This window comes from Sphingomonas humi (assembly GCF_039536725.1).
In the GTDB taxonomy this organism is placed as follows: Bacteria; Pseudomonadota; Alphaproteobacteria; order Sphingomonadales; family Sphingomonadaceae; genus Sphingomicrobium; species Sphingomicrobium humi.
This window is the reverse complement of record NZ_BAAAZD010000001.1, coordinates 391765-446533: the sequence shown is the minus strand read 5'-3', so window position 1 is coordinate 446533 and position 54769 is coordinate 391765. Positions and strand designations below refer to the sequence as shown.

Genomic DNA, 54769 nt, shown 5'->3' with positions numbered 1-54769 from the left:
GGGTGGCGGTCAGCCGACCGTGACCTCAAGCGTCATCTCGACGTTGAGGGCCTTGCTGATCGGGCAGCCGGCCTTGGCCTCGTCGGCGAGGCGGCGGAGTTCGGCTTCCTCGATCCCCGGGACCTTGGCGGTCAGCTTGAGGTCGGAGCGGCTGATCTTGAAGCCAGCGCCGTCCTGGTCGAGCTTCACCCGCGCCTCGGTCTGGAGTTCGCCCTGCTCGTGCCCGGCGCCGGCCAGCGCAAAGCTCAACGCCATGGTGAAGCAGCCCGCGTGGGCGGCGGCGATCAGCTCCTCGGGGTTGGTCCCCGGCTCGCCCTCGAAGCGGGTGTTGAAACCGTAGCGGCTGTCGGTCAGCACGCCCGACTGGGTGGTGATCCACCCCTTGCCGGTCTTGCCCATGCCTTCGTAGCGCGCGGTGGCGGTGCGGGTGATCATGCGGTTGTCATCCTCTTGAGCTGAAACTCACGCACACCAAACTGCACCGCCGCGCACAGGTTGCAATCGCCCTAGCGCAAGGCGGGCTTGTCGAGCGACAGGTCGGACAGCGGGATCACCGTCACCTCGCCGAACCGCTTGCGCAGGTCGTCGGCGAACAGCTTGGCATCGCCGACGATGACGGTGGTGCTTCCGGCGGGGGCAAGAAGGCTGCGGGCCGCTTCACCGGCCTGCGCCGTGGTGACCCCGCGCACCGACGCCATGTAACGCCCGATCTCGCTCGGATCGACGCCGCTAAGGACAAAGCCCGAGACAATGTCGCCAAGGCCGTCGACCGTCTCCAGCTGGCGCCCGAAACCGCCGGTGATGAAGGCTTGCCGGGTTCCCATTTCGGCCGCCGGGATCGGCTCCGCGCCGAGCCGCTTCATCTCCTCGAGGATGAGGCCGAGCACTTCGGGCGCCGAAGCATTTTTGGTCTGCACCGCGGCGACCAGCCCGCCGGCCTGCCGTCCCGCCGACAGGCCGCTGCTGGCGCCATAGGAAAGGCCGCGCTTGATCCGGATTTCGCGGTTGAGGCGGGCACTGTAGCCGCCGCCGAGCACCGCATTGGCGATCATCGCCTGATAGTAGCGCGGGTCGGAGCGGGTGATCGCCTCCTTGGCCACCGCGACCGCCGCCTGGCTGGAGCCGGGCATGTCGACCACGATGATGCGGCCCTTGAGCGGCGCTTCGCCGGCGGCCGGCGCTGCGGTGGCGGCGGCCAGCGGGGCGCCTGCGCGCCAGTTTCCGAACGCCTGTTCGGCAAGCTGCCGGGCCTTGTCGGGCGCAATGTCGCCACTCAGCACCAGCACGCTCTTGTCGGGGCGAAAGGCCTGGCCGGCGGCCGCGGCCACATCGGCGCGGGTGATGGCCTTGAGCGATGTCTCGGTCCCGCCCGGGGGCGAGCCATAGGCGCCGGCGCCGAACACCGCGCGCGCGGTGGCGATGCGCGACAGGGCGCCCGGGTTCTGCAGCGCGAGCGTTGCATCGTCCACCGCCTGGCCCCGCGCGCGCTCAACCTCGTCGGGCGCGAAGGCCGCATTGGCGGCGACATCGGCCATGATGCCGAGCGCGGCGGGAAGGTTGGCGCTGCTGACGGTGAGGTCGAGGTTCATTCCCTCGTTGCCGGCGCCCGAGCCAAGTTGCCCGCCGAGCGCCTCGACCGCCGCGGCGATCTGGTCGGCGCTGCGGGTCGCGGTGCCCTTGGTGATGATGTCGGCCGCAAGCTTGTGGAGGCCCGCCTTGCCCTGCGGATCGGCGGTGCTGCCGTCGAGTGCGAGCAGGCTGGCATTGACCAACGGCAGGTTGGTCCGTGGCACGGTGATGACGGTAAGGCCATTGGCGAGTTTGGCGGTGACCGGCTGCGGCACGGTGACGGCAAGCGGTGCCGCGGGCTCGGGCGGGCGGATGCGCTGCGCGTCGCTCGCCTGGGTCACCAGCCGGATGTCGGCAGGGGCTTTCAGCGGAACGGTTACGACGGTGGGCGCAAGCGCGATCTTGTCGCCGCCGCTTTGCGTCGCGCCCTTGGGAGCGGGGAGATAGCGGATGGTGGCCGCGGTCTTGAGGTCGAGATATTTGGCGGCGACGCGCTGGATGTCCGCCGGGGTGACCTTGGCCAGCGCTGCGAGGCGCTTGTCCGCGGCGCGCGGATCGCGCTCGATGATGACCCCGTTGGCGAGGACTTCGGCCTTGCCCTCGACGGTCTCGCGGTCCTTGAGCGCGGCGGTCAGAAGCTCGTTGCGGGCCTCGGTCAGCTCGGCGGCGGAAACGGGTGCGGACGCCAGCCTGGAAAGCTCGGCACGCAGCGCGGCCTCGACCTCGGGAACGGTCTTACCCCCGGCAAGGATGGCGTAGGGGGCGAACAGGCCGGTGCCCTGCTTCTGTTCGGAATAGACCGACGCACTGGTCGCCAGTCGCGTGCGGATCAGCGCCTGGTTGAGGCGGCTGCTGTCGCCGCTCGCCAGCACCGCCTCGAGCAGTTCGAGCGCGGCGAAATCGGGCGAGCTGGCAGGCGGCAGGAGGAAGCTCATCACCACCGCGGGCAGCGGGGTGTTGGGCTCGGTCACCGTATAGCTGCGGGCGGCGGTGCGAGCGGGCTCCGCCATGGTGACCCGCGGGATGGTGCCCGCCGGCTTCCTGATCGGCGCGAAATAGCGGTCGACCCACTGGTCGAGGTCCGCCTGTTCAAAATTGCCGCTGACCACCAGCACCGCATTGTCGGGACGATAGTAAGTGGCGTGGAAGGCCCGCACGTCATCGATCGTCGCCGCGTCGAGCTGCTCGATGCTGCCGATGCCCGGCCGCGCGTAAGGGTGGCGCTGGTAGCTCACCATCGGGAGATAGTGGGAAAACAGCCGGCCGTAGGGACGGGCAAGACCGGTGCGCAGTTCCTCCTTCACCACGTCGCGTTCGGGCTTGAAGTTGGCATCGTCGACCACGAGGCTGCCCATCCGGTCGGCCTCGGCCCACAGCAGGCGCTGCAGGTGGTTGGCGGGCACCGTCTCATAGTAATTGGTGTAGTCGTCCGCCGTGCTGGCATTGTTGAACCCGCCGACGTCCTCGGTCAGGCGATCCATCTGTTCGGGCACCATGTTGCGGGTCGCCTTGAACATCAGATGCTCGAACAGGTGCGCGAAGCCAGAACGGCCGCGCGGATCGTCCTTGGACCCGACGTCGTACCACACCTGGACCGAGACGTTGGGGCTGGCGGTATCGCGCAGGGCATAGACCCGCAGGCCGTTGGCGAGCTTGCGTTCGGTGAAATCGAGCTGGGGAACCGACGTCGCGGTCTGCGCGGTGGCGGGCACTGCGCCAAGCGTGGTTCCGGCAAGGAAAAGGGCAGCAAGCAGGCGCGTCGATGCGGACAAAGTCAGTCTCCGAACTGGGGAATTTGTGTTGGCGCGACGGTGCGGCGGCGACCCGCCCCCGTCAAGCAACGCTTCGACGAGCGGGCGGCCGCGGGATACGGCCAAGGGGCCAGCGCGCGGAGCCGACAGGGGGCCGGCTCGTTTCCCGACCATGACGCAAGGCCCCGCCGTGACCGAGCAGCGCTTCCAGGCCTGGCTAGCCGAGCAGTCCGGGCCGCCGCTGATCCTCGGACATTTCGATGCCGACGGGCTGTCGGCGGTGGCAATCCTGGCCCGCTCGATCCCGCACGCCGAGGTGCGGCTGGTCGGCAAGGGCGAAACCCCGTGGACCGAGGCGGTGCGCGCCGAACTGGAGCAGCGTCGTCCCGCCGCCATCATCGCCACCGATCTCGGCGTGCGCGGGGGCGAGATCTTGCCGGGCACGCCGGTCTGCCTGATCGACCATCATGTGCCGACCGGGACGCCGGGCAAGGCGCTGGTGATCAGCGGCAATGGCGACACGCCCGAGCCGACCTCGGCGTTGCTGGCCTATTGGGCGTGCGGCAGTCCGGATGCCTTGTTGTGGCTCGCGGCGATGGGGCTTGTCGGCGACATGGCCGAGGAAGCGGGCTTTGCCGAAATGGCCGCGGCGCAGCAGCGCTACGGCAAGACCGCGCTTCGCAATGCCGTCAGCCTGGTCAACGCGCCGCGCCGCACCGCCTCCGCCGATGCGAAGCCGGCGCTGGCGCTGATGATGAAGTGCGACAGCCCGAAGGAGCTGTTGTCCGGCCGCCATCCCGAAACGGCGCTGCTGCTTGCCGCCAAGGAGGAGGTGAAGGCCGAGATGGAGGTCGCCCGCCGCGTCGCCCCAAAGGTGCGCGGCGAGGTGGCGCTGATCCCGGTCGACAGCCCGTGCCAGATCCATCCGCTGATCGCGCAAGCATGGCGCACGCGGCTGCGCGACAAGGTCGTGATCGCGGCGAACAAGGCCTACCGCCCGGGCTGGGTCCACTTCGCCGCGCGCACCGGTGCCGGCCACGACCTCATCCATTTCTTCGCCGAACGCCGGCCCGACGGCGCGGGCAGCGAATATGGCAGCGGCCACAAGGCAGCGAGCGGCGGCGCGCTCAAAATCCCCGACTGGAACCGCTTCATCGCGGACCTGGGCTTTCCCGAGGAGCAAATCTGAGTGAGCATCGACCCCAATCGTCCCTTGCGCCTCGGCTTTCCGGTCAAGGTCATGGGCGTCCCCGGCCTCAAGTCCGGCGACACGCGCCGCTGGCAGAAGGATCCGCACCTCAAGTGCAGCCTCGAGCATCTCGACAGCGTCCTCGACTATCTCAAGAAGGTCGAGATCGACATGTACCGGTTGAGCTCGGACATCGCGCCCTATGCGACCCACCCCGACATGCCGCAGTTCCATTCCATGGTCGCCGACAGCGATGCCGAACTGGCCGCGTTTGGCAGGAAGGCACGCGAACTCGACATCCGGCTGTCCTTCCACCCGTCGCAATATGTGCTTCTCAACAGCCCCAACGAGGATCTGACGCGCAAGAGCATCTGGGACCTGTCGAGCCAGGCCGAGATGCTCGACCGCATGGGCTGCGGGCCCGAAGCGGTGCTGGTGACGCATGTCGGCGGGGTCTACGACGACCGCGAGGCGTCACGCGCGCGCTGGCTCGAAGGCTATGCCAGATGCCCGGAGCATGTCCGGCGCCGGCTGGTGCTCGAGAATGACGACATCCGCTTCTCGGCCGCCGACGTGCTGTGGATCACCGAACGCTGCGGCGTCCCGTGCGTGTTCGATTACCAGCACTTCTGGTGCCTGAACCCCGAGCGGCTCGAGCTTCGCGACACCTTCGAGAAATTCCTCGCGACCTGGCCTGACGGCGTGCGGCCCAAGATGCATTTCTCCTCGCCCCGCACCGAGCTGCGCGAAGTGAAGCGCAAGATTTCGCCCAGGGAGCGGGAAGCGGCGATGGCGGGCAAGAAGAGCAGGTCGAAGGAACTGACCCGCGCCCCGGTCAAGGCCACCGCCAGGGTCAAGACCGTGCTCCTGCCGCCGATCTGGACCGGGCACAGCGACTTCACCAATCCATTCGAGTTCGCGACCTTCATGCGGATGGTCGACGGCCTCGAATTCGACGTGATGATGGAGGGCAAGGCCAAGGACGTGTCGATCATCAAGCTGCGCCCCGACCTCCTTCGCTTCGCCCCCGACGTGGCGGCGCGGTTCGGCATCTATCCCGACGATGCCGACGAGATGGCGGCGGCCGAACGGGCGCTCGAGCAGGGCGTCAGCGCGGAGGACGAGCCCGACGTCGACGAGGGCGGACTGGTCGGCGCGCCGGAAGCGGAAATGGCCTGAACCGCCACTGTGGCAGCGCTGCATCCCTGCCCCGCGGAATGTCTTTTTTTCGAAAAGCTGCAAACTGCGCCAAGGACTTAAGCACTCGTAAACTATTCCGACACATGTATGGTTAACAGCTCAGCAAGGGGTGCAAGAAAATGGCGCGTTTGGTCCTCACCGAGCCAGGTGAAGATGTTGATGTCGGCGGCAACGTCACGGTGATCGGGACGACTGCCCCGGACGAGGTGATTACCATCCTCCGTGGCAACATCGTGCTTGATCCTTCCTTCAATGCGGGCGGCGATACCGTTCGCCTGCCCGACATCGCTTCCTCCTTCACCATCCGGCTGTCGGGGGCCACGGCGACCATCGTCGGCCTGACCAGTTCGGTGACCATCCCGGTCGGCTCGGCCGGCCTGACGGTCGCGTTCGACGACGTGGCGCGGACGCTGAAGTTCGATACGACGCTCGGCTTTGTCACGTTGGGCGACCAGCGCGTCACCAGCAGCGAAACCGGGGTCCTTCCGTTCGGCGCGACCGGGCAATTGCTCGGCACCGAGGGCGCGGACACGGTCAACGGCACCGAAAGCCGCGACGTGATCGACGGTCTTGGCGGCAACGACACCATCAACGGGCTGGGCGGCGACGACTTCATCCGCGGCGGCGCCGGCAACGACACCATCAACGGCGGCGCTGGCAACGACGAGATTTACGGCGGCTCGGGCGACGACCGGATCATCGACGACATCGGCGACTTCGGCCTCATCTATGGCGGCCTCGGCAACGACAATATCTCGGTCAACAATCCGACCGGCACGTCCTTCACCATCAGCGGCGGCGACGGCGACGACGAAATCGTCGTGAACCTCGGGCCGATCGGCGTCGCCTACATCAATGCAGGCGCAGGGGCGGACAAGGTCGCTTCGGTCACGGAAGGGGCCGACGTAATCGTGACGCTTGGCGCGGGCCGCGACCAGCTGATCATCCCGGCGGGGGCACTTGCCGACGATCTAGGCGTGACGGTGGTGCAGGACTTCACCGTTGGGGCGACCGGCGACATCGTGGTGTTGAAGGATGCGCTGACCGCCGGCCTCACCAATTGGGATCCGGGCACCAATCCGTTTGCGACCGGGCACCTCCAGCTGGTGAACATCTTCGGCAACACCTACCTGCAGGTCGACCGCGACGGACCCGGCGGCCCGCTGAAAGCGCAGGATTTGATCGGCTTCGCAGGCGTCGCGCCGTCCGGCTTCACCGCCGAGAATTTCAATGGCTACGATCCCAAGGCCGCTCCCGGGGCAGCACTCGCTTCTTCCGCGCAGGTCGGTGACAGCCAGTCGAATCCGCTGGCCGTCGGACCCGACCTGGTCGGCGACACCGGCCTTGTCCGGATGGAGCTTCACGACACCCTCGGATTGCACACGGCCTATTACTTCTTCGCCTGACCGGCGATTGCGCCATGCGGCCCGCCTGCCTTATGGTGGGCGGGCCGAATTGACTGTCCAGCCAGAAGGGACAGCTCGATCATGGCGCGCGTCATCCTTACCCAGCCCAACGAGCATGTGGACGTCGGCGGCGACCTGACGGTGGTCGGCTCACGCGCCGGCGGCGAGGTCATCACGGTCATCCGGGGCACCATCGTCCTCGATCCGTCCTTCAATGCCGGCGGCGACACGGTGCGGATGCCCGACGACGCCGCCTTCTTCACCGTCCGGTTGAGCGGCGCGTCGGCCGTCATTGCGGGACTCGGCGTGTCGGTGACCATCCCCGTCGGCGCCGCGGGGCTGGAGGTCAGCTTCAATGACGTCAGCCGGACCCTGCTGTTCGAAAGCGCGACGTCGAAGGTGAAGCTCGGCGACCAGATCGTCACCGCTACCGCGACCGCTGTCGTTCCCGCCGGGGGCGTGCCGACCCTGGTCGGTACCGATGGGCCGGACATCATCACCGGTACCGACGGCAGTGACGTCATCGACGGGCTTGGCGGCGCGGACCGGATCAACGGCGGCGGCGGCAATGACGTCATCCGCGGCGGCGCCGGGGGCGACGACATCGACGGCTCGTTCGGCAACGACCAGCTTTACGGCGGGCCGGGCGACGACCGCATCGTCGATAATGACGGCACCTCGGCCTATCTCGATGGCGGGACCGGCAACGACTGGCTGGGGGTCGAGAATTACACTGGAACCAGCTTCACGCTGATCGGCGGCGATGGTGACGATTATATCGACGTCGCGGTCGGAAGCGGCGGGCTGTGCGTGATTGATGCCGGGGCCGGCCTCGACCGGGTGGTGATCGACAGCAACGGCATGCCGATCACCCTGACCCTCGGCAGCGGACGCGACCAGCTGGTGCTGGGCGAGGGAGCGCTGGCCAGCCCGAAGTTCGGACCGGTCACCGTTACCGATTTCCAGCCCGGCGCGATCGGCGACACGGTCGAATTCGTCGCGGCGCTGCTGGTTTCGGCAATCAACTGGGACGCTGGCAGCAATCCGTTCACCGCGGGCTATCTGCGGATCCTCGATCGCGATGGATCGGCCGTGCTGCAGTTCGACCGGGATGGGCCGTCCTCGACGCTGTACGGGTTTCGCGACGCGATCATCTTCACCGGGATCGCAAGCGCCGCGCTGACCCGCGAAAACCTCGAAGGCTTCGATCCGGCCGGAACCGCGGCCTCGCTCGCCTCAAGCCTCGAGTGGAATGCACAAGGCGCCAGCGTCCTGCCGCACTGGGACGTCGCGGCATTCGCCTGACGAGGAGGGGAGGGAGAATGGTGCCCAGAGCCGGGATCGAACCAGCGACACTGCGATTTTCAGTCGCATGCTCTACCAACTGAGCTATCTGGGCCCACACGCTCGCGGGCAGGCCATGCGGCCTTGCGAGCGGCTCCCCTAACGGGGCTCCTCGCCGCTGTCCAGCCCGGGATCGGCGGGCGGACCCGGAATGCGATAGCCTTCGCCAAGCCATTGCAGCAGGTCGCGATCCTTGCACCCGCGGCTGCAGAAGGGGGCGTGATCGGGCGACGCGGGCTTGGCGCACAGCGGGCAGGGCTTGGACTTAGCTGACATGGCCGCCGGAGATGGCGAGTGACGGGTCGGCCCGCAAGGTGATCTCGCCCCCGCGCTGGCGGGACAGGGTCGCCAGCCAGGGATCGTTCTTCTCGATCACCGCGATCACCGCGGGATGCGCGGCAAGGGTCGCCCGGCCGTGCCCCTGCGTCGCTGCGAGGCGCAGCAGGGCACGCGCCGCGAAGGCGGGCGGGTCGAGGGCCAGTTCGAGCAGCGAGGGACGCCGCCGCGGACGCACGACCTGCAACAGGCCAAAGCCGTTCACCGCGGTCCGCTCGAAACTTTCGCCAACCATCGCGGCGTCGAGCGCGTCCGCCGCGGCCTGGCGCGGAGCCTTGCCCGACGTGGTGGGCAGGTCGATGACGATGCTGCCCTGAAGATCGAGGCGGAGGATCGCTTCGCCCGCCGCCCGCGCGCCAGCCACGGCCAGATCCGCCGCGGGCAGGCGCCCGTCGACGTCGATCACGGTCATCGCCGGGGTCCAGGCCAGCCGCAGCTCGCCGCCGGCAAAGCGGACGATCCCGCTGGACGCTTCCTCGATCAGGTCGTCCCAGCCCAGGTCGGCGAGCCGGTCCTTGCCCGCGGGCGGAAAGGGAAGCTCGATGGCGTCGACCCCGCCGCCGATCCGCTCACCGAGGAAATGGCTTCCCAACGCGCGTTTCCAGGGTTCCGGACCGGGCAAGGCCGGCCGCGTGATCTGGAGGGGGAAGCGCGCGCCTTCGCTGATTCCGCCCGGCCGGCGGGTCAGCAGCACTTCCTGCCCATCGTCGAGGCGCGCGAGCGGCTGCGGCGCGACCGCGATCAGGCGGGCATCGACCACGCTTCCGGCTGGAAGGATGGAATCGGGAAGGATCCGGGCCGCGCGGATGCGGCTCTCCGCGATCTCGGCGAAGCGGGTCTCGCCGATGCCCGCTTCGACCAGCCACTCAGGCAAGCGGATAGCCTGCGCTTTTCAAGAGGTGCCGGGTCTCGGCCAGCGGCAGGCCGACGACGTTCGACCAGCTTCCGGCCATGAAGCGGACGTAGACTTCGCCATAGCCCTGCAGCGCATAGCCGCCCGCCTTGCCGAGCCATTCGCCATGGCCGGCGTAATAGTCGATTTCCTCTGCCGAGAGGTTTTTCATCGCGATGACGGTTTCGACCAAACGGGTGCGCAGCTTCTGCCCGGGCGCTGCCAGCGCGACTCCGGTCAGCACCTTGTGCCGGCGACCGGACAGCAGCGCCATGCACTTCCTGAGGGTCGCTTCGTCCTCGACCTTGGGCAGGATCCGCCGTCCCACCGCCACCACCGTGTCGGCGGCGAGGACCAGTGCGTCGGGCTCCAGTGCAGCGACCGCCTCCGCCTTTTCGGTAGCCAGCCGCAGCGCATGGGGGCGCGGCAATTCGCCCCTGGCGGGATCTTCGTCGATGTCGGCCGGCCGCACGGCGTCGGGGGTGACGCCGATCCGGGCAAGAAGGTCGAGGCGGCGCGGGCTCGCCGAGGCGAGAACCAGGCGCATCGGGCTCGTCCTAGCCGTTGTAGCCCGGCGGGCCGCCGCGACCCGGCATGAAGCGGTAGGTGATGCGACCCTTGGTGAGGTCGTAGGGGGTCAGTTCGACCAGCACTTCGTCGCCGGTCAGCACGCGGATGCGGTTCTTGCGCATCTTGCCTGCCGTATGCCCCAGAATCTCGTGGCCATTCTCGAGTTCGACGCGGAACATCGCGTTGGGCAGCAGTTCGACTACCCGCCCGCGCATCTCGAGAAGTTCTTCCTTGGCCATGCAGATCCTTTGTGGTGAACGATGAAAGAATAAGTCGCGCGGGCCCTTAGCGGCAGATGGCGCGAAAGTATAGGTGAGGCGTCAGTCGGGCGACTTGTCGCGCTTCGCCTTGCGGGTCACGAGCAACTTGTCGATCTTGCGCCCGTCGAGGTCGACGATCTCGAACCGCCAGCCGTCGTGGACGAAGTGCTCGCCCGTTTCGGGCAGGCGCTTCAAGACCGCCAGGGCAAAGCCGGCAACGGTGGAATAGTCGCGCTCGGAGCCAAGCGTAATCCCGAGCCGGTCCTCAAGGCAGTCGGCGGTCGCCGAGCCGCTGATCAGCCAGCTGCCGTCCTCGCGCTCCACGAGGGGTGGGTCGTCGTCCTCGACGTCGCTGGCGAAAGCACCGGCAAGCGCGGCGAGGATCGATCCCGGCGTCACGATCCCGTCGAGATGGCCATATTCGTCATGCACCAGTGCCAGGGGCACCTCGGCCGAGCGAAGCACGTTCAGCGCATCCATCGCGTCCATCACGTCGGGAATGACGATCGCCTTGCGCGACAGGCCGCGCAGGTCGAGCGGGCGGCCTTCCAGCATCGCGTCGAGCATGTCGCGGGTCTGGATCACCCCCACGATCTTCTCGATCGATCCTTCGGCGACCGGCAAGCGGCTGTGCGGCGTATCGGCCAGCGCGGCACGCAATTGCTGCGGATTGCTGTCGATGTCGATCCAGTCGACCTCGGTCCGCGGGGTCATCACCTCGCGCACCGGGCGGTCGGCGAGGCGGACGATGCCGCTGATGATCGCGCGCTCGGATTCCTCGAGCACGCCCGCGGTCTGCGCTTCGGCGACCACCAGATGGAGTTCCTCGGCGGTGACGTGATCCCGATTCTCGCGGTCGAGCCCGAGCAGTTTGAAGATCGCGGCGCTGCTCTTGTCGAGCACCCAGACGAAGGGTGCGGTCAGCTTGCTCAACCACAGCATCGGGCGGGCGACGATGACCGCGATCGGTTCGGGGCTGCGCAGCGCGAACTGCTTGGGCACCAGTTCGCCGACCACCACCGAGGCAAAGGTCGTCAGCACGATCACCAGCCCGAAGCCGATGTTGATCGAAAGCTCATGCTCGATCCCCAGCAGTTCGAGCCGCTGGGAAACGGGCGTTCCGAGGCGCGAACCCGACAGGGCGCCGGTGAGGATCCCGATCAGGGTGATCCCGATCTGCACCGTCGACAGGAATCGGCCCGGGTCGGCCGCCAGCTTGAGCGCGATCTTCGCGCCCCCGCTGCCGCCCTTCAAAAGCCCCTTCAGCCGCGCCTCGCGTGCGGAGACGATCGCCAGCTCGCTCATCGACATCACGCCGTTGAGGGCGATCAGCGCGAGGATCAGGACCAGGTCGAACCAGGGGAAGGGGAGCAGGGTGCCGCTCATCGAAGGGTCAGCTTCTAGACTCCACAAGGGGGATGCAGCAAGCGCTGCGATCGTTGTGGACGCGGAACTATCGATGCGGTCCGCCGGTTTCAGTCGCTCGCGTTTTAGTAGTCACGATCCGATTGGAGAATTTCGCATGACCAAGGGCAAGAAGCTGACGGTCGGCCTGATGGCCGCCTCGCTGATGGCGACCACCGCCTGCACCACCAACCCGGAAACGGGCAATCGCCGGATCAGCAACACCGGCCTCGGCGCGGTGCTGGGCGCTGCGGGCGGTTATCTGGTCGGCGACCTTCTGGGCGGCCGCAACAGCCGCACCGAGCAGATCATCGGCGCCGGTATTGGCGGCCTCGCGGGCGCCGCGGTCGGCCGCTACATGGACAATCAGGAAGCCGAGCTGCGGCGCGAGACGGCCGGCACCGGCGTCGACGTCATCCGCCAGGGCGACGACCTCATCCTGCGCATGCCGAGCGGGATCACCTTCGCCTACAACCGCTACGACATCCAGCCGCAGTTCCAGTCGACCCTGAACGAGGTCGCGAACACGCTGGCGCAGTACAACCAGACCTACATCGACATCTACGGCCACACCGATTCGACCGGGTCGGACGCCTACAACCAGTCGCTGTCGGAACGGCGCGCCGAATCGGTGGCGAGCTACCTGTCGAGCCGCGGCGTGGTCCGCGCCCGCATGGCGACCCGCGGCTTTGGCGAATCGCAGCTACTGGTGAACCCCGAAGTGACCGAAGCCGATCGCGCCGCCAATCGCCGGGTCGAGATCAAGGTCGTTCCGCTTCGTCAGTAACGATGTCGGAGGCGCCGTGCCCGGGTGCGGCGCCTCCCCTTTTCGACCTTTCAGCCTCCCTGCGACGCGCCTGTTCCGGCGCCCATTGCCGCCTGAGCCAGATGAGCCAGGCGAACACCGGCAGCAGGACGAGCGCCGCGACCAGATTGCGCGGTTCGGGGGTTCGGGCCCCCTCCCACCACCACACTGCGGCAGCGACCAGCGCGATGAAGGCCCCATAGATGAGGGTCCTTCGAATCATCGCCGCTCCGCAAAGAAGCGCCGCAGCTGCGCCGCCGCTTCCTCCTCGCCGATCCCGCCGAGAACGTCGGGCCGATGATGGCAGGTCGGCTGGCCGAACAGCCGCGGGCCGTTCACCACCGCGCCGCCTTTCGGATCCTCGGCGGCGAATCGCACTTCCTTCAACCGCGCGAGGGCGATCGCCCCGGCGCACATGGCGCAGGGTTCAAGGCTGACCCACAGGCTGCATTCGTCGAGCCGGCTGGTGCCGAGCACCTCGGCTGCGGCGCGCAGGACCACCATCTCGGCATGGGCGGTGGGGTCATGCCCCTCGCGCATCCGGTTGCGCCCTTCCGCAACGATGGCGCCGTTACGTGTGATCACCGCCCCGACCGGCACCTCGCCCGCCGCCGCCGCCTCGGCAGCGAGGTCGAGCGCACGGCGCATCGGCAGGGGCAGCGGGAAGCTCATGCCTCCCGCTAGCGCCCCCGGCCTTACCGCGTCGAGTCGGTAGTCGCCGGCTGCTGGCCGTTCGCGGGCTGCGCCTGCGGAGCGGCCGAGGCATTGCCGGTGCCGCCTGGCGCGATCCGGATCTCCGGCACCGGGACGGTGGCGCGGCCGCTGCCGACCTCGATCTTGCCGGTCTGGACATCGAACGCCGGCTTCTGCCCGCCCTTGATGACCACCCCGTCCGACCCGACCGCGACCGCCGGCACTTCGGCGGGGCGAGTCTGGCTGATGTTGACGAAGCCGGTCGCCACCAGCGCGATTGCGCCCACGATCAGCAGGATGAGAAGGAGGATGATGGCGCGCATGAAGGGGGAACTCCTGTTCGTTTCGCCTCGGTAACGCGCTAAGCGGGGCAGGGTTGCGGTTGACGCAAGCGGGCAAGGCCGTTAGGTGGCGGCGCTTTCCGGGTGCCCTCACAAGAGTGTGCCCTCGACCAATCACGGGATATATCCAATGGCGCGCGTGTGCGAGCTGACCGGCAAGGGCCGTCAGGTGGGCAACAATGTTTCCCACGCGAACAACAAGACCAAGCGGACCTTTCTGCCGAACCTGCAAAACGTCACGCTGATCAGCGACGAGCTTGGCAAGAGCATCAAGCTCCGCGTCTCGACCCACGGCCTGCGTTCGGTCGAGCATGTCGGCGGCCTCGACAACTGGCTGACCAAGACCAGCGAAGACAAGCTCGGCCCGGATGCCCGCAAGCTGAAGCGCGAGCTCGCCAAGAAGGCGAAGGCCGCGGCCTGATCTTCCGGTCGGGCCCCCGCCCGGCCAGTCGTATCTGAGCAAGGCTCCGGTCGTCAGGCCGGGGCCTTTCTCGTGTCCAGCGTCATCCGCAGCAGCAGCGTCCGCCGCCATCCGTCATTGTCGGTGACCGCCCACAGGATGGTGCGTCCGTCCGAATCGGCCTGCGCCGCCAGCCCTTCCACATTGTCGAGCGGCCCGAGCGGCAGGGTCGCGAAATTGACCAGGCGGTAGCCGGCCCCCGTGCGCTCCAGCCACGCCAGCCGGTCGGTCAGGCCCAGCAGCCCGATCTCGCGCACCGCGACCACGATCCGCCCGTCCGGCAGGCGGACCGCATCGGCGACCCCGCCGGTGGCGCCCGCCAGCGGCAGCGATCGCACGGCCGACATGCCGGTAACCCGCAGCACCAGCCTTCCCCCTTCGTGAAGTAGCAAAGTCGTCCCGCCGGCCGGGTTATCGACCATCGCCTCGATGCCCTTGTTGCTGCCCCACCCCGCGGACGGGAGCGGGAGTGGCAACTTTCTCGCGGTCCCATCAGCATCGAATCGCCACAGGCTGTGCCGGCTTTCGAAGGCAATGGTTCGGCCGCGGCCGTCGGCATCGACGATCATCGCTTCCGAATCGCGATATTTCTTGAAGGTCGGGTAGCCGGGACCGCCCGGGAGGTCGCTTACCAGCGCCGGCGCGGTGTCACCCTTGGGCGGCGCAAAGGTTACCAGCGCGCCACTGTCGCTTAATGCCTCCAGCCGGCCATCGGCACGCACGGCCAGCGCCGACAAGCCCATGACGCGGGCATCGTCGGCGCTCAGCGTCCAGGCGCCGTCGAGGGTCAGGCCTCTACCGACCGCACCCTGCAGGTCGACTTTCTGGAAGTGGAGGCGGGCAATTCGATCGGGGCGGGGGGTGCGGTCGGGCCAGTCCGTCTGACCGTCGGTCGCGAGCAGTAGAAAAGCTCCTGCAATCAACAGCTTGATGAATGATCGCTGCACATTCCATTCAGCCATGTTCAACCGCGAATCGCGCATACGGGCTTCAACGGATGGGCTTTTCCCCCTGTCGGCCCATCCGCTCCTGTCCCTCGCGTCGCGTATCGAGGGAGGGCCCGACGGTCAGTTGCGTAGTGCCGTCGGGCCCGTCCTGGAGCCCCCATCATCGATTGAGGTCGAACAGCCCCGCAAGCTGCTCGACAAGTGCACCGCCCAATTGTTCGGCATCCATGATCGTCACGGCGCGCGCGTAGTAGCGCGTGACGTCGTGGCCGATGCCGATCGCGGCGAGTTCCACCGGCGAGCGGCTTTCGATCCAGCCGATTACCTGCCGCAGATGCTTTTCGAGATACGCCCCGCCATTGGCACTGGCGGTCGAATCGTCGACCGGCGCGCCATCGCTGATGACCATCAGGATGCGGCGCTCCTCGGGCCGCGCAATCAGCCGGCCGTGCGCCCACAGCAGCGCCTCGCCGTCGATATTCTCCTTCAGCAGCCCTTCGCGCATCATCAGGCCGAGGTTGCGCCGCGAATGGCGGTACGGCTCGTCCGCGCGCTTGTAGACGATGTGGCGCAGGTCGTTGAGGCGCCCGGGCGAAGGCGGCCGCCCTTCGCCTAGCCAATGCTCGCGGCTCTGCCCGCCCTTCCACGCACGCGTCGTAAAACCGAGGATCTCGGTCGCCACCCCGCATCGCTCGAGCGTTCGGGCAAGGATGTCGGCGCAGATCGCCGCAATGCTGATCGGGCGCCCCCGCATCGATCCCGAATTGTCGATCAGCAGGCTGACCACCGTGTCCTTGAACTCGGTCTCGCGCTCGACCTTGTAGCTCAGCGAATGGCCGGGCGAGACGATCACCCGGGCCAGCCGCGCGGCGTCGAGCAACCCTTCTTCCTGATCGAAGTCCCACGACCGGGCCTGCTGCGCCATCAGCTTGCGCTGGAGCCGGTTGGCGAGCCGAGTCACGACCCCGCCGAGCGCCCCCATCTGCGTGTCGAGATAGGCGCGCAGGCGATTGAGCTCTTCCTCGTCGGTCAGGTCGGACGCTTCGACCACTTCGTCGAAGCGGGTCGTGAACGCGCGATACTCGCCGCTTAGCTCGGGCTCGTTGGGGCGCCGGTTGGGGCGCGCCGCGGCGGTGCTGTCGCCTTCCTGGCCGGGTTCCGAATCCTCGTCGTCGCTGTCCTCGGTGTCGTAATCTTCCTGCTCGTCCTCGCGGGTATCCTGTTCGGCGCGCTGCTCCATCTCGCCGCCCTGCGCGCCGGCATCCTGGTCCTGGTCGTCGTCCTGGTCGTCGCCCTGATCTTCGCCCTGGTCCTCGTCGCCGCCTTCGTCGGGCTCCTCGTCGGGGGTCTCGTCGGCCGCGGCGAGGTCGAGGTCCTCGAGCAGCTTTCGGGCAAGCGCGGCAAAGGCGAGCTGGTCGTCAAGCGCGAGCGCGAGGGCATCGAGGTCGCTGCCCGCCTTGTCCTCGATCCAGTCGCGAACAAGGTCGAGCCCGCGGGCCGCGGCCCCCGGCGGCGGCGCCCCGGTCAGCCGCTCGCGCGCAAGCAGCCCGAGCGCGGTCGCCAGCGGCACTTCCTCGGCGGTGCGGGCCCGGGTAATCGCGTCGCTGCGCACCCGCGCCTCGGCCAGTTCGGCAAGGTTGTCGCGAACGCCGGCCATCGCCCGGCTGCCGAGCGCTTCGACCCGCGCGCCTTCCAGCGCATCGAACACCGCGCGGGCTTCGAAGTCGGCGGGCGACTGGCTGTTATGAACGCCCGCGTCATGATGGCGAAGCCGGAGCGCCACCGCGTCAGCCGCCCCGCGCGCCTCGGCGACCAGCCTGGGCGCAAGCCCTGGGCCGGGAGACACGACCCGCGCCACCCGTCCGCCCTGTGCGCCGCTTTCGGACGCAAAGGCGACTTCCACCTCCGGATCGCGGGCAATCGCCCGGGCGGTGCCGGCAAGCACGGTGCGGAAACGATCGAGCGGCGTGGTCTCTGGCATGGGCCGTACCGCTCTACCGCCTTGCGCGCCGAACCAACAGTCCCGTTTCGAGAAGCATCACCGCTGCCTTCTCAAGCACTTAGGGTAAATGGCCGATTGACTCCTTCCTCCCGGCATCCCAGCCTGCGGGATCTTCGGCCGTGCCCGGTACCTGCGGCGCGGCGTCTGCCAAGGGAGAAGCAAGCATGCCCGTGTTGAAGCACAGCGCCGTCGACGGCGTGGTGGGAAGGCCGCAGGGCGCAAGCCTCGATCCCAAGGCTGGCGAAACCTATGCGGGCAAGCCGGTCTACACCCTCGACCAGGTCGTCGGTCAGATCGATTCGGGGGCGCGGCTGACCGATGGCAACGGGATCATCACCTACACCTTCCTGACCAAGGACCAGCTGACCGGGCTGTACAACAACCCGACCATCGGCTTCTCCGCAGCGGCCGGTCTGTCGCCGTTCAGCGAAGTGCAGAAGGCCGAAGCGCGGCTGTCGATCCAGCTGTGGGACGACCTCATCCCGTTCAAGTTCGCCGAAAGCAACGGCACGGGCGCCGATATCTCCTTCGCCAATTCGCTCGATCCGGCACAGGCCTACGCTTACTATCCGGAAAAGACCGGCTGGAAGTTCCAGAGCGACGTCTTCATCAACGATCCTTACGTCGATAACGTCACCAACCTGTGGTTCGGGGGCGGCGGCTATGGTTCGACCACGCTGGTTCATGAGATCGGCCACACGCTCGGCCTGTCGCACCCCGGCGACTATAATTACGATCCGGCGCTCGACCTGACCTACGCCAACTATGCCGAATATGCGCAGGACAGCACCCAATACAGCATCATGAGTTACTGGGACGGCGACGTCACCGGGCAGTTCACCCGCAACTGGCTGACCCAGCAGGTCGCCTATGCGCAGACCCCGATGCTGCACGACGTGCTGACCATCCAGACCATGTACGGCAAGGACCTGACCACCCGCGCGGGCGATACGGTCTACGGCTTCAATTCGACCGCCGACCGGCTGGTGTTCGATTTCGCCAAGAACCCCTATCCCAACGTCACCATCTACGATGCCGGCGGCGTCGACACGCTCGACCTGTCGGGCTTCAAGGCGGGCAATTTCATCGACCTCCACGCCGGCTCGTTCAGCTCGGTCGGCCAAGCCATCCCGACCATCGCCGAGGTCAACGCCGCCCGCGACGCGCTCGGCGACCAGCTCTCGATCAACTTCCGCGACTGGACCCAGAAGGACCTCGATGCGGCGGTCCGCACGGTGCTTCCCGCGATCAGCAAGGCGATCGCGGGGGATACCGGCGTCACCGGGGTCAACGCGACCGAATATATGAACCTCTCGATCGCCTATGGCACCACCATCGAGAACGCGATCGGCGGTTCGGGCCGTGACGTGATCTGGGGGAACGAGGTCGCCAACCGGCTCGACGGCGGGGACGGCGACGACGTGCTGAACGGCTTCGAGGGCGCCGACACCCTGTTCGGCGGCCGCGGCAATGACACCTTCAAGTTCACTGTGGTCGAGAAGGGCGACATCATCGCCGACTTCGCCAGGGGGGACAGGATCGACCTGTCCGGGATCGATGCCAATGCGAACGCCGCCAGGGACCAGGCTTTCTCGTGGATCGGCGGCAAGGCCTTCAGCGGCGCGGCGGGCGAGCTGCGCTACTCGGGCGGCCTGATCGAAGGCGACGTCAACGGCGACGGCGTCGCGGATTTCAGCGTGAAGCTGCTCGGTGCCCCGGTGCTCGGGACCAGCGACTTCATCTTCTGACCGAAGCGTGGCCCGCCGGTCCGGTGCCGGCGGGTCACCGCTTTGGCTTCACGCCTTGCCGGCGATGCTTTCCGGCAAATCCTTGCCGAACACGCGCTGATACATTTCCGCGATCAGCCCGCGCTCGCTTTCGTCGCACTTGTTGAGGAACGACACGCGGAAGGCGAAGCCGGCGTCGCCGAAGATCAGCGCGTTCTGGGCCCAGCTGATCACCGTGCGCGGGCTCATCACGGTAGAAATATCACCGTTGATGAAGGCCGAGCGGGTGAGGTCGGCGACCTTGACCATCTGCTCCACCGTCTTGCGGCCGTCGGGCTTGTCATATTCGCCCGACTTGGCGAGCACGATCTGCGCCTCGGTCGCGGCGGGCAGGTAGTTCAACGTGGTGACGATGTTCCAACGGTCGAGCTGGCCCTGATTGAGCGCCTGCGTGCCGTGATAGAGCCCCGTGGTGTCGCCAAGGCCGATGGTATTGGTCGTCGCGAACATCCGGAAATTGGGATTGGGGCGAATCACCCGGTTCTGGTCGAGCAGGGTCAGCTTGCCCTCGACCTCCAGCACGCGCTGGATCACGAACATGACGTCGGGGCGGCCCGCGTCATATTCGTCGAACACCAGCGCGACCGGATGCTGCAGCGCCCACGGCAGCAGGCCTTCGCGAAACTCGGTCACCTGCTGGCCGTCGCGCAGCACGATCGCGTCGCGCCCGATAAGGTCGATGCGGCTGATATGCGCATCGAGGTTGATGCGGATGCACGGCCACTTCAGCCGCGCCGCCACCTGCTCGATATGGGTCGATTTACCGGTGCCGTGATAGCCCTGGACCATCACCCGCCGGTTGCGCGCGAACCCGGCGCAGATCGCCAGCGTGGTGTCGGGATCGAACACATAGGCGGGGTCGAGGTCGGGCACCCGCTCGTCGGCTTCGGAAAAGGCCGGCACCTCCATGTCGCTGTCGATGCCGAAGGCGTCGCGCACCTTCACCATCCGGTCGGGCGCGCTCATCAGCGTTTCGCCGCTGGGCATCTGATTTTCGTTCGACATGTCGGCCATGAAGGGCCCTTAGCTGGGGCCCCGCGCGGTCTCAACCTTCGGGGGCAGGGTGAAGAGGGTAAGGAAACGCCTTGCCAGCGCTTCGTCTCCTCCAAAAGCGAGACCTTCGGCCGGTGCGCCGCCATAGACCACCGCTGCGACCTGCTCGGGACTGCCGGTGATGTCGGCCGCCCGCTCGTCCGAAAGGCCGCGCGTGACCCGCACCCGACCCTTGCGGACGCGGGCGGTGAAGGGCTCGCCGTTGAGGATGAAACCGATTCGTTGGTCGACCCCGCGCGCCTTTTTCGCATCGATCATCGTCTCGAAGCTCATCATGATCGAGGTCGGGCTGAGTGGAAGCGACGGGTCGTGCCCTGGCGACCGCGCGGCGAAGCGGCCAAGCTCGATGATCACCGGCTTGATCTCGAGCCCCCACGGGGTCGCCTGATAGGCATCGCGCGCGGCGGGCGGCGGCAGACGGACTTTGGCCAGCAGCCCGCGCCGTTCCAGATCCTCGAGGCGCTGGCTCAGCACATTGGCGCTGATCCCGGGAACGTCGCGGCGGAGATCGGAAAAGCGGCGCGGCCCATAGATCAGCTCGCGCATGAGCAGCAGGGTCCAGCGATCGCCCACCAGTTCGAGCCCGTGGGCGGTCCCGCAAGCGTCGTCATAGAGACGCTTGGTCTCTGATCCTGCCCGGCTGGTCACTTTTTCTAACTGCACGGTTGCAATATATGACGGACGGGAGCAGCCTTCAAGCGTTCCGATTCGCCTGAAGGAGGGAAGCCCATGGCGCGAATGATCTTCATCAACCTGCCGGTCACCGATCTGGCCCGCTCAAAGGCCTTTTATGAGGCCATCGGTTTCCGCAACGAGCCGAAGTTCAGCAACGACCAGGGCGCGATGATGGTGTTGAGCGACACCATCTCGATCATGCTGCTGACCCACGACTTCTATTCCAGCTTCCACACCCGTCCGATCGGCGACACGCACAAGGAAAGCCGGATGCTGCTCTGCTTCTCGTGCGACAGCCGCGAGGAGGTCGACCGGATCATCGACACCGTCGCTGCCAACGGCGGCAAGATCGACCAGTCGCCCAAGAGCGAAGCCGAGGAAGGCGGGCCGATGTACGGCCGCGACTTCGAGGATCCCGACGGGCACCAGTGGGAGCCGATGTGGATGGACCCGACCTTTGCCGAACAGGGCGCCCACCCGGCCGAACCCGCGGAGGCCTGAGCCATGCCCCTCGTCGACCAGGCGCCGATCCAGATCACCACCTTCGGCTGGGTCCCGCCCTTCGCCCGCGGCCAGGTCCGCGACCTTCGCGTCCGCTGGGCGCTGGAGGAAATCGGGCTCGACTATTGCGTCCGCACCGTCGGCCCCGTTCCGCCCGGCTACGAACGCGAGCAGCCCTTCTGCCAAGTCCCGGCCTATCGCGAGGGCGACCTCCAGCTGTTCGAAAGCGGCGCGATCGTCCAGCATATCGGCGAAAAGGACGAGCGCCTGCTGCCGCGCGATTCCGTCGCCCGCGCCCGCGCCATCCAGTGGACCTATTCGGCGCTCAACAGCGTCGAACCCTATGTAATGGCGCTCGCCGCCCTCGACGCTTTCTACCCGGGCGAGGAATGGGCCAGGCTTCGCAAGCCAAGCGCCCGCGAGGAACTTGGCAAGCGATTTTCGCGCGTGGCCGACTGGCTTGGCGACAACCAGTGGCTGGAAGGCGACCGTTTCACCATCGGCGACCTGATGATGATCGCCGTGCTCCGGATCATGGGCGACGAAGGCGGCCCGGTCGCCGAGCATCCTGCCCTCGACGCCTATCGCGCACGCGGCCTTGCCCGGCCCGCCTTCCAGCGCGCGCTCGCCGACCAGCTCGCGCTCTACGCCGACAAGCCCAAGGGAGAAGCTGCATGAGCTACATCGACGGATTCGTCCTGCCCCTGCACCCCAACAAGCACGACGCCTACAAGGCCATCGCCGAAACCTTCGCGCGCGAGGCCGCCAAGCTTGGCGGAATCTCGATCGAAACCCTTGGCGACGGCCTCGAGCCCGGCAAGCTCACCAGCTTTCCGCAAGCGGTCCACGCCGAGGAAGGCGAGAACGTCGTCTTCTCCTTCGTCATCTGGCCCGACAAGGCGACCCGCGACGCCGGCTGGGAAAAGATCATGGGCATGCCCGAGCTTCAGCCGCAGGGCGACATGCCGTTCGACGGCAAGCGCATGTTCTGGGGCGGCTTCACGCCGCTGGTCGGGCTCGATGCCCTCGAAACGCTGCTCGCGTCGCGTAAGGTGGAGGCCTGAACCATGAATTATGTCGACGGATTTGCCATTCCCGTGAAGCTTTCCGACAAGCAGGCCTTCATCGATCATGCGCGCCACATGGACGCGATCATGATCGAGGAAGGCGCGCTCCGGATCGTCGAATGCTGGGCCGACGACGTGTCCGAGGGCAAGCAGACCGACTTCTACCGCGCGGTCGATCGCCAGGACGGCGAAACGGTCTGCTTCTCGTGGATCGAGTGGCCCGACAAGGCGACCCGCGATGCCGCCTTCGGACGGATGATGCAGAATGAGGAGATGACCAACACGCCGATGCCGTTCGACGGCAAGCGGATGATCTTCGGCGGCTTCGTACCCGTCGTCCTGCTGGAGAAAGGCAATGGCTGATCAGACCGGCGCCTTCATCTGGTATGAACTGCTCACTCCCGATCCCGACGCCGCGAAGGCCTTTTACGACGCGGTGGTCGGCTGGGACATCGAACCCCAGCCCGCCGGGCCGCTCGACTATCGCATGATCCGGCATTCGGGCGGCGGCAATGCGGGCGGCGTGATGCGCCTCAGCCCGGACATGGCCAGCAACGGCGGCCGTCCGGTCTGGCTCGGCTATCTTGCGGTGGGCGATGTCGATTCAACGGTCTCTGCGGTCGTCGCGGACGGCGGGAAGGTGCACATGCCCCCGACCGACATGCCGGGGGTGGGGCGGATCGCGATGGTCACCGATCCCGCCGGCGCGCCGATGTACGTCATGCGGCCGACCCCGCCGCCCGGACAGCCCGACGCGGTCAGCGACGTCTTCTCGGTCGACCAGCCGCAGCACGTCCGCTGGAACGAGCTCACCACCAGCGATTCCGCCGTCGCCATCGACTTCTACCGCCGGCATTTCGGATGGACGCAGGAAGGCTCGATGCCGATGGGCCCGGCGGGCGACTACATGTTCGTCCAGCAGGGCGGGGTCGGGATCGGCGCCATCATGCCCAAGATGCAGCCCGACGCGCCGGTCGGCTGGACCTATTACATCGGGGTCGACGACATTGACCGGGCGACCGCGGCCGTGAACGCCGGCGGCGGCAAGGTGCTGATGGGCCCGCATGAAATCCCCGGCGGCGAATTTTCGCTGATCGGCGTCGATCCCCAGGGCGCCAGCTTCGGGCTGGTCGGTCCACGCAAGGGAGAACAGCAATGACCAATCCGCTCATCACCTGCCTGTGGTTCGACCATGGCGAAGCGCTCAAGTTTGCCGAGCATTACGCCGCCCTCTTCCCCGACAGCCGGGTGGAGAAGGTCAATCGCGCGCCGACCGATTTCCCGGGCGGGCATGCGGGGGCCGAGCTGACCGTCGAATTCACCCTCCTCGGCCGGTCCTTCGTCGGCCTCAACGGCGGTCCCAATTTCAAACCCAACATGGCCGTCAGCCAGATGGTCGTGACCGAGACGCAGGAAGAAACCGACCGTTACTGGAACACCATCGTCGGAGAGGGCGGCGAGGCGAGCGACTGCGGCTGGTGCACCGACCGCTGGGGCTACAGCTGGCAGATCACGCCGCGCATCCTGCTCGAAGGCACGACCAGCAGCGACCCCGCCGTCGCCAGCCGGGTGTTCGAAGTCATGATGACCATGCAGAAGTTCGATCACGCCAGGATCGAGGCCGCGCTCGCCGGAGAAACCGCCAATGCGTAGGATCCTCGGGTGCGCCTTCGTGTCGCTCGACGGCGTCATGCAGGCCCCCGGCGGCCCGACCGAGGATCCGACCGGCGGCTTCCGGCATGGCGGCTGGCTTCCCCAATTCTTCGACGAAGGGGTCGGCGAAGCGATCGACGGCTTCTTCCGGCAACCCTACGACCTGCTGCTTGGCCGGCGCACCTACGACATCTTCGCGGCTTACTGGCCCTATGTCGGGCAGGAGCCGCTGGGCGAGGGCGAAAAGTTCGACATGCTCGGCAAGACCGGGGAAGAGCAGGGCATGATCGCAATGGGCGACGCCTTCACCAAGGCGACCAAATATGTCCTGACCCGCAGCCATCCCGAGCTTGGCTGGTCCAACAGCCAGCGGGTCGGTAGCATGGAGGAACTGGCCGAGATCAAGCGCGGCGACGGACCCGACATGCTGATCCAGGGCAGCACCACCCTCTACCCGCAGCTGCTCGCCGCCGGGCTGATCGACCGCCTGACCCTGATGACCTTCCCGGCGCTGATCGGGGAGGGGAAGAAGATCTTCGGCGAGGGCACGCCGGCCAGGGCGATGAAGCTGGTCGACCAGAAGATCACGGGCGCCGGCGCGGTGATCGCCACCTACGAACCGGCCGGGGCGATCGAAGCCGGCTGGGCCGGCCCCCAGATCGTCAGCCCGCGCGAGGAAGCGCGGCAACAGGCAATGCAGGAGAATCGCTGGTGACGCTTACCCTCTACGGCCACGAATTCAGCAGTTACACCTGGAAGGCGCTGATCCCGCTGTGGGCCAACGACACGCCGTTCGACTTCCGCTCGGTCGAGCAGCATGGCGAGGAGTTCGCCGCGCTTGCGCCGTTCGGCCAGTTCCCGCTGCTGGTCGACGACAGCGAAGTGGTCGCCGAAAGCTCGCTGATCATCGAATATCTCGACCGTCGCCACCCCGGCCCCAACCGCTGGATCCCCGATGGCGATGAAGGCTTGCGGGTCCGTTTCCTCGACCGCGTGTTCGACCAGCGGATCATGGATACCGCGCAGGTCGCGGTCGCCAACGCGCTCCGCCCCGCCGACCACAAGGATCCCTATGGCGTCGAACAAGGCATGAAGCGCCTTCGCCGCAACTACGACTGGCTCGAAGGCCAGCTCGGCGAGGGGGGCTGGGCCGCCGGTGACAGCTTCACCATGGCCGACTGTGCCGCCGCACCCGCGCTCTTCTATGCCGACTGGATCGAACCGATCGGCCCGGACCGGCCGAGGCTCGCCGCCTATCGCGCCCGCCTGCTCGCGCATCGGGCGGTCAGCCGCGCGGTCGAACAGGCCCGCTCGTTCCGTCACTATTTCCCGCTGGGCGCGCCCGACCGGGATTGACCGGGCGTCAGGCGAAGGCCGGCGCCACCTTCAGCGTCTGCCAGGCGTCGATCACCCCGCGCAGCTTCGCCTCGTGGGTGCGGTCGCCGCCGTTGCGATCGGGATGATAGCGGCGGACCAGCACCGAATAGGCCTTGCGCACCGACGCCAGGTCCGCGTCGCTGCCGAGGCCGAGCACGCCGAGCGCGGCGCGTTCGGGTCCCGAAAAGCGGCTCTGCGGAGCCGCCGCTCCCGACCGTCCACGCCCGAAGCGCCCGCTGATCGCGTCCAGCGGATCGCGAAAGTCGCTCCACGCCGGGGCGGGGTCGGCGCCCGGCGCCTGCGCGAAGGCACGGGTCGAGCGTTCCCATCCGGCCAGCGGCGACTGGGCGGCCTCGATCTCCTCGGTGCTCATCCCGGCGAAGAAATTGTACCGCGCGTTGTGCTGGCGGACGTGCTCCAGGCACAGCCACTGCCACTCGCCCGGCCCGTCGAAGGTCGGCGCGGTCAGCGGAGCGCGGAATTCGCCCGGCTCGGGGCAGCCCGGAACGGCGCAATGCGCCGCCGCGCCTTCAACCCGGCCGTGAAACTTGGGAGATCGTGAAGCCATCAACCTGTCTTGTTCTGCAAGCGCTTGTATATAGGAGCCATGAACGCCTCTGACATGGGTCCGGTGGCCCGCGAAATGACCGCCCGGCTCCAATCGGCGCTTGCGCCTACCCGCCTGACGCTCCGCGACGACAGCGAGCAGCATCGCGGTCACGGCGGCTACCGCGGGGAAGGGGGCGAATCGCACTTCTTCCTGTCGGTCGAAAGCGCCGCCTTCGCCGGCCTCAACCGAGTCGCTCGCCAGCGTCTGGTCTACAAGGCGCTCGGCGACCTCATGCACCAGCAGGTCCACGCGCTCGCGATGGAAACGAAGGCACCCGGCGAATGACCAACGACAGCCCGATCCTGATGAGCCTCGCCCCGGTCAGCCACGACCTTGGCGGGTTCAAGGTCCACCGCACCCTGCCGCACAAGCAAAGGACGATGGTCGGGCCCTTCATCTTCTTCGACCAGATGGGTCCGGCCCGCCTCGGCGTCGATGAAGGGATCGACGTCCGCCCCCACCCGCACATCAACCTCGCCACCGTCACCTATCTGTTCGAAGGCGCGATCGACCACCGCGACAGCGTCGGTTCGATCCAGCGGATCGAACCGGGCGCGGTGAACCTGATGACGGCGGGCAAGGGCATCAGCCATTCGGAACGCTCGCCGGCGGACGAGCGCGCCGCCGGCCCGGTTCTGGACGGCATCCAGACCTGGCTCGCCCTGCCGCAGGCCAAGGAAGAACTCGACCCGGCGTTCGAACACACCCCCGCCAGCGCCATGCCGTGGATCGAAGGCGACGGTGTCCGCCTCAACCTCATCATGGGCGAAGCGTTCGGCGCGGTCTCGCCCGTGACCCAGCACCATCCCACCATCTACGCCGCGATCCACCTCGCGCCCGGCGCCAGCCTCGAACTCGACCGCGAGGCCGACGAGCGCGCGCTTTACCTGCTCGACGGGGATGCGGCGGTCGACGGCTTTGCGCTCGAACAGATGAACCTCGTCCTCCTTCGTCCCGGGGCCAAGCCGGTCCTCCGCTCCGAGCGCGGCTCCCGCCTGATGCTGGCCGGCGGCGCGCCGATGGACGGCGAGCGCCACGTGTGGTGGAATTTCGTCTCCAGCCGCCGCGACCGCATCCAGGAAGCCAAGCGTGCCTGGAAGGCGGGTGAGTTCGCGCTTCCTCCGCAGGACGATCACGAATGGATCCCGCTTCCCGAAGTCCCGCTGACGGTCAGCTACCCGTGAGGCTGCTTGCCGCCTTCGCCCTGCTGGCGACTGCCGTCCCCGTTGCGGCCCAATCGCGCCAGCAGGCGACCTTCACCTGCGTCGCGGACGCGAGCGGAGCGGGCCTCACCGCCCAGACCCGCCGCCTGCTCGACGGCCGCGGCGACCTTCGCCAGGGCTCCCTCACCACGATTACCCTGCCCCTGACCGGGGCCGGCGGCAGCCTGGAAGCGAGTTGGGAAGTGCGCTTCGGTCTGCCCAAGGTCGAACGCGGCACCTATCTCTTCCGCCTCCCGCCGCCGCTGCTCGCGACCTGGCAGCTTGCCGGCGCGCCCAAGCCGGTGCGCGCCAAGGACGGAGTGCTGACGCTGAGCGGCAAGCAGTTCAGCGCCATGTTGGCCGGCGGCGCGCCCATTGCGCTCGTCCTCGTCGGCCGCAACGGACAGGAACGGGCCCGCGCCACGCTTGACCGGCAGGCCTTCGACGTCGCCCTTGATCTCGTCCGCCAGGCCGACGCGCGCGCGCTGGCCAAGGCGTCCAGCTATCGTTCCACCTGCCCGCGGAGCTGATGCGCATGACGACCTTCACCCGCCACAGCCTTTCGACCGGGATCACCCTCAACGTCGGAACCGCCGGTCCCGAGGATGGCCCGGCCCTGGTCTTCCTCCACGGCTTTCCCGAAAGTCACCGCACTTGGCGCTCGCTCGTCCCGCTGCTCGAGGACGAATACCGCCTGATCATGCCTGACCAGCGCGGGTTCGCCGCCTCGGACGCGCCGCAGAATCCGGCCGACTACAGCACTGACAAGATCGTCGCCGACCTGTTCGCATTGGTCGACCGGCTCGGGCTCGACGATTTCACGCTCATTGGCCACGACTGGGGCGGGGCGGTCAGCTGGGCCGCCGCACTCCGCAACGACCCGCGCCTTAAGCGCCTCGTCATCATTAACGCGCCGCACCCGCTCCTCTTCCAGAAGAGCCTGATCGAGGACGCCGACCAGCGCGCCGCCTCGCAGTACATCACCGCCTTCCGCAATCCGGGCTTCGAAAAAGCGGTCGAGGCGATGGGTTGGGACGCCTTCTTCGACAAGAGCTTCAGCGGCCACGTCGACCTCGCCACGATCCCGCCCGAAGAGAAGGCAGAATATCTCGCCGAATGGAGCCAGCCGGGCGTCTTCACCGCCATGCTCAACTGGTACCGCGGCTCGGCGCTGACCGTTCCGCCGCCCGGCGTCACCCTCCCGTTGCCTGATTTCCTGCTGCGCGCCTTTCCGTCGGTGAAGGTCCCGACGCTCGTCATCTGGGGCATGCGCGACAAGGCGCTGCTGCCGCTCCAGCTCGACGGCCTCGACGCCCTGATCGACGACCTCACCGTCGAGCGGGTGCCCGACGCGGGGCATTTCGTGCCGTGGGAGAAGCCTGAGGCCGTCGCCGCACCCCTGCGGACTTTCCTTGCGCGCCATACGGAGGCATAGGGCCGCCCCTCATGTCTGCCCCAAAGAAACCCGCCCCGAAGCGCTCCCGCGCCCGCTCGGTCGCCCGGCTCAACGCCGTCCAGGCGCTCTACCAGCAGGAGATGGAAGGCCTCGCGACCCCGCTGCTCCTCAATGAATTCCACCGCCATCGCTTTGGCGAGACGATCGACGAGAACACCCTCGTCGACGCCGAGATGGACTTCTTCGACGACATCGTCCGCGGCGTCACCGCCCGCGCCGAGGAGATCGACGGCAAGATCACCGCGCGCCTTGCCGACGGCTGGAAGCTCGACCGCCTCGACCGCGCCATGCGCGCGATCCTCCGCGCCGGCACCTACGAGCTCATCGCCCGCCCCGACGTCACCGTCGGAACCGTGATTGACGAATATCTCGACGTCGCCCACGCCTTTTTCGGCGAAAAGGACGTCAAGTTCGTGAACGGCCTGCTCGACAAGGTCGCTGGGGACGTGCGGGCCTAGGCTCACTCGTCGTTGCGAGCGGAGCGAAGCAATCCATGGCTCGGCGCGCGCACGTGGATTGCTTCGTCGCTCCGCTCCTCGCAATGACAATCAGGTGAGCACCGAAGCTGCAGTCCTCGCCCGCCTGCGGGAGCTTGCCACCCATCCGGCGGCACGCGGCCTCGCCGACGACGTCGCGCTGCTCGGCGATCTGGTCCTCACCCACGACACCATCGTCGAGGGCGTGCACTACCTGCCGACCGATCCGCCCGAGAGCGTCGGGTGGAAGCTTGGCGCGGTGAACCTCTCCGACCTCGCCGCCAAGGGCGCCACTCCGGCCGGCGCGCTCCTTTCGCTCACGCTGCGCGGCAACGACGATTGGGACGAATGCTTTCTCGCCGGCCTGGCGGAGGTGTGCGAACGATTCGGCCTGCCTCTCCTCGGCGGGGACACCGTTGCGCTTCCGGCCGGCGCCCCGCGCGTCCTCGGCCTCACCGTTCTCGGCCGCGCCGGGGCGAGGGTTCCCGGCCGCTCGGGCGGCCAGGCCGGCGACTTCCTCTGGCTCGTCGGTCCGGTTGGTGACAGCGCCGCCGGGCTCGCCCAGCTGCTTGCCGACTCCGCCGCCAGCGGGCCCCTCGTCGACGCCTATCGCCGCCCGGATCCCTTGCTCGCGGCCGGCGCGCTGCTGGCCCCGCACGCCAGCGCGATGATGGACGTGTCGGACGGCCTTCTCCTCGACGCCCGACGTCTCGCCGCCGCCAGCGGCTGCGGCCTCAGGATCGACCTCTCCGTCCTGCCGCTCAGCCAGGCCTATCGCGAGGCACGCGGCGACGACCGTGCCGCCCGGCTGTTCGCCGCGACCGGCGGCGACGATTACGCCCTGCTCGCCGCGCTTCCTGCCGATCTCGATGCTTTAACGATCCTGAAAGGATGTTCGGCGAAGGTCGTCCGCGTCGGTGAACTGACGGAAGGCGATGCCTTCGTCCTCGTCGACAACCTCGGCCTCGTGCCGCTGCCGGAGCGACTTGGGTATGAGCATAACGCATCCTGAACTCGGCCGTATCGCGATCCTCGTTGCCGGGCTGCTGAGCGGCGGCCTGACCGCCTTCCTGCTGGCCTGATCCAGGGCGGCTAGACAGACCCGAATCGCCGCTTACAACTCCCCTCCACAACAGGATGGGGAACTGATTACCGATGACACTCGTGTTGATCGCGATCGGCTGCGGGCTGCTCGCTGTACTCTACGGCATCGTAACCTCCGGCCAGGTGCTTCGGCAGCCCGCCGGCAACCAGAAGATGCAGGACATCGCCGCCGCCATCCAGGAGGGTGCACAGGCCTATCTCGGCCGGCAATACACCACCATCGGCATCGTCGGCGTGGTCGTCGCCGTGCTGGTCTTCTTCTTCCTCGGCTCGGTCGCCGCGATCGGCTTCGTGGTCGGGGCCTTCCTGTCGGGCGTCGCCGGCTACATCGGGATGAACATCTCGGTTCGCGCCAACGTCCGCACCGCGGAAGCTGCGCGGGTGTCGCTCCAGGGCGGCCTCACCACCGCCTTCCGCTCCGGTGCCATCACCGGCATGCTGGTCGCGGGCCTCGCGCTCCTCGCCATCGCGTCCTTCTTCTACGTGCTGGTCGGCGTTCAGGGCCGCGCGCCCGACGACCGCGTGGTGGTCGACGCCCTCGTCGCACTGGCCTTCGGCGCCTCGCTCATTTCCATCTTCGCGCGCCTCGGCGGCGGCATCTTCACCAAGGCCGCTGACGTCGGCGCCGACCTCGTCGGCAAGGTCGAGGCCGGAATTCCCGAAGACGACCCCCGCAACCCGGCCGTGATCGCCGACAACGTGGGCGACAATGTCGGCGACTGCGCCGGCATGGCCGCCGACCTGTTCGAAACCTATGTCGTGACCGTCGGCGCCACCATGGTGCTGACCGCGCTGCTGGTGAATGCCACCGGCGCTGCCCTCACCGCGCTGATGAGCCTTCCGCTGCTGGTCGGCGGCGTCTGCATCATCACCTCGATCATCGGCACCTACATGGTCCGCCTCGGCAGCGGCCAGTCGATCATGGGCGCGCTCTACAAGGGCTTCTGGACCACCGCGATCCTCTCGATCCCGCTGATCTATTTCGCCACCGCTTATGCGCTGGGTGACATGAATGCGGTCATCGGCGGGCCCGAGGCGGCCGGCACCGACCTAACCGGCGCTGCCGCCGCGCAGACCGGCGGCTTTACCGGCATGGACCTCTTCTGGTGCATGATGATCGGCCTTGCCGTCACCGGCCTGCTGGTGTGGATCACCGAATATTACACCGGCACCAACTATCGTCCGGTGAAGTCGATCGCCAAGGCGTCGGAAACCGGTCACGGCACCAACGTCATCCAGGGCCTCGCGATCAGCCTTGAATCGACCGCCATGCCGACGATCGTGATCTGCGTCGCGATCATCGCCTCCTACCTCCTCGCCGGCCTGATCGGCATCGCCTTCGCGGCCACCGCGATGCTGGCGCTCGCCGGCATGGTCGTCGCGCTCGACGCCTACGGCCCGGTCACCGACAACGCTGGCGGCATCGCCGAAATGGCGCACATGGAGGATGAGGTCCGCACCCGCACCGACGCCCTCGACGCGGTCGGCAACACCACCAAGGCCGTGACCAAGGGCTATGCCATCGGCTCCGCCGCGCTGGCCGCGCTGGTGCTGTTCGGCGCCTACACCACTGACTTGAAGGAATTCTCGGGCAATCTCGGCATCGGCGCCAACAGCGTCGATTTCAGCCTGTCCAATCCTTACGTGGTGGTCGGCCTCCTGCTCGGCGCACTGCTGCCCTATTTGTTCGGGGCAATGGGCATGACCGCCGTCGGCCGCGCGGCCGGCGACGTGGTGCTCGACGTGCGCGACCAGTTCCGTAACAACCCGGGCATCATGGACGGCACCAGCCGCCCCAATTACGCCCGCACCGTCGACCTCGTCACCAAGGCTGCGATCCGGGAAATGATCATCCCTTCGCTGCTACCGGTGCTGACGCCGATCGCGGTCTTCTTCATCGTGTCGGCCGTGGCGGGCCGTGAACAGGGCTTCGCCGCCCTCGGCGCGCTGCTGCTGGGCGTGATCGTGTCGGGCCTGTTCGTCGCCATCTCGATGACTTCGGGCGGCGGCGCATGGGACAATGCCAAGAAGTATATCGAAGACGGCAATTACGGCGGCAAGGGCTCGGAAGCCCACAAGGCGGCCGTCACCGGTGACACCGTCGGCGATCCCTACAAGGATACCGCCGGACCGGCGGTGAACCCGATGATCAAGATCACCAACATCGTCGCCCTCCTGCTGCTCGCGGCTCTCGCCGGCCACGGCGGCTGAGGAACCTCGACACGCAAGAATGACAGGCCCCGCCGGCATCCACCGGCGGGGCTTTTCTTTTGCCTGCCTGCCAGTAGCGTTTCGTTCTTCCGGCCCGAGGGGAGGGGCCCACCCATGACCAGCCGCCGCCTGCACATCCTGTTCGCCGCCGCCCTGGCGAGCGCTTCGCCGCTTGCCCTCGCCCCGCCGGCCGCCGCACAGGCCGCTCCCGCTGAAGCGCCCCTGCTGGAGGTCAAGGCCGACCCCCTCACCGGCAAGATCATCGCCACCCTGCCCAGGCCCGGCGCCGATGGCACGTCGGGCCGCTACATCTACGTCAGCCAGCTCGAAACCGGGGTCGGCTCGGCCGCCGCGGTGCTCGATCGCAGCGCGCCGGGCGGCTCGCGCATCCTGGTCTTCCGCCGCCTCGGCAAGAAGGTTGCCGCCGAGATCGAGAACAACAAGTTCGTCGCCCTGTCCGGCACCCCGGCCGAGCAGGCGGCGGTGCGCGGCTCCTTCGCCGGATCGACCATCTGGATGGGCGAGGTCGCGTCCACCAACAAGGACGGCAGCTTCACCGTCGACCTCGCTAGCTTCCTCGCCCGCGACGACCTCGGCATCGTCCAGCGGCTGAAGGAAGGCGGCGCAGGCGACTTCAAGCTGGTCGGCGACCTCAGCGCCGCCGATCCCAATTTTGTGAAGAGCTTTCCGAAAAACGTCGAGCTTGCCGCACGCCTCACCTTCCGCTCCGACGATCCCGGGGCGGAAATCGCCAACATCATTCCCGATTCGACGCTCAGCATCACGCTGCGCCATTCGCTGATCGCCCTGCCCGAACCCGGCTACGTGCCGCGCACCGACCCGATCGGCTTCTCGCTCGGCCGCCAGCAGCTCGATTATTTAAAGCCGCTCGGCGCCGGGATCGTCACCGACCTCGCCCGCCGCTTCCGGCTCGACAAGACCGATCCTGCCGCCGCCCGCTCGCCGGTCCGGAAGCCGATCACCTTCTACATCGACCCCGGCGCGCCCGAGCCGGTCCGCACCGCGCTCCGCGAAGGCGTAAGCTGGTGGGCGCAGGCGTTCGACGCCGCGGGCTTCATCGATGCGTTCAAGGTCGACATCCTGCCCGCGGGCGCCGACCCGCTCGATGTCCGCTACAATGTCGTCAACTGGGTCAACCGCGCCACCCGCGGCTGGTCTTACGGCGCCGCGATCGACGATCCCCGGACGGGGGAGATCATCAAGGGTTCGGTCATGCTCGGCTCGCTTCGCGCGCGGCAGGACATGCTGATCTTCCAGGCGCTGGTCGGGGCGAGGCTGACCGGGACCGGCGATCCGGACGACCCGCTCACCGCCACCGTCGCGCGGCTCCGCCAATTGGGCGCGCACGAGGTCGGCCACTCGATCGGGCTCAGCCATAACATGGGCGCAAGCTCGCAGGGGCGGGGCTCGGTGATGGATTATCCCGGACCGCGCGTGATCCTCGTCAACGGCGTGCCGTCCCTCCGCGACGCCTATGGCACGGGGCTCGGCGCCTACGACAAATGGGCGATCGACTGGCTGTACGGTGCCCGCACGGATGCCGAGGCCCGGCCCAAGCTGGCCGAAGCGCGCGCGCGCAACATCCGCTTCGTCGCCGACGGAAACGACAGCCGCTCGGTCGGTTCGGCCCAGCCCAATGGTGCGATCTGGGACGATGGCAGCGACAGTATCGCCGAGCTCCGCCGCGTCATGCAGGTCCGCGCCGTCGCGGTCTCGCGGTTCGGTGAGAATGCACTTCCGGCGGGCGAGGCACTGTCCGGCCTGCGCCGCGCCTTCGTGCCGATCTGGCTGCTCCACCGCTATCAGGTCGAGGCTGCGTCGAAGCAGCTCGGCGGCGTCGATTTCCCCTATGCGCTCGCGGGCGAGGGCCTGCGCGCCGCGCCCGTCCCCGGCGCCACCCAGCGCGCCGCCCTCGACGCCCTGCTAGAGACGCTCCGCCCCGAGGCGCTGACGGTGCCCCAGCCGCTCCAGCTCGCCATGTCCTCCGGATATGGCGGCAGCGAGGATCGTCAGACGGAGATCGAAATCATCCCGACCAGCGGCGGCACGGTGTTCGATCCTTTGAAGGCCACCGAGGTCGCGGCCGTCCAGACGTTGAACGCCCTGCTCAACCCGGACCGGTTGAACCGCCTCGAAAGCCAGCATGGTGCCGACCCGTCAGTGCCTTCACCCTCGGACGTGGCCGAGCGGCTGATCGAGCAATCCTTTGCTGCCACCGACCGCGACGTCGGCCGGCGCATCGCGACGACAGCCGTCCTGTCGCTCGCCCGCGCCCAGCGCAGCGCAACCCTCTCGCCGGCCATCGCGCTGGCGATGTCGGCCCAGCTCGACCGCCTGGCCGAGCGGCTGCGCCGTCAGCGCGGGGACGACGTCCGCGCCGACTGGAGCCGCGGCCTTGCGGCGATGCTCAGCGACCGGCAGGCGCTCGACAAGGCGATCGCCGATCCGGCCCGGCTGCCGCGCGTGCCGCCGGGAATGCCGATCGGGATGGAAGAAGGCTGAACGCCTAGAGCTTGCCGAACGCCGCTTCGTATCCGGCCTGGTCGCCGCGGGCGAGGTAGGCGGCCTGCTCGACCACCCGGTCGCGGGTCAGACGGCCCTTGAAGGCGCCCAGATCGGCATCGATCGCGGTGACCTCATCCGGGGTCAGCGCGGCGATCTGTTCGAAGCGGATCAGGCCGCGCGCTTCCAGCAGGCCGGCGAGCTTGGGGCCGACGCCCTTCATCCGTTGCAGATCGTCGGGGACGCCGCGGCTGCCCGGCAGGTTGGAATGGACCTGCGCGCCAAGGAACTGGCCGACCACGTCGCTCGCCGCTGCCGCCACCTCGTCACCGACCGCCTCGCCCTCGCCGCCATGATCGCTGTCACGCGGCGACGGGACTTCGTGCCGCTGCTCGACCGCTGTCATGTGCGGCCGCACCGGCGCTTCGGCCTTGCTCAGCGTCACGCGCTGCTTGGGACGACGGAAGGCGACCAGCCCGACGATCAGGCCAATGGCGACCGCGACCAGGATCATCGGCCAATAAGCGTTCAGAAGTTCACTCATTCCAGTCATTCCATCCTCTGGACTGTCGCCGGCGGTGAAGCTCGGCGAGATAGGCGATGAACAGGCCGCCGCCGAAGCCGACGAGGCCCAGCAGTGCCGCTTCGATAAACAGGGGCAGGCTCGGCATCAGCGTTGCGCTCCGGCCAGGGGGCCCTGGTGCTGCGGGAAATTGTTGATGACCGGGCTCGACGGGTCCCAGCGCACCTCGTTGACGCCCTTGAGCGCGCCGACCTTTTCGACCAGCGCCCGGCGCTGGAAGTCGTCCGCCGGGCCGTTCAGGATCACCCGGCGGGTCAGCGGCGCATCGTCCATCCGCGCCGTCACCTGCGGCAATTCGTAATAGTCGAGGAGGGCGCGCGCCTCGCGCTCGACATCGCCCCGCACTTCCTCCGCTGCGCCCAGCGGGCCGTGCCACAGTTCGGCAACCCCGACCGTCGCCAGCGCGCCGAGCACGATCATGGTCTTGCGCTTCATCGCGTTCGCTCCAGCTCTCGCCAGCCGATGTCGCGGCGGTGGAAACCGTCGGCAAATTCGATCGCATCGACGCCCTGATAGGCGCGGGCCCGCGCTTCGGCGAGCGTGTCGCCCAGCGCGGTCACCGCCAGCACCCGCCCGGCGGCCGACAGCAAGGCGCCCGATCCGTGCCGCGCCGTACCCGCGTGGAATACCGTCACGCCGGGCACCCGCTCGGCCGCCTCGATCCCGTCGATCAGTCCGCCCTTCCGCGGCGTTCCGGGATAGCCCTCGGCGGCGATGATCACCGTCATGCTGTGCTGCGCGCTCAGCTCGGGCTGGACCTCGCCCAGCCGCCCTTGCGCGACGCTCAGCAGCAGCGCCGCCAGATCGCCCTTGAGCCGCGGCACGATGCCCTCGCACTCGGGATCGCCGAACCGGACGTTATATTCGATCAGCTTGGGTCCCTCGGCGGTCAGCATCAGCCCGGCATAAAGCACGCCCGAGAAGGGTGTTCCCGCCCGCGCCATGGCGATCGCGGTCGGCATCACGATCTCGGCCATCGCCCGCGCCTCGAGCTCGGGGGTCAGGACGGGCGCGGGGGAGTAGGCGCCCATCCCGCCGGTGTTCGGCCCGGTGTCGCCTTCGCCCACGCGCTTGTGATCCTGCGCACTGGCGAGCGCAATCGCCTTGCTGCCGTCGACCAGGGCGAACAGGCTGGCCTCCTCGCCTTCGAGGAATTCCTCGATCACCAGCGGCGCCCCGCCAAGCGCCCGTACCGCTTCCTCGGCTTCGTCGCGTGTCATGGCGACGGTGACGCCCTTGCCCGCGGCCAGCCCGTCGGCCTTGATCACTACCGGCAGCCCGAAATCATTGAGGCCGTCGAGCGCCGCTTCGGTGTCGGCCAGCCGCACGAACCGCGCGGTCGGAATGCCTTCCGCCGCGCACAGGTCCTTGGTGAAGCCCTTGCTGCCTTCCAGCATCGCCGCCGCTGCCGAGGGGCCGAACACCGGAATGCCAACTTTGCGGCACGCGTCCGCAACGCCGGCGACGAGCGGGGCTTCGGGTCCCACCACCACCAGACCGATATTGCGCTCCTGCGCTGCGGCCACCACCTTGTCGGGGTCGGCCGGATCGATCGCCAGGCACTCGGCCCAGCGCGCGATTCCAGGGTTGCCCGGCGCGGCGAACAGTTCGCCGCAGCTTGGTGATTGCCTCAATCCCTGGCCAAGCGCATCTTCGCGCCCGCCAGAGCCCAGCAGCAGGATATTGATGACCGAGTTCGACATGCCCGCCGGCCTCCTAGCCGAGGGAAGGCAAGGCGACAATTCGCCGCCGATGAGTGTCGGCGATCTGGCTTCGGCGGTGAAGCGCACGGTCGAGGACCGTTTCGGCCGGATCCGAGTCCGCGGCGAGATCTCGGGCTGGAAGCGACACAGCTCGGGCCATTGCTACTTCACCCTCAAGGACGATTCCGCCTGCATCGACGCGGTCATCTGGCGCGGGCAGGCCGCCGGCCTCGCCTTCCGGCCCGAGGACGGGGCAGAGGTCATCGCCACCGCCAAGATCACCACCTATCCGGCGCGCTCCAAATATCAGCTGGTGGTCGAACGGATGGAACTGGCGGGCGAGGGGGCGCTGATGGCGCTGCTCGAACGCCGCCGCCGCGCGCTCGCCGCCGAAGGGCTGTTCGACCCTGCCCGCAAGCGCGCGCTGCCGTTCCTGCCGAGGGTCATCGGCGTGGTCACTTCGCCCACCGGCGCGGTCATCCGCGATATTCTCCACCGGCTCGAGGATCGCTGCCCGACCCGGGTCATCGTCTGGCCGGTGCCGGTGCAGGGGGAGGGGGCGGCTGCCAAGATCGCCGCCGCCATCCGCGGCTTTGCCGATTATGAAACCCGGCCCGACCTCCTCATCGTCGCGCGCGGCGGCGGGTCGATCGAGGATCTGTGGGCCTTCAACGAGGAGGAGGTCGTCCGCGCCGCCGCGCAATCGCCGATCCCGCTGATCAGCGCCGTCGGCCACGAAACCGATACCACGCTGATCGACCATGCGTCCGACCTTCGCGCGCCGACACCCACTGCCGCCGCGGAAATTGCGGTGCCGGTCCGGGCCGAACTGCTCGCGCTGCTCGACGAACTTTCCGCCCGCAAGCGGCGCTGCCTGACCAAGCGCGCCAGCGACGCCCGCGAACGCCTTGCCCTGACCGCCTGCCGCTGGCCCGGCGCCGAAACCTTGCTCGGGACCCGGCGCCAACGCCTCGACGAGGTGGGTGAGCGTTTGCCGCGGGGCCTTTCCGCCCGCGCCCACAAGGCCGCGGCGCTGATGAACCTCACCGCCGCGCGCCTGCGTCCCGATCTTCTCGCCCAGAAGCTCGCCCGCGCGGGCGACCAGCTTGTCAGCGCGGCCAAGATGCTTCCCCTCGTCCATCCCGACCGCCCGCTCGGCCGCGGTTTCGTGCGGGTGACGGCGGCGGCGGACGGCCGCACCCTCACCCACGCCGCCGATGCCCGCGCCGCCGGGCGGCTGCTGCTGCGATTCGGCGACGGTGAGCTTCCCGCCAGCGTCGACGGCTCCGCCGAATCCGCTCCGCCCCCCGCGCCGAAGGCCAAGGTTGAGCGCGGGCGCCCGCGTCCCTATGTGCCGCCCCAGCCCAATCTTTTCGACTGACACAGGACCGACGACATGCTGATGCAGGGCAAGGGCCGCGAGGCGCGGATCCACTATATGGCCGGCACCTTCCGCCTGCTCAGCGATGGCGACCATGTTCCGTGCGCGGTGACCGGCGCGCGCATCCCATTGGAAGAATTGCGCTATTGGAGTGTTGCGCGGCAGGAACCCTATGTCGACGCCGCCGCCAGCCTCGCCGCGGAGGAGCGCGCCAGGCGCTAGGCCAGGTCCGCGCGGCGGCCTTCGTCAGGCAGGCCACACCCGTCTTAACAATGTAGTAATATTGCCACAGGACGGGGACGAAACGGTCTCTGTGCAGCGCGGCGCATTGCGGCCCTTACCCTCACAACTGTAGGTCACCCCGGCTTAAAGGATTCTGGGAGCTCCCTTGTGGGGCCCCGAGAGCGACGGGGAGATACTCAATGCGTTTTAAGAACAAGCTGATGACCACGAGCCTGCTCGTCGGCACCAGCGTGCTGGCGACGCCTGCATTTGCGCAGTCTGGCCAGCCGGCACCGGCCGTCACCACCCAGGCTGACCCGCAGGTCCAGGCCGATCAGGCCGAGCCGACCGCCGAGAGCGAAGTCGTCATCACCGGTACCCTGATCCGCAACCCGAACCTCGTCGCATCGTCGCCGGTGAACGTCGTCAACGAAGCGGAAATCACGCTTCGTGCGCCGAACAACGCCGAAGAACTGATCCGCCGCATTCCGGGCGTCACCCCGGGCATCGGCAGCCAGGTCAACAACGGCTCCAACGGCATCAACAGCGTCGACCTTCGCGGCCTCGGCACGCAGCGCAACATCGTGCTGCTCGACGGCAACCGCATCGTCCCGACGCTCGCCAACGGCGCGACCGACCTTAACGTCATCCCGGTGGCCCTGATCAGCCGCGTCGACGTGCTGACCGGCGGCGCTTCGACCACCTACGGCGCCGACGCCGTGTCGGGTGTCGTCAACTTCATCACCAACCGCAACTTCTCGGGCATCGACGCCCGCGCGGCCTACAAGCTCACCGAGCGCGGTGACGGCCAGTCGCACCGCGTCGACCTCACCATCGGCGGCAACTTCGCCGAGGACCGCGGCAACGCCGTGATCAGCTTCGGCTACACCAAGGTCGAGCCGGTCTATCAGACCCGTCCGTTCGCGCTGTTCGGCATCTCGAGCCGCACCGGTGCGGCGTCGGGTTCGTCGGCCACCACCACGCCGACCAACATCAACTTCGGCGGCACCACCGGCTACCAGCAGCTGAACCCGGGCGGCACGGCCTTCGTCCCTTATTACGAAGGCTTCAACTTCAACCCGTACAACATCTTCCAGACTCCGCTGGAGCGGAAGAGCGCCTACGGTGCGGCCACCTACGAAATCGCTGACGGCATCGAATTCTATGCCCGCGGCCTGTTCTCGTCGAACGAGATCAGCTCGATCATCGCTCCGTCGGGTATCTTCGGTAACCCGCTGGTCGTGAACGCCAACAACCCGTATCTGACCCCGGCTCTGCGCGATCAGATCTGCACGTTCAACGGCATTGCCCTCGGCACTGCCTGCACCAGCCGCACCGGCAGCACGGCGACCACCGGTCTCCCGCTCCCGGCCGTGTATCGCCGCCTTGTCGAACTCGGGCCGCGTATCGGTAACTACCAGAACAACGTGTACGACGCCCGCGTCGGCACCCGGTTCGACGTCACCTCGAGCTCGTCGCTCGACCTGTCGCTCAGCTACGGCAAGTCGGAGCAGAACCAGACCAACTCGGGCTACGTCCTGAACAGCCGCGTGCAGCAGGCGCTTCTCGCCACCAGCACCACGGCCTGCACCGTGACGACCGCAAGCTGCGTTCCGCTCAACCTGTTTGGCCCGACCGGCAGCATCACGCCTGCGCAGGTCGCCTTCATCCAGGGTTCGGCCAACATCGCGATCGACACCCAGCTGCAGCAGGCCCGTGCGCTCTACTCGGGCGACCTCGGCTTCTCGGCTCCGTGGGCGTCGAACCCGGTCAGCTTCGCGCTCGGCGGCGAATATCGTCGTTACACCTACGACCGCGTGCCTGACGCGCGTTCGCAGGATCCGTCGGAACTCGGCGGCGCCGGCGGCGCGGTTCTTCCGTTCAGCGGCGGCTACAACGTCAAGGAAGCCTATGCCGAGCTGATCGCGCCGATCGCCTCGGACAAGCCGTTCTTCGACGAACTGACCCTCGAAGCGGGTGTCCGTTATTCGGATTACAAGCTGACCACCGGTCAGGGCTTCGACGCCACCACCTACAAGGTCGGTGCGACCTGGCAGCCGGTCGATGCGATCCGCCTGCGTGGTAACTACCAGCGCGCGGTTCGCGCCCCGAACATCGGCGAACTGTTCGCGCCGAACGTCACGGGCCTGACCAACCTGCAGGTCGATCCCTGCGCCCTGACCAACCCGGTCGGCAACGCCAACCTGATCGCTACCTGCCTTGCGCAGGGCGCTCCGGCTGGCCAGATCGGCGTCATCCCGAACCCGGTTGCGGGCCAGGCCAATGGCACCGGTGGCGGCAACGCCAACCTGACCCCGGAAAAGGCCGACACCTACACCCTCGGTGTGGTGGTCACGCCCAAGAGCATCCTTCCGGGCTTCTCGGCCAGCCTCGACTACTACAATATCGACATCAACAGCGCGATCACCGCTCCGACCCCGGGCGACTCGCTGGCGGCCTGCTTCAACTCGCCGTCGCCGACCAGCGCTGCCTGCTTGGCCATCCGTCGTAACCCGGTCTCGGGTGCGCTGAGCGGTCCGACCGGCACCGTCGCCGGCCTCCCGCTCTACTCGACCAACCAGGGCCGCCTGCGGACCAACGGCTTCGACTTCACGGCCAACTACGATCGCGACCTCGGTCCGGTCCGCCTCGGCCTCAACCTGTCGGGCAACTACACCCGCTCGCTGAAGTTCAAGGCGACGCCGACCAGCTACGACCGTGAGTGCGCTGGCTACTTCAGCGCGAACTGCGGCCCGAGCCTCGGTCAGGTCCAGCCGAAGTGGTCGTGGACGCAGCGCACCAGCCTCGGCTTCGGTGCTGCGACCCTGTCGCTGCTGTGGCGCCACATCGGCGAGGTGAACTACGAAGGCACCGCTGCCGACTTCCTGCAGCGTGGCTTCTCGGGCACCAACTGCGCTGCCACCGGCAACCCGGGCAACAGCTGCAGCCGCTACCTGTTCCGCGGTGCGGTCACCAACCAGGCTCCGGCCAAGTCGGCGCTCGCAGGCAAGACCTACGACTTCAACACGATCAAGGCCTTCGACTACTTCGACCTGAACGCCCAGTTCGACATCGAGCGTCGCTTCCAGCTGACCCTCGGCGTGCTGAACCTGTTCGACAAGTAGCCGCCGATCACCGGCTCTGCCTCGGGCAGCACCACGGCGAACAGCGGCAACACCTTCCCGTCGACCTACGACCCGCTGGGCCGTTCGTACTCGGCGTCGGTGCGCGTGAAGTTCTAAGCTTCACAGCCAAGTCGTTGAAAATGCGAGGGGGCGGCCGAAAGGCTGCCCCCTTTGCTTTGGGGTGAAGCCCCGACCGGCAATGCCTGGATAAAAAGGAGCCGGCGGCGCCACGACCACACGCACCACCGCCAGCAATGTCTCGATCATCCGAGCCCGGCGAACCGCCGGCCGCCGTCAGCCCAGCAGCGGAAGCGGGCCGCTCATCGGCACGCCGGCATTCTCCGCCACGGCCCTTGCCCATTCGAGGACCTTGGCGATCTCGTCCTCATACTGCCCGACCGCTTCCACCTGAGCCGCCTTGCGGTCGGCAGCGGAATAGCGCTCGCCCTGCGGGTTCTTGGCGTTGCGCGAAAAGACGGTGGCGATCACCCGCCCACGATCCTCGTCGCTGCATGCCACCCCGAACAGCTGGTCGAGCGCGGCAAGCGCCTCGTGCGGGCGTTCCAGCAACACTTCACTGTCAAGTGATCGCACCCGCTCGGGAAACTTCGCGGCCAGGCGGTGGTAAAGCGCATGCTGCGCCAGCCAGCCGACCGCCGCGACCTGCAGGTCGGTCTGCAGGAAATAGTCTTCCGCGCTGAAGCCCGGCAGCACCAGTTGTTCGCGCAGCTGCTTGGACAAGAGGTCGCGCACCCAGCGCCGGCCCCACAGTCCCTTCTTGGCGATCGATCCGAGATAGACCTCCAGCGGCGCATAAAGCAGCAACGCCCGCGCTTCGGGCTGCATCGCCAGCAGCGCCGGGGCAAAGCCGTTGACCACGTTGGACGGCTTGATGATGCACCGCTCGCCGCGCTCGAACGGCCGTGCCAGCAGCTCCACCGCCTCACCCAGCATCGGGCCGAGCCGCTCGGGCGGTGCGCCGCGATGGCGCCAGCCGACCAGGTCGTTGAGGATCACCGGCTCCTTCAGGCTGAACGCCTGGCCGGGCCGGTCATAGGCATTGGCAAGCAGGGTCGAGCAGCAATAGGCCGAGTGGAAGATGAACTGCGCGGGCACTGCCGCGGTGCGAAGCGCGGCAAGGTCGGCGCGGCGGATCACCTGCGGTTCGCCGGGGCCGCCCAGCTCCTCGTCGGTCAGGAACGGCACCCGCGCCCGGGTCGCCCGGTCCACCCGCCGAAGGTGCACGGCATCGTGGGTCGGGTCGTAGCGGTGGGCGAGCCAGTCCGGACCGAGCGCATTCATGGCCGCGTTCATGCGGGACCATACGCCCTCACGCAAGCGAGCCTGTTTGCCTGTCCGCGCCCATCACCTATGCAATGCGGCATGGCCGACCCCAACGATCCCCGCGCCCACAACAGCCATGGCATGCAGGCGCTCGCTGCCGGCCGCGCCGCCGAAGCCGCTGCCGCCTTTGCCCGCGCCGCCGCGCTCGATCCCGGCGAACCCGTCCTGCGGATCAACCTTGCCGCGGCCCACCGCCAGGCCGGCAATCCCGCTGCCGAACAGGAAGCGCTCGAAGCCGCGCTCGCCCTCGATGCTCGTCACTTCCTGGCCCATCTTCGGCTCGGTGAACTGCTCGAGGGCCAAGGGCTGCTCTCCAAGGCCGCGCCGCACTGGTCCGCCGTGGTCCAGCTCGCCGCAGGAATGAGCGATCGTCCGCCGCTGGTCGCCGATGCGCTTCAGCGCGGCCAGCGTTTCATGGAGCACCACAATGCCGCCTTTGCCGCGGCGGTCGAACAGGAACTCGGTTCCGATCTCGCCTCGCCCGACGCCCGCCGGATCCGCGCCGCGATCGATGTCATGCTCGGCCGCCGCCGCGTCTTCCAGAACGAATGCCACGGGGTGCATTACCCCTTCCTCCCTGCCGACGAATTTTTCGAGCGCCGCCATTTTCCCTGGTTCGACGAGCTCGAGGCCCGAACCCCCGCGATCCGCGAGGAAGCGCTGGCCCTGCTCGCCAACGGCAATGACGCAATCCGGCCCTATGTCCGCCAGCCCAAGGGCACGCCGCAGAACAAATGGTCGCCGCTCGACGACAACCTCGCGTGGGGCGCCTGCTTCCTGTGGGAATATGGCACCCGCAACGACCCGGTGTGCGACGCCTGTCCACAAACCGCCGCCGCGCTCGACCGGGTGCCCACCAGCCACGTTCCGGGCAAGGCGCCGTCGGTTTTCTTCTCGATCCTCCAGCCCGGCGCGCACATCCCGCCGCACACCGGCGTCACCAACACGCGGGCCATCATCCACCTGCCGTTGGTGGTCCCCGACGGCTGCACCTTCCGCGTCGGCGGAGAGACCCGCCCGTGGCGCGAAGGGGAGGCCTTCGCCTTCGACGACACGATCGAACACGAAGCCTGGAACCCGACCGACAAGGTGCGGATCGTGCTGATCTTCGACGTCTGGAACCCGCACCTGACCGCGGCTGAGCAGGACCAGCTCGCCCGCCTGTTCGCCGTCGCCGACCGGGGACTGGTCGCCCCGCGCGCCTAGTCGGGAACGGGCACCCCGCCCGCAATCAGCTGGCGCCGCGCCCCTTCCAGCTCGGCCTCGTAATGGCGCCAGCGGCCTGACGAGCGGGCGTGGAGCGGCTGGCGCACCTGCCAGTTGCTCGCCGTGCGCACGGCGCCGACCGCCCCGGCATCCAGCAGCGCGTCGGTCCACTCCAGCCCCAGCCGTTCCAGCACCGGCGCAAGCGCGCCGCGAGGGTCGCGCACCAGCCGGTCGTAGCTCAGCTCCACGATGCTGGCCGGCATCACCTGCCGCCAGTGCCGCATCAGCCGTTCGTGCTGGACGGCATGATGCACCGCTTCGTCCAGCCGGTGGCTGTAGGAGACGCCGTCGCCGAACCGCAGGAAATAGGTCGACAGGAGATTGTCGAGCGGATGGCGGACCGTGTGGACGATCGCCGCTCCCGGGAACAGCCGCTTGATGAGGCCGAGGTGAAGGAAATTGTCGCACCTTTTGTCGGTGTGCCGGCCATCGCTCGCACTGCGCCGCGCCTCTTCCCGATAATCTTTCCGCAGCCGCCCGACCGCCTCCTCGCCTAGTTGCGGAACGGCTTCGGGATAGGGCTGCAGCGATGCGGCGATGGCCGGGATCGCCTCCAGCTCGCCGCCTGCCGTCAGCGCCGGATGACGGGCCAGCACCTGCTCGGCCAGGGTCGATCCCGACCGGAACAGGCCGCAGATGAAGACGGGCGAGAACGCATCGGGCTCGCCGCCGCTACCCGCCGGAAAGCTCGCGATCAGCCGGTCGACCAGCTGCTCGAACCCGCGTGCGTCGTAGCGCACGGGCGACAGCCGGGCGGCCAGCGCGTTGGCCTGATCCAGCGCCCGGAACGCCTCGCCGTACCGGCCGCCCGCGTCGAGTGCGGTGGCAAGCGCGAACAACAGTTCGGCCTGATCTTCGGGGCGGCGCGCCCGCTCGACTTTTGCCGCAAGCTCGGCCGCGATCGTACCGGGATCGCCCTCGGCCAGTTGCAGTGCGGCGATACGCGCCGCCGCGCGGCCGTCGCCGGGGTCGCTGCGCAAGAGGCGGCGGTAGCAGTCGGTCGCCTCGTCGCGGCGCCCCTCGTCCTCGTGCAGCTGCGCCAGCCCCAGCAGCGCCGGGGGATAAGCGTCGTGAAGGCTCAGCGCCCGCTGATATTCGCCGGCTGCGGCGACCGGGTCGAGGAGATGGTCGGCCAGGATCGCGGCGCGATTGACGTGCACTTCCTCCGCCCCCTGCACCCCGGCGCCGAGCGCCCGCGCATAGCTCTCCAGCGCGGCCTCGAACCGGCGCCGCGCGCGCTGGACCCAGCCAAGGTTGAACCAGCCGTCGGCGAGGCCGGGATCGGCTTCCACCGCCTCGGCAAAGGCCGCTTCGGCGCGCGGCAGGTCGCCCCGCTGCAGCGCTTCGGCGCCCGCCGCCATCGCCCGCATTGCCCGCTCGCCGCTCATGGCCCGTGCCTAAGCGGGCCTCGCCTTTCTGGCCAGCGCTTGTTCCGGTTGCCCAACAGGTTTACTGATCGAGGCTCATTGCTGGTGAAGGAAGAACAGCATGCTTTCGATCGTTGCGTCCCTGCTTTTGGCCGCCGCCCAGGCTGGCTCCCCGGCAACGACCAGTGCGACGCCGCCGGCCGATCCTTCGATGCAGGTGAAGTGCCGCCGCCTTCCGGTGACGGGCTCGCTCGCCCGCTACACCAAGGAATGCCGGACCCTCGCCGAATGGGCCAAGCTCGACGAAGGCAACCGCGAATCGGCGACCAAGATCCAGGATCGCGGCCTCGTCGTCGGCTGCGGAAGCTCGCCGCAGGGCTGCTAGGCCGCCGCCACTTCGCCTTCGGGCGCCAGCACCAGCGCCCCGTCGCCCTCGTCGACCCGCACCTTCTGCCCGTCGCGCACGCGCCCGGCCAGGATCGCGTCCGCCAGCGGGTCCTGCAGGTAGCGCTGCACCGCCCGTTTGAGCGGCCGCGCGCCATAAACCGGGTCATAGCCGACCCGCCCCAGCCACGCCTTCGCCGCATCGGTAAGGTCGAGCACGATTCCGCGCTCCTCCAGCAGCTTGCCCAGCCGCCGGACCTGGATGTCGACGATCGGCGCCATGTGGCTGGCCGACAGGCGGTGGAACAGGATGATGTCGTCCAGCCGGTTCAGGAACTCGGGCCGGAAATGCCCGCGCACCACTTCCATTACCTGCGCCTCGACCTTGTCGGCCGGCTCGTCCTCGCCAAGGTTCGCCAGATACTGGCTGCCAAGGTTCGAGGTCAGGATGATCAACGTGTTGGTGAAGTCCACCGTCCGCCCCTGGCCATCGGTCAGCCGCCCGTCGTCCAGCACCTGCAACAGGATGTTGAACACGTCCGAATGCGCCTTCTCGACCTCGTCGAACAGCACGACCTGATAGGGCCGGCGCCGAACCGCCTCGGTCAGCGTCCCGCCTTCCTCATAGCCGACATAGCCCGGAGGCGCGCCGACCAGCCGCGCGACGCTGTGCTTCTCCATGAACTCGCTCATGTCGATGCGCACCATCGCGGCGGGATCGTCGAACAGGAATTCGGCCAGCGCCTTGGTCAGCTCGGTCTTGCCGACGCCGGTCGGCCCGAGGAACAGGAACGAGCCGAGCGGCCGGTTGGGATCCTGCAGGCCCGCGCGCGCCCGGCGGACCGCGGTCGACACGGCCTTCACCGCCTCGGCCTGGCCGATCACGCGCTTGCCGATGATGCTTTCCATCGCCAGCAATTTCTCGCGCTCGCCCTCAAGCATCCGCTCCATCGGAATGCCGGTCCAGCGTGACACGACCGAGGCGATGTCCTCCGCCGTCACTTCCTCGCGCAGCATGGCATTGGCCTGGCTGTCGTTCGCTTCGGCGAGCTTGCGCTCCAATTCGGGGATGAGCCCATACTGGAGCTCGCCCGCACGGCCGAGGTCGCCGCCCCGCTGCGCCTGTTCCAGTTCCACCCGCAACGCATCGAGCTGCTCCTTGAGCTTGCTCTCGGCGGCGATCTTCTCCTTGTCGCCCTGCCAGCGCGTGGTCAGCTCGGCCGACTGCTGCTCGAGGTTGGCAAGCTCCCGCTCCAGCGCCACCAGGCGGTCCTTGGACCCCTTGTCGGTCTCCTTGCGCAGCGCCTCGCGCTCGATCTTCAGCTGGATGATCCGCCGGTCGAGGTTCTCGATCTCCTCGGGCTTGCTCTCGACTTCCATCCTGAGGCGCGAGGCCGCCTCGTCCATCAGGTCGATCGCCTTGTCGGGCAGGAAGCGGTCGGTGATGTAGCGGTTCGACAGCGTCGCCGCCGCGACCAGCGCCGCGTCGGTGATGTTGATCCCGTGGTGAAGGGCGTACTTGTCCTTCAGCCCGCGCAGGATCGAGATCGTGTCCTCGACCGTCGGCTCGCCCACGAACACCGGCTGGAACCGCCGCTGCAGCGCCGGGTCCTTTTCCACATGCTTGCGATATTCATCGAGCGTCGTCGCGCCGATGCAATGCAGCTCGCCGCGCGCCAGTGCCGGCTTCAGCAGGTTGGAGGCGTCCATCGACCCCTCGCTCTTCCCCGCGCCCACCAGCGTGTGCATCTCGTCGATGAACAGGATGATGTCGCCCGCGGCCTGGCGCACCTCGTCGAGCACGCCCTTCAGCCGCTCCTCGAACTCGCCGCGATATTTGGCGCCGGCGATCAGCGAACCCATGTCGAGGCTCAGGAGCTGCCGGTCCTTGAGGCCGTCGGGCACGTCGCCATTGGCGATGCGGATCGCCAGCCCTTCCGCGATCGCGGTCTTGCCCACGCCCGGCTCGCCGATCAGCACCGGATTGTTCTTGGTCCGCCGCGCCAGCACCTGGATCGTACGGCGGATTTCCTCGTCGCGGCCGATCACGGGATCGAGCTTGCCCTCGCGCGCCGCGGCGGTGAGGTCGCGCGCGAACTTCTTCAGCGCGTCATAACGATCCTCGGCGCCCTGCGTGTCGGCCGTCCGGCCCTTGCGCAGCTGCTCGATCGCGGCGTTCAGCGCCTGCGGCTTCACGCCCGCGCGCTCCAGCGCCTCGCCGACGCCCAGGCCCTTGGCCATCGCGCAGGCCAGCAGGATCCGCTCGACCGTTACGAAGCTATCGCCGGCTTTGGCCGCAATATCCTGCGCCTGCGTCAGCAGGCGGATGGTGTTGCCATCCAGCGCCGGGGCCGATGTCGCGCCCGATCCGGTGACCGCCGGTTCCTTCGCCACCAGCGCGTCCACTTCGCGCTTGGCGGCCTTGGCATCGCCGCCCGCGGCCTGGATCAGGCCCGCCGCCATGCCCTGCTCGTCGTCGAGCAACGCCTTCAGGATATGCGCCGGCGCGATCCGCTGGTGATGCTCGCGCACGGCGATGGTCTGCGCGGCCTGGACGAACCCGCGCGAGCGGTCGGTGAACTTCTCGAAATCCATGGGTGTCAGCTTCCCCTCTCTTCTGCGGGGAAGATAGTGTTGCCCTTCAGCAACACAAGACTGTGCCGCTTGGGCTTAGCGAACATCCCCGCTGGTAGGCAGCGGGGCCAGCGGGTCGGCGCCCGGCGCAGGCGGGCCCGCCGTCCGGATCGCGGCCGAAGGCGGGATCGCGGCTGTGGCTGTGCCGCGCAGCGCCCCGGCGCCCGGGGACCCCGTATCCGGGGCCTTCGCCAGTACGGGAACCCCGCCGATCGGCAGGACCTTGGGACAGGCAAGGTGCCCGCTGTCGTCGACGCCCCAGGTCCGGTATTTCCAGCTGTCCACGTGGAATCGCATCCGGGCGTAGAAGCCCAGCCCGGCGTTGAAGCGCGGCCCCTCGATCTGGTGGCGGGCACACAGCCTGTGGATCATCGTGTCGCGGTCGATGCTGCTCAGCGGCACGAAGTCGATCGCGCTCATCGATCGGTGGACGCTCTCGGGCGCTCCGCCGGCACAGCGGTTCAGCGCCGCGTTGCGGAATACGCTGACCGGCTCGACCGGGCCCACCGCGGGGACCACATAATCGCGCACATAGCGCAGCGTGTTGACGATGTTCGCCCATTCTTCCTGCGGCGGTATCTCGAACGGCTCGGCGCCGCACTTGCGCCAGTCGCTGGCGGTGCGGAGCAATTGCCAGGTCGGCGCGATGTAGGACACGCCGCTGGCGGTCAGATAGTCGTGGAACTGCCGCACCTGCGCCGAACGCCAGGGCTGGCTGACGATCCACTGGCGGTAACCGGGCTCGTCCTGCCCCGCTTCGACATAATCGCTGATCGGGCTCCACGGCGCCGGCATCAGCATCGGCGGGCCCGTTTGGGCGGACGTCGTCGCCACCGGCTGCGCCCCGATCGGAGCGGCCAGCAGGAAGGCGAACATTAGGGTCAGCAGGCGCCGCATCGCCGACAGAATAAACCACCCAAGCTTGAAAAGACACTGAACACCGCTCACTTCGCCGACATGAGCACTCAGCCGATCCACGTCGACCTCCCCCACAAGCTCGGCCGGGCCGAAGCGCGGCGGCGGATCGAAGACAATATCCACAAGCTTACCGGCTTCATCCCCGGCGGCGGCAACGTCACCCACCAGTGGCAGGGCGACCGCCTCGACCTCGACATCGGCGCGATGGGCCAGTCGGTGACCGCCAGGATCGAAGTCGAGGAAGCCTTGCTCCGCGTCCATGTCGCGCTGCCCGGCCTGCTCGGCATGATGGCCAAGCCGATCGAGGCCGCGCTGCGCAGCAAGGGCAGCGAACTCCTGCTGGAAGACCGCACCAAGGCCTGACCGGCCCTCCTCGTCATTGCGAGCAACGCGAAGCAATCCACCGGACCAAACCCATGGATTGCGTGACGACCATCGGCCCCAATCTTGCCTAGTAGGACTTGGCGGTTCATCCTCCCCGCCATGTCCCGGCGCCCATCTCATCCGGCATCGCTCCAGCCCTCGCCGACCGGCGGGGGCGAAGTGGACAAAGTGAAATCGAAGGCAGAATTTCGTTTTCTGCCCTCCCTGGCCTGAAGGAACGACCATGCGCCACGTCGCCATCGTCGGCTCCGGACCCGCCGGCTTCTACACCGCCGAAGCCTTGCTCAAATCGGGCTCCGTCGCGGTCGACATCCTCGACCGGCTGCCCGTCCCCTACGGCCTGATCCGCTTCGGGGTCGCGCCCGATCACCAGTCGATCAAGGCCGTCGCCCGCCGCTACGAGAAGGTCGCGCTCACCCCCGGGGTACGCTTCCTCGGCAACGTCCACCTCGGCGCCGACGTGTCGGTCGAGGAATTGCTCCATTATTACGATGCGGTGGTGCTTGCGACCGGTGCGCCGCTCGATCGCCGCCTCGGTATCCCCGGCGACGATCTGCCCGGCGTGGTCGGCTCGGCCGCCTTTGTCGGCTGGTACAATGGCCACCCGGACTTCGCCGACCTTGCCCCGCCACTCGGCCAGCCTGACGCGGTTGTCATCGGCAACGGCAATGTTGCGCTCGATTGCGCGCGGATCCTTGCCAAGACGCCGGTCGAATTCGTCGGCGCCGACATCGTCGCCCACGCCTTCGAAGCCCTCGGCTCCAGCGCGATCCGCGACATTACCATCCTCGGCCGGCGCGGGCCGCACCAGATCGCCATGACCCCCAAGGAATTGGGCGAACTCGGCCATCTCGACGCCGCCGCGCCCTTTGCCGACCCCGACGACTTCCCGCCCGCCGGCACCGACAATGCGCTCGACCCCGGCCAGCGAAAGAGCGTTGAGCTGCTGCGCGGCTTCGCCGCCGCGCCGCCGGATGGGTCCAAGCCGCGCACCATCGCCTTCGACTTCTTCGCTAAGCCGGTCGCGATCGAGGGCGATGGCCGGGCCGAACGCGTGATCGTCGAACGCACCGCGCTCGGCCCCGACGGCCAGGCCCGCGGCACCGGGCAGACCTATGCGGTGCCCGCCGGCCTCGTCATCAGCTGCATCGGCTACGCCTCACCGCCGATCCCCGGCATCCCCTATGACGAGGCGCTCGGCCGCTATCCCAATCAAAGTGGGCAGGTGGAAGATCGCCTGTATGCGGTTGGCTGGGCGCGGCGGGGGCCGACCGGCACCATCGGCACCAACCGGCCGGACGGCTTTGCGGTAGCCGAAGCGATCGACGCGGCCTTGCCGCCCGCCACCTATCGCAGCGAACGCGACGGCGCGGCCGGGCTCGATCGCCTGCTCGGCAGCCGCGGCTGCGATCCGGTGCACTTCGCCGACTGGCAGAAGATCGAAGCCGCCGAAGTCGCCGCCGCCAGGGCCGGTGCCCCGCGCGAAAAGCTCGTCCGCGTCTCCGATCTCCTGAAGGCCGGGGGTCACTGATCGGCGGTGGCAGGCTCCTTCACGCCGGCAAGCGCCTTGAGCAGCGCCTCGGCGGCAGGTTCGCTCGACGGCGGGTTCTGTCCGGTGATGAGCAGGCCGTCGGTCACGACATACGGGGTGAACGGCGCGGCCTTGGAATAATCGCCACCGCCTTCCTTGAGCATGTCTTCCAGCAGGAACGGCACGACGTCGGTCAGCCCGACCGCTTCCTCTTCCTCGTTGGTGAAGCCGGTGACTTTCTTGCCTTGCACCAGCGGGCTGCCGTCGGGGGCGGTCACATTCTTGAGCGCGGCGGGCGCGTGGCAGACAAGCGCAACGGGCTTGCCGTCCGCCAACGTGGTCTCGATCACCCGCTTGGAATCGGCGTCGTTGGCGAGATCCCACATCGGGCCATGGCCGCCCGGATAGAAGACCGCGTCGAAGCGCGAGGGATCGATGGTGGAGAGCTGCTCGGTAGAAGCAAGCTGCGCCTTGGCAGCTTCGTCCTGCTTGAAGCGCTCGGTCGCCGCGGTCTGGTTCTCGGGCTCGTCGCTCTTGGGGTCGAGCGGGGGCTGGCCGCCGGCGGGCGACGCCAGCGTGATCGAATGGCCCGCGTCCTTCAGCACATAATAAGGGGCGGCGAATTCTTCGAGCCAGAAACCGGTCTTCTTGCCGGTGTCGCCAAGCTGGTCATGGCTGGTGAGGATCATCAGGATGTTCATCGGTGCGACCTTTTGTTTTCTCGTGGGGAGCGGCCGGAACAGCAACGCGCCGCGCCCCTTTCAGCGCTGCAGCGCACAAGAGGTTGCATCACGCCAAACCCCCGCCTAAAGACCGCCCCGCCTTGGTACCCGCTCGCAAGAGCAGGTTCCGGTCGGGGAGTAGCTCAGCCTGGTAGAGCACTGTCTTCGGGAGGCAGGGGCCGGAGGTTCGAATCCTCTCTCCCCGACCATTTCATTTCAGCTGACGCAGCCGGTGCCTGAGGGCCCGGTCGAACGAGCGGAGGCTGAAATTCTGCGGATCGTCGTGCGCTTGCGGAAGGCCTTGATCGATGGTGCCATGCTGCGCCGGGATCAGCCATGATCCCGCCCGCACACTCAGCGCGATGTAGAGCAGGGCGAGCCGGTCATATTGCGCCTTGCTGAAGCCGGGCTTGGGCGCGATCGCATCGTTCCAGCCTTCGATCCGCGCATCGCGCCGCCGCGGCATCACCGTTTCGACGTGGAGGAACAATCCCTTGGCCGGAAGGCCGATCACCCGCGATTCGAGCTTGGTCGCCCGCCACGGCCTGGACAGCAGCTGCCCGAGCTTCACGGCGCCGAGGCGATCGAGGAACAGGTGCGCCACCGGTACCTTTTCCGGGTCGCCGCCGACCGGAAAATAGGGCGCGAAATCGTTCACCTTCGGATCGCGGTCGATGTCGGCCGGGAAGGGAGCATTGGCATAATAAGGCGTGCTGGTGTCGTGGATCACGAAATAGCGGGCCAGCGGCGCCGCCGGATCACCGTCCCGCGCGCGGGACACCGGCTCGTCAAGGCCGCCGATGTCGATCCCCTCGCTGTCAAGCAGCTGCGCGACGCGATCTTTGGCGGGAAGCCTGCTCCGTCCGTCGAGCACCCCCGCCAGCCCACGCGGAAGCCGTTCCGGTTCGCGCCCGAGCTTGCCGCGATAGCCTACATGGGTGAGCAGGCATCGCGCCTGCTCCGACGGGGAACCGGCGAAGCTCAAGTCAGCGATGATGAAGCGGCAGTGCCCGACCACCGCTGTCGGCTCCGGCACCACCGCCGGCTGCGACGCGCCGAGCGCCAGTCCTGCAAGAAGTGCGATCATGCGGCGCTACCGGCTGCGGATGAACGCCTTCACGTCCCGGCTCAGCTTCGCGCGATCCTCGTCGCGGACGTACATCATGTGTCCGGCGTCATAATAATGGAAGCTGACCCGGTCCTGCGGGACACCCGTGCGTGACAGCGCATATTCGGCGGCGAAGAAGGGCGTCGCAAAGTCGTACCAGCCCTGCGCGACGAAGGTCCTGAGCCCGCTGTTCTCGCGCATCGCCTTGCCGATCCACGGCGTGAGGTTGAGGTAGGCGTTCTCGTCGCGCCCGCCGATCCGCCAGTCCCAGTCACGCACCATGTTCGAGATCGACTGATATTCGCGGTCGGTCCTGAAGCCGAGGGTGCCGCGCTGCCAGGTGTTGACCGCGGCGGTGTAGCCCGCGTCGATCCCGTAGAAGCTCGGATCGTTGTCGGGCGATTCGCCGGCGCTGTCGTAATCCTTGCCCGTATAGCGACTGTCGAGGCGGCCGATCGTCAGGCCCCGGTCGCGCAACAGTTCCTTGTAGAAGCGGTCGGGCGTGACGCGAAGGTCGGCCCGCTCAAGGAAGGCTTCGCTGAGGCCCGTCAGCTGCGAGAGGCGGCTACGCACCGCGGCACGTTCCTCGGCGCTTGCCCGCTGCCCCTTGAGGAGGAAGCTGGCGTATGGGCCGATGGCGAATTGCCGTGCGGCCTCGGCCAGCGCAGCCGGGCTCTCGCCGCTGGCCTTGCCGTGATAGCGCGCGGTGACCGCCATCGACGGCAGGTTGGTGACAAAGCCAAGCTCGTTGCCCGGCGCGTCCGAACCGGCGGCAAAGTCGAGCACGGTCGAAATCAGGATGAGGCCATTCAGGCCCACGTCGTTGAAGGTCGAAGCCTCCAGCTGATTGACGACGGCGGCGGTGCGGCTGGTCCCGTAGCTTTCGCCGCCGAGGAACTTGGGGCTGTTCCAGCGGCCATTGTCGCCGAGCCAGCGGCGGATGACCTCGGCCACTGCCTTGGCATCCTGCTGGACCCCGTAGAAATCCTTCGGATCGGCGCCCGGGAGCAGCACCGAAAAGCCCGTACCCGGGGGATCGATGAAGACGAGGTCGGTGGTGTCGAGCAGGCTGTCGGGATTGTCGAGCAGCGGATAGGGCGGGGCGCCGTCATCGCGCGCGTCGGACGGAATGGCGACGCGCTTGGGACCGAAGGCGCCCATCTGCAGCCACACCGAGCCGGAGCCTGGGCCGCCATTGAACAGGAAGGTCACCGGCCGCGACGGATCGCGCGG

Annotated in this window: 56 protein-coding genes and 2 tRNA genes (1 of these 58 cut by a window edge); 31 read left to right on the top strand and 27 right to left on the bottom strand. The window is 68.0% G+C overall.

Features of this window, described 5'->3' with window-relative positions; genetic code table 11:
• Nucleotides 1–9: 9 nt before the first annotated feature.
• Both ABD729_RS02170 and ABD729_RS02165 read right to left on the bottom strand, forming a co-directional pair.
• On the bottom strand, nt 10–435 hold the full coding sequence (locus tag ABD729_RS02170; protein ID WP_344708517.1) for an OsmC family protein: 426 nt from the start codon (nt 433–435) through the stop codon (nt 10–12).
• 71 nt (nt 436–506) lie between these two features.
• The gene (locus ABD729_RS02165) at nt 507–3341 is read right to left on the bottom strand and encodes a M16 family metallopeptidase (RefSeq protein ID WP_344708516.1); all 2835 of its coding nucleotides are present in this window, start codon (nt 3339–3341) and stop codon (nt 507–509) included.
• Between the two features lie 151 nt (nt 3342–3492).
• Between ABD729_RS02165 and ABD729_RS02160 the strand changes: the two genes are divergently transcribed.
• From ABD729_RS02160 to ABD729_RS02145, 4 genes are all read left to right on the top strand, one after another.
• A complete protein-coding gene (locus ABD729_RS02160; RefSeq protein WP_344708515.1) occupies nt 3493–4509 on the top strand; it encodes a DHH family phosphoesterase in 1017 nt (338 codons plus the stop codon).
• Nucleotides 4510–5688, top strand: coding sequence for a UV DNA damage repair endonuclease UvsE (gene uvsE, locus ABD729_RS02155; RefSeq protein ID WP_344708514.1), 1179 nt, complete (start codon nt 4510–4512; stop codon nt 5686–5688).
• 140 nt (nt 5689–5828) lie between these two features.
• Nucleotides 5829–7115 (top strand): calcium-binding protein, encoded by a 1287-nt coding sequence (locus ABD729_RS02150; protein ID WP_344708513.1) that lies wholly within the window; start codon nt 5829–5831, stop codon nt 7113–7115.
• An 81-nt stretch (nt 7116–7196) separates the two neighbouring features.
• The gene (locus ABD729_RS02145) at nt 7197–8420 is read left to right on the top strand and encodes a calcium-binding protein (protein WP_344708512.1); all 1224 of its coding nucleotides are present in this window, start codon (nt 7197–7199) and stop codon (nt 8418–8420) included.
• 18 nt (nt 8421–8438) lie between these two features.
• Here the strand turns inward: ABD729_RS02145 and ABD729_RS02140 are convergent.
• The 6 genes from ABD729_RS02140 to ABD729_RS02115 all read right to left on the bottom strand — a co-directional run bounded on the left by ABD729_RS02140 (nt 8439) and on the right by ABD729_RS02115 (nt 11903).
• A tRNA-Phe gene (locus ABD729_RS02140) sits at nt 8439–8514 on the bottom strand.
• A gap of 44 nt (nt 8515–8558) precedes the next feature.
• Nucleotides 8559–8735: a DNA gyrase inhibitor YacG gene (locus ABD729_RS02135; protein ID WP_344708511.1), complete on the bottom strand. Its 177-nt coding sequence runs from the start codon at nt 8733–8735 to the stop codon at nt 8559–8561.
• Entirely contained in the window at nt 8725–9669 is a 945-nt protein-coding gene (locus ABD729_RS02130) for an Rne/Rng family ribonuclease (protein ID WP_344708510.1), read from the bottom strand. The genes ABD729_RS02135 and ABD729_RS02130 overlap by 11 nt, the downstream gene beginning before the upstream one ends.
• On the bottom strand, nt 9662–10234 hold the full coding sequence (locus ABD729_RS02125) for a Maf family protein (RefSeq protein ID WP_344708509.1): 573 nt from the start codon (nt 10232–10234) through the stop codon (nt 9662–9664). Before ABD729_RS02125 ends, ABD729_RS02130 begins: the two co-directional genes overlap by 8 nt.
• A gap of 10 nt (nt 10235–10244) precedes the next feature.
• Entirely contained in the window at nt 10245–10496 is a 252-nt protein-coding gene (gene infA, locus ABD729_RS02120; RefSeq protein WP_029941555.1) for a translation initiation factor IF-1, read from the bottom strand.
• Between the two features lie 81 nt (nt 10497–10577).
• Nucleotides 10578–11903 (bottom strand): hemolysin family protein, encoded by a 1326-nt coding sequence (locus tag ABD729_RS02115; RefSeq protein WP_344708508.1) that lies wholly within the window; start codon nt 11901–11903, stop codon nt 10578–10580.
• A gap of 136 nt (nt 11904–12039) precedes the next feature.
• On the opposite strand from ABD729_RS02115, the gene ABD729_RS02110 reads away from it, so the two are divergent.
• Complete coding sequence (locus ABD729_RS02110; protein ID WP_344708507.1) at nt 12040–12708, top strand: YiaD family glycine zipper/OmpA-like lipoprotein; 669 nt, start codon at nt 12040–12042, stop codon at nt 12706–12708.
• Here ABD729_RS02110 and ABD729_RS02105 read toward each other — a convergent pair.
• From ABD729_RS02105 to ABD729_RS02095, 3 genes are read right to left on the bottom strand one after another with little or no spacing between them, the layout of a single operon-like run.
• Nucleotides 12683–12949, bottom strand: a complete 267-nt coding sequence (locus tag ABD729_RS02105) for a hypothetical protein (protein ID WP_344708506.1) — start codon at nt 12947–12949, stop codon at nt 12683–12685. The genes ABD729_RS02110 and ABD729_RS02105 overlap by 26 nt on opposite strands.
• Nucleotides 12946–13398 (bottom strand): nucleoside deaminase, encoded by a 453-nt coding sequence (locus ABD729_RS02100; RefSeq protein WP_344708505.1) that lies wholly within the window; start codon nt 13396–13398, stop codon nt 12946–12948. The genes ABD729_RS02105 and ABD729_RS02100 overlap by 4 nt, the downstream gene beginning before the upstream one ends.
• Nucleotides 13399–13421: 23 nt before the next feature.
• Nucleotides 13422–13742, bottom strand: coding sequence for a hypothetical protein (locus ABD729_RS02095; RefSeq protein ID WP_344708504.1), 321 nt, complete (start codon nt 13740–13742; stop codon nt 13422–13424).
• 148 nt (nt 13743–13890) lie between these two features.
• Here ABD729_RS02095 and rpmB point away from each other — a divergent pair, with 148 nt between their 5' ends.
• Complete coding sequence (gene rpmB / locus ABD729_RS02090) at nt 13891–14181, top strand: 50S ribosomal protein L28 (protein ID WP_344708503.1); 291 nt, start codon at nt 13891–13893, stop codon at nt 14179–14181.
• Between the two features lie 53 nt (nt 14182–14234).
• On the opposite strand, the gene ABD729_RS02085 is transcribed toward rpmB, so the two are convergent.
• Nucleotides 14235–15182, bottom strand: a complete 948-nt coding sequence (locus ABD729_RS02085; protein ID WP_344708502.1) for an esterase-like activity of phytase family protein — start codon at nt 15180–15182, stop codon at nt 14235–14237.
• A gap of 145 nt (nt 15183–15327) precedes the next feature.
• Nucleotides 15328–17148: a cobaltochelatase subunit CobT gene (gene cobT / locus ABD729_RS02080; protein WP_344708501.1), complete on the bottom strand. Its 1821-nt coding sequence runs from the start codon at nt 17146–17148 to the stop codon at nt 15328–15330.
• A gap of 185 nt (nt 17149–17333) precedes the next feature.
• On the opposite strand from cobT, the gene ABD729_RS02075 reads away from it, so the two are divergent.
• On the top strand, nt 17334–18917 hold the full coding sequence (locus ABD729_RS02075) for a M10 family metallopeptidase C-terminal domain-containing protein (protein WP_344708500.1): 1584 nt from the start codon (nt 17334–17336) through the stop codon (nt 18915–18917).
• A gap of 48 nt (nt 18918–18965) precedes the next feature.
• On the opposite strand, the gene cobS is transcribed toward ABD729_RS02075, so the two are convergent.
• Nucleotides 18966–19970 carry a cobaltochelatase subunit CobS gene (gene cobS / locus ABD729_RS02070; protein ID WP_344708499.1) on the bottom strand — a complete coding sequence of 335 codons (1005 nt, stop codon included), beginning with the start codon at nt 19968–19970 and terminating at the stop codon, nt 18966–18968.
• 9 nt (nt 19971–19979) lie between these two features.
• Nucleotides 19980–20672 (bottom strand): winged helix-turn-helix transcriptional regulator, encoded by a 693-nt coding sequence (locus ABD729_RS02065; RefSeq protein ID WP_344708498.1) that lies wholly within the window; start codon nt 20670–20672, stop codon nt 19980–19982.
• A gap of 66 nt (nt 20673–20738) precedes the next feature.
• Between ABD729_RS02065 and ABD729_RS02060 the strand changes: the two genes are divergently transcribed.
• From ABD729_RS02060 to ABD729_RS02025, 8 genes are read left to right on the top strand one after another with little or no spacing between them, the layout of a single operon-like run.
• Nucleotides 20739–21185 (top strand): VOC family protein, encoded by a 447-nt coding sequence (locus ABD729_RS02060; protein WP_344708497.1) that lies wholly within the window; start codon nt 20739–20741, stop codon nt 21183–21185.
• Nucleotides 21186–21188: 3 nt separating this feature from the next.
• On the top strand, nt 21189–21863 hold the full coding sequence (locus ABD729_RS02055) for a glutathione S-transferase family protein (RefSeq protein WP_344708496.1): 675 nt from the start codon (nt 21189–21191) through the stop codon (nt 21861–21863).
• A complete protein-coding gene (locus ABD729_RS02050) occupies nt 21860–22249 on the top strand; it encodes a DUF1428 domain-containing protein (RefSeq protein ID WP_344708495.1) in 390 nt (129 codons plus the stop codon). Before ABD729_RS02055 ends, ABD729_RS02050 begins: the two co-directional genes overlap by 4 nt.
• 3 nt (nt 22250–22252) lie before the next feature.
• Nucleotides 22253–22615, top strand: a complete 363-nt coding sequence (locus tag ABD729_RS02045; protein WP_344708494.1) for a DUF1428 domain-containing protein — start codon at nt 22253–22255, stop codon at nt 22613–22615.
• Nucleotides 22608–23411 carry a VOC family protein gene (locus ABD729_RS02040; RefSeq protein ID WP_344708493.1) on the top strand — a complete coding sequence of 268 codons (804 nt, stop codon included), beginning with the start codon at nt 22608–22610 and terminating at the stop codon, nt 23409–23411. Before ABD729_RS02045 ends, ABD729_RS02040 begins: the two co-directional genes overlap by 8 nt.
• Nucleotides 23408–23905, top strand: a complete 498-nt coding sequence (locus ABD729_RS02035) for a VOC family protein (protein WP_344708492.1) — start codon at nt 23408–23410, stop codon at nt 23903–23905. Before ABD729_RS02040 ends, ABD729_RS02035 begins: the two co-directional genes overlap by 4 nt.
• Nucleotides 23898–24620 carry a dihydrofolate reductase family protein gene (locus ABD729_RS02030; RefSeq protein WP_344708491.1) on the top strand — a complete coding sequence of 241 codons (723 nt, stop codon included), beginning with the start codon at nt 23898–23900 and terminating at the stop codon, nt 24618–24620. Before ABD729_RS02035 ends, ABD729_RS02030 begins: the two co-directional genes overlap by 8 nt.
• The gene (locus tag ABD729_RS02025) at nt 24617–25261 is read left to right on the top strand and encodes a glutathione S-transferase family protein (RefSeq protein WP_344708490.1); all 645 of its coding nucleotides are present in this window, start codon (nt 24617–24619) and stop codon (nt 25259–25261) included. The genes ABD729_RS02030 and ABD729_RS02025 overlap by 4 nt, the downstream gene beginning before the upstream one ends.
• Before the next feature lie 7 nt (nt 25262–25268).
• Here ABD729_RS02025 and ABD729_RS02020 read toward each other — a convergent pair whose 3' ends face one another.
• Complete coding sequence (locus ABD729_RS02020; protein ID WP_344708489.1) at nt 25269–25850, bottom strand: DnaJ domain-containing protein; 582 nt, start codon at nt 25848–25850, stop codon at nt 25269–25271.
• 39 nt (nt 25851–25889) lie between these two features.
• Between ABD729_RS02020 and ABD729_RS02015 the strand changes: the two genes are divergently transcribed.
• The 8 genes from ABD729_RS02015 to ABD729_RS01980 all read left to right on the top strand — a co-directional run bounded on the left by ABD729_RS02015 (nt 25890) and on the right by ABD729_RS01980 (nt 34864).
• Complete coding sequence (locus ABD729_RS02015) at nt 25890–26177, top strand: BolA family protein (protein ID WP_344708488.1); 288 nt, start codon at nt 25890–25892, stop codon at nt 26175–26177.
• On the top strand, nt 26174–27076 hold the full coding sequence (locus ABD729_RS02010) for a pirin family protein (RefSeq protein ID WP_344708487.1): 903 nt from the start codon (nt 26174–26176) through the stop codon (nt 27074–27076). The genes ABD729_RS02015 and ABD729_RS02010 overlap by 4 nt, the downstream gene beginning before the upstream one ends.
• The gene (locus ABD729_RS02005) at nt 27073–27624 is read left to right on the top strand and encodes a hypothetical protein (protein ID WP_344708486.1); all 552 of its coding nucleotides are present in this window, start codon (nt 27073–27075) and stop codon (nt 27622–27624) included. The genes ABD729_RS02010 and ABD729_RS02005 overlap by 4 nt, the downstream gene beginning before the upstream one ends.
• Nucleotides 27625–27629: 5 nt before the next feature.
• Nucleotides 27630–28529 (top strand): alpha/beta fold hydrolase, encoded by a 900-nt coding sequence (locus ABD729_RS02000; RefSeq protein WP_344708485.1) that lies wholly within the window; start codon nt 27630–27632, stop codon nt 28527–28529.
• Between the two features lie 11 nt (nt 28530–28540).
• Nucleotides 28541–29008: a transcription antitermination factor NusB gene (nusB, locus tag ABD729_RS01995; protein ID WP_344708484.1), complete on the top strand. Its 468-nt coding sequence runs from the start codon at nt 28541–28543 to the stop codon at nt 29006–29008.
• Between the two features lie 94 nt (nt 29009–29102).
• Nucleotides 29103–30038, top strand: a complete 936-nt coding sequence (thiL, locus tag ABD729_RS01990) for a thiamine-phosphate kinase (protein WP_344708483.1) — start codon at nt 29103–29105, stop codon at nt 30036–30038.
• Nucleotides 30039–30181: 143 nt separating this feature from the next.
• The gene (locus ABD729_RS01985; protein WP_344708482.1) at nt 30182–32341 is read left to right on the top strand and encodes a sodium-translocating pyrophosphatase; all 2160 of its coding nucleotides are present in this window, start codon (nt 30182–30184) and stop codon (nt 32339–32341) included.
• A 114-nt stretch (nt 32342–32455) separates the two neighbouring features.
• Nucleotides 32456–34864 (top strand): zinc-dependent metalloprotease, encoded by a 2409-nt coding sequence (locus ABD729_RS01980; RefSeq protein WP_344708481.1) that lies wholly within the window; start codon nt 32456–32458, stop codon nt 34862–34864.
• A gap of 4 nt (nt 34865–34868) precedes the next feature.
• Here ABD729_RS01980 and ABD729_RS01975 read toward each other — a convergent pair whose 3' ends face one another.
• Genes ABD729_RS01975 through purD form a run of 4 tightly spaced genes read right to left on the bottom strand, consistent with a single transcriptional unit; the run spans nt 34869 to nt 37135 of the window.
• Nucleotides 34869–35408, bottom strand: coding sequence for a hypothetical protein (locus ABD729_RS01975; RefSeq protein ID WP_344708480.1), 540 nt, complete (start codon nt 35406–35408; stop codon nt 34869–34871).
• The gene (locus ABD729_RS01970; RefSeq protein WP_344708479.1) at nt 35401–35535 is read right to left on the bottom strand and encodes a hypothetical protein; all 135 of its coding nucleotides are present in this window, start codon (nt 35533–35535) and stop codon (nt 35401–35403) included. The genes ABD729_RS01975 and ABD729_RS01970 overlap by 8 nt, the downstream gene beginning before the upstream one ends.
• Nucleotides 35535–35882: a hypothetical protein gene (locus tag ABD729_RS01965; RefSeq protein ID WP_344708478.1), complete on the bottom strand. Its 348-nt coding sequence runs from the start codon at nt 35880–35882 to the stop codon at nt 35535–35537. The genes ABD729_RS01970 and ABD729_RS01965 overlap by 1 nt, the downstream gene beginning before the upstream one ends.
• Nucleotides 35879–37135 carry a phosphoribosylamine--glycine ligase gene (gene purD / locus ABD729_RS01960; RefSeq protein ID WP_344709615.1) on the bottom strand — a complete coding sequence of 419 codons (1257 nt, stop codon included), beginning with the start codon at nt 37133–37135 and terminating at the stop codon, nt 35879–35881. Before purD ends, ABD729_RS01965 begins: the two co-directional genes overlap by 4 nt.
• Here purD and xseA point away from each other — a divergent pair.
• The 3 genes from xseA (at nt 37134) to ABD729_RS01945 (ending at nt 41878) form a co-directional block, all read left to right on the top strand.
• Nucleotides 37134–38531 carry an exodeoxyribonuclease VII large subunit gene (xseA, locus tag ABD729_RS01955; protein ID WP_344708477.1) on the top strand — a complete coding sequence of 466 codons (1398 nt, stop codon included), beginning with the start codon at nt 37134–37136 and terminating at the stop codon, nt 38529–38531. The two genes, purD and xseA, sit on opposite strands and share 2 nt — an antisense overlap.
• Before the next feature lie 15 nt (nt 38532–38546).
• The gene (locus tag ABD729_RS01950) at nt 38547–38753 is read left to right on the top strand and encodes a DUF2093 domain-containing protein (protein ID WP_344708476.1); all 207 of its coding nucleotides are present in this window, start codon (nt 38547–38549) and stop codon (nt 38751–38753) included.
• A 200-nt stretch (nt 38754–38953) separates the two neighbouring features.
• Nucleotides 38954–41878: a TonB-dependent receptor plug domain-containing protein gene (locus tag ABD729_RS01945; RefSeq protein ID WP_344708475.1), complete on the top strand. Its 2925-nt coding sequence runs from the start codon at nt 38954–38956 to the stop codon at nt 41876–41878.
• Nucleotides 41879–42172: 294 nt separating this feature from the next.
• Here ABD729_RS01945 and ABD729_RS01940 read toward each other — a convergent pair whose 3' ends face one another.
• Nucleotides 42173–43192, bottom strand: a complete 1020-nt coding sequence (locus ABD729_RS01940; RefSeq protein ID WP_344708474.1) for a hypothetical protein — start codon at nt 43190–43192, stop codon at nt 42173–42175.
• A gap of 69 nt (nt 43193–43261) precedes the next feature.
• Between ABD729_RS01940 and ABD729_RS01935 the strand changes: the two genes are divergently transcribed.
• Entirely contained in the window at nt 43262–44428 is a 1167-nt protein-coding gene (locus ABD729_RS01935; RefSeq protein WP_344708473.1) for an aspartyl/asparaginyl beta-hydroxylase domain-containing protein, read from the top strand.
• Here ABD729_RS01935 and ABD729_RS01930 read toward each other — a convergent pair.
• Complete coding sequence (locus tag ABD729_RS01930) at nt 44425–45876, bottom strand: tetratricopeptide repeat-containing sulfotransferase family protein (RefSeq protein WP_344708472.1); 1452 nt, start codon at nt 45874–45876, stop codon at nt 44425–44427. The two genes, ABD729_RS01935 and ABD729_RS01930, sit on opposite strands and share 4 nt — an antisense overlap.
• Nucleotides 45877–45976: 100 nt before the next feature.
• On the opposite strand from ABD729_RS01930, the gene ABD729_RS01925 reads away from it, so the two are divergent.
• Nucleotides 45977–46240 (top strand): hypothetical protein, encoded by a 264-nt coding sequence (locus tag ABD729_RS01925; RefSeq protein ID WP_344708471.1) that lies wholly within the window; start codon nt 45977–45979, stop codon nt 46238–46240.
• On the opposite strand, the gene clpB is transcribed toward ABD729_RS01925, so the two are convergent.
• Complete coding sequence (gene clpB / locus ABD729_RS01920; protein ID WP_344708470.1) at nt 46237–48834, bottom strand: ATP-dependent chaperone ClpB; 2598 nt, start codon at nt 48832–48834, stop codon at nt 46237–46239. The two genes, ABD729_RS01925 and clpB, sit on opposite strands and share 4 nt — an antisense overlap.
• 75 nt (nt 48835–48909) lie before the next feature.
• On the bottom strand, nt 48910–49770 hold the full coding sequence (locus ABD729_RS01915; RefSeq protein WP_344708469.1) for a D-Ala-D-Ala carboxypeptidase family metallohydrolase: 861 nt from the start codon (nt 49768–49770) through the stop codon (nt 48910–48912).
• Between the two features lie 60 nt (nt 49771–49830).
• Between ABD729_RS01915 and ABD729_RS01910 the strand changes: the two genes are divergently transcribed.
• Together ABD729_RS01910 and ABD729_RS01905 are read left to right on the top strand one after the other, a co-directional pair.
• On the top strand, nt 49831–50154 hold the full coding sequence (locus ABD729_RS01910; RefSeq protein ID WP_344708468.1) for a polyhydroxyalkanoic acid system family protein: 324 nt from the start codon (nt 49831–49833) through the stop codon (nt 50152–50154).
• A gap of 244 nt (nt 50155–50398) precedes the next feature.
• Nucleotides 50399–51706, top strand: a complete 1308-nt coding sequence (locus ABD729_RS01905; protein WP_344708467.1) for an FAD-dependent oxidoreductase — start codon at nt 50399–50401, stop codon at nt 51704–51706.
• Here the strand turns inward: ABD729_RS01905 and ABD729_RS01900 are convergent.
• Complete coding sequence (locus ABD729_RS01900) at nt 51700–52407, bottom strand: type 1 glutamine amidotransferase domain-containing protein (RefSeq protein ID WP_344708465.1); 708 nt, start codon at nt 52405–52407, stop codon at nt 51700–51702. The two genes, ABD729_RS01905 and ABD729_RS01900, sit on opposite strands and share 7 nt — an antisense overlap.
• Before the next feature lie 153 nt (nt 52408–52560).
• Between ABD729_RS01900 and ABD729_RS01895 the strand changes: the two genes are divergently transcribed.
• Nucleotides 52561–52637, top strand: a tRNA-Pro gene (locus tag ABD729_RS01895).
• A gap of 2 nt (nt 52638–52639) precedes the next feature.
• On the opposite strand, the gene ABD729_RS01890 is transcribed toward ABD729_RS01895, so the two are convergent.
• Together ABD729_RS01890 and ABD729_RS01885 are read right to left on the bottom strand one after the other, a co-directional pair.
• Nucleotides 52640–53515 (bottom strand): hypothetical protein, encoded by an 876-nt coding sequence (locus ABD729_RS01890; protein WP_344708464.1) that lies wholly within the window; start codon nt 53513–53515, stop codon nt 52640–52642.
• Between the two features lie 6 nt (nt 53516–53521).
• Nucleotides 53522–54769, bottom strand: the 3' portion of a protein-coding gene (locus tag ABD729_RS01885; RefSeq protein WP_344708463.1) for a S10 family peptidase. It continues 246 nt past the right edge of the window; 1248 of the gene's 1494 nt are visible here — the last part of the coding sequence; its start codon lies beyond the right edge, outside the window; it ends in the stop codon at nt 53522–53524.

Bases quoted from the DNA above. Each gene is read 5' to 3' on its own strand.
- ABD729_RS01900 (WP_344708465.1), bottom strand. From the start codon at position 52,407: ATGAACATCCTGATGATCCTCACCAGCCATGACCAGCTTGGCGACACC.
- ABD729_RS02015 (WP_344708488.1), top strand. From the start codon at position 25,890: ATGAACGCCTCTGACATGGGTCCGGTGGCCCGCGAAATGACCGCCCGG.
- ABD729_RS02095 (WP_344708504.1), bottom strand. From the start codon at position 13,742: ATGCGCGCCATCATCCTCCTTCTCATCCTGCTGATCGTGGGCGCAATC.
- cobT (WP_344708501.1), bottom strand. From the start codon at position 17,148: ATGCCAGAGACCACGCCGCTCGATCGTTTCCGCACCGTGCTTGCCGGC.
- ABD729_RS02000 (WP_344708485.1), top strand. From the start codon at position 27,630: ATGACGACCTTCACCCGCCACAGCCTTTCGACCGGGATCACCCTCAAC.
- nusB (WP_344708484.1), top strand. From the start codon at position 28,541: ATGTCTGCCCCAAAGAAACCCGCCCCGAAGCGCTCCCGCGCCCGCTCG.
- ABD729_RS02035 (WP_344708492.1), top strand. From the start codon at position 23,408: ATGACCAATCCGCTCATCACCTGCCTGTGGTTCGACCATGGCGAAGCG.
- infA (WP_029941555.1), bottom strand. From the start codon at position 10,496: ATGGCCAAGGAAGAACTTCTCGAGATGCGCGGGCGGGTAGTCGAACTG.
- ABD729_RS01915 (WP_344708469.1), bottom strand. From the start codon at position 49,770: ATGCGGCGCCTGCTGACCCTAATGTTCGCCTTCCTGCTGGCCGCTCCG.
- ABD729_RS01940 (WP_344708474.1), bottom strand. From the start codon at position 43,192: ATGAACGCGGCCATGAATGCGCTCGGTCCGGACTGGCTCGCCCACCGC.
- ABD729_RS02115 (WP_344708508.1), bottom strand. From the start codon at position 11,903: ATGAGCGGCACCCTGCTCCCCTTCCCCTGGTTCGACCTGGTCCTGATC.
- xseA (WP_344708477.1), top strand. From the start codon at position 37,134: ATGACCGAGTTCGACATGCCCGCCGGCCTCCTAGCCGAGGGAAGGCAA.
- ABD729_RS02075 (WP_344708500.1), top strand. From the start codon at position 17,334: ATGCCCGTGTTGAAGCACAGCGCCGTCGACGGCGTGGTGGGAAGGCCG.
- ABD729_RS02010 (WP_344708487.1), top strand. From the start codon at position 26,174: ATGACCAACGACAGCCCGATCCTGATGAGCCTCGCCCCGGTCAGCCAC.
- cobS (WP_344708499.1), bottom strand. From the start codon at position 19,970: ATGGCCGACATGTCGAACGAAAATCAGATGCCCAGCGGCGAAACGCTG.
- ABD729_RS02030 (WP_344708491.1), top strand. From the start codon at position 23,898: ATGCGTAGGATCCTCGGGTGCGCCTTCGTGTCGCTCGACGGCGTCATG.
- ABD729_RS01930 (WP_344708472.1), bottom strand. From the start codon at position 45,876: ATGAGCGGCGAGCGGGCAATGCGGGCGATGGCGGCGGGCGCCGAAGCG.
- ABD729_RS01910 (WP_344708468.1), top strand. From the start codon at position 49,831: ATGAGCACTCAGCCGATCCACGTCGACCTCCCCCACAAGCTCGGCCGG.
- ABD729_RS02105 (WP_344708506.1), bottom strand. From the start codon at position 12,949: ATGATTCGAAGGACCCTCATCTATGGGGCCTTCATCGCGCTGGTCGCT.
- ABD729_RS02050 (WP_344708495.1), top strand. From the start codon at position 21,860: ATGAGCTACATCGACGGATTCGTCCTGCCCCTGCACCCCAACAAGCAC.
- rpmB (WP_344708503.1), top strand. From the start codon at position 13,891: ATGGCGCGCGTGTGCGAGCTGACCGGCAAGGGCCGTCAGGTGGGCAAC.
- ABD729_RS02060 (WP_344708497.1), top strand. From the start codon at position 20,739: ATGGCGCGAATGATCTTCATCAACCTGCCGGTCACCGATCTGGCCCGC.
- ABD729_RS01965 (WP_344708478.1), bottom strand. From the start codon at position 35,882: ATGAAGCGCAAGACCATGATCGTGCTCGGCGCGCTGGCGACGGTCGGG.
- ABD729_RS02085 (WP_344708502.1), bottom strand. From the start codon at position 15,182: ATGGCTGAATGGAATGTGCAGCGATCATTCATCAAGCTGTTGATTGCA.
- ABD729_RS02045 (WP_344708494.1), top strand. From the start codon at position 22,253: ATGAATTATGTCGACGGATTTGCCATTCCCGTGAAGCTTTCCGACAAG.
- ABD729_RS01935 (WP_344708473.1), top strand. From the start codon at position 43,262: ATGGCCGACCCCAACGATCCCCGCGCCCACAACAGCCATGGCATGCAG.
- ABD729_RS01950 (WP_344708476.1), top strand. From the start codon at position 38,547: ATGCTGATGCAGGGCAAGGGCCGCGAGGCGCGGATCCACTATATGGCC.
- ABD729_RS02110 (WP_344708507.1), top strand. From the start codon at position 12,040: ATGACCAAGGGCAAGAAGCTGACGGTCGGCCTGATGGCCGCCTCGCTG.
- ABD729_RS01925 (WP_344708471.1), top strand. From the start codon at position 45,977: ATGCTTTCGATCGTTGCGTCCCTGCTTTTGGCCGCCGCCCAGGCTGGC.
- ABD729_RS02145 (WP_344708512.1), top strand. From the start codon at position 7,197: ATGGCGCGCGTCATCCTTACCCAGCCCAACGAGCATGTGGACGTCGGC.
- clpB (WP_344708470.1), bottom strand. From the start codon at position 48,834: ATGGATTTCGAGAAGTTCACCGACCGCTCGCGCGGGTTCGTCCAGGCC.
- ABD729_RS01975 (WP_344708480.1), bottom strand. From the start codon at position 35,408: ATGAGTGAACTTCTGAACGCTTATTGGCCGATGATCCTGGTCGCGGTC.
- ABD729_RS02125 (WP_344708509.1), bottom strand. From the start codon at position 10,234: ATGCGCCTGGTTCTCGCCTCGGCGAGCCCGCGCCGCCTCGACCTTCTT.
- ABD729_RS02150 (WP_344708513.1), top strand. From the start codon at position 5,829: ATGGCGCGTTTGGTCCTCACCGAGCCAGGTGAAGATGTTGATGTCGGC.
- ABD729_RS01945 (WP_344708475.1), top strand. From the start codon at position 38,954: ATGCGTTTTAAGAACAAGCTGATGACCACGAGCCTGCTCGTCGGCACC.
- ABD729_RS02100 (WP_344708505.1), bottom strand. From the start codon at position 13,398: ATGAGCTTCCCGCTGCCCCTGCCGATGCGCCGTGCGCTCGACCTCGCT.
- ABD729_RS02020 (WP_344708489.1), bottom strand. From the start codon at position 25,850: ATGGCTTCACGATCTCCCAAGTTTCACGGCCGGGTTGAAGGCGCGGCG.
- ABD729_RS02170 (WP_344708517.1), bottom strand. From the start codon at position 435: ATGATCACCCGCACCGCCACCGCGCGCTACGAAGGCATGGGCAAGACC.
- ABD729_RS02040 (WP_344708493.1), top strand. From the start codon at position 22,608: ATGGCTGATCAGACCGGCGCCTTCATCTGGTATGAACTGCTCACTCCC.
- ABD729_RS02135 (WP_344708511.1), bottom strand. From the start codon at position 8,735: ATGTCAGCTAAGTCCAAGCCCTGCCCGCTGTGCGCCAAGCCCGCGTCG.
- ABD729_RS01905 (WP_344708467.1), top strand. From the start codon at position 50,399: ATGCGCCACGTCGCCATCGTCGGCTCCGGACCCGCCGGCTTCTACACC.
- ABD729_RS01970 (WP_344708479.1), bottom strand. From the start codon at position 35,535: ATGCCGAGCCTGCCCCTGTTTATCGAAGCGGCACTGCTGGGCCTCGTC.
- ABD729_RS01985 (WP_344708482.1), top strand. From the start codon at position 30,182: ATGACACTCGTGTTGATCGCGATCGGCTGCGGGCTGCTCGCTGTACTC.
- ABD729_RS02055 (WP_344708496.1), top strand. From the start codon at position 21,189: ATGCCCCTCGTCGACCAGGCGCCGATCCAGATCACCACCTTCGGCTGG.
- ABD729_RS02160 (WP_344708515.1), top strand. From the start codon at position 3,493: ATGACGCAAGGCCCCGCCGTGACCGAGCAGCGCTTCCAGGCCTGGCTA.
- ABD729_RS01890 (WP_344708464.1), bottom strand. From the start codon at position 53,515: ATGATCGCACTTCTTGCAGGACTGGCGCTCGGCGCGTCGCAGCCGGCG.
- ABD729_RS01980 (WP_344708481.1), top strand. From the start codon at position 32,456: ATGACCAGCCGCCGCCTGCACATCCTGTTCGCCGCCGCCCTGGCGAGC.